This window comes from Stutzerimonas stutzeri, assembly GCF_024448695.1.
Classification (GTDB): Bacteria; Pseudomonadota; Gammaproteobacteria; order Pseudomonadales; family Pseudomonadaceae; genus Stutzerimonas; species Stutzerimonas stutzeri_T.
On record NZ_JAMOHY010000028.1, the window covers coordinates 1 to 42,071 of the forward strand.

Sequence of the window (42,071 nt, forward strand, 5' to 3'; positions counted from 1 at the left end):
GAAAGGCCACTCAGAAATGAGTGGCCTTTTTTATTGGCTGCCAAATACCGCCACTAAACTGAGCCTCAATAATTGATCTACAGACGCAACTGATATATTTTCAGGTCTACAGAACCATATCGAGGTGCCAATTTATGGCAACAGCCCTTCAAGCCCATGACTTTTCAAGAGAGCAATGCGTTGCCGGCCTCCGCGCAGCACTGAACATCTTGGATAAGTGGGCCGCGTCTTCTGATCAGGCCTGTCGCATTCTGCGCATCTCTCGCAGCACCTACACCCGCGCCAGGCAACGTGACGCAGAATGGTCCGTCGGGCTGGACGCCGACCAATTGCAGCGCATCAGCATGGTGCTAAATATTCACGCAGCGCTTCGTCTTGTTTTCGACAATCCTGAAAATGTCTACGGTTTCCCTTCCATGGAAAACCGCAACGAATTCTTCAATGGGCGCACACCACTCGAGATCATGGCCCAGGGCGACATGATCTCGCTATACGAGACGTTCAGACGGATCGATGCATTAAGAGCCGCCCAGTGGTGATGCTTGGCAGTCTCCCCGCTTCCAGCGGAAAAAGCCTGCAGGCTTACCGCTTGGTGAACTCCAAATTCCCGCCCATTGCCTTGTTCGATGATGTGGCTGATGCCAGAGATTTCGACGCTATCTACCAACTTCAGACATTAACGAACCCAAGGCTGCAGAACGAAATGGGTCGGCTAGAGCTGATTGCCCGCGACGAAATCCCGTTCGGTATTGCTGGTTGCTCGTATGCAGCCGCCCCCTTCACCCACCTGAACCCCGAAGGGTCGCGCTTCAGCGACGGCAGCTTCGGCGTACTCTATCTGGCTGACAAGATGGACACTACGATTGCCGAAGTGCGCCACCACCAGGGCCGCTATTGGGCAAACGTACAGGGGCTCAATTACGAGCGATTTACCTTCCGAGGTCTGAGCTGTAGCTTTAACGATGCCGGGATGAGAGACGCCACAGTGATCCCGCTGACTGATCCCGTATACGCCCCTGACGACTACACCCACTCTCGGCGATTAGGGCACGAAACAAAACGGGAAGGATGCCCCGGCCTGCGCTACAACTCAGTCCGCTCACCCGGCAATACCTGCTGGGCGCTGATGACCCCAAGACCTGTGACATCAATTATCCAGACGGCCCATTACGAGATGATCTGGAACGGCCAGATCATCAGCGTCAATCAGATTACGGGAATGGCGTTGTAATTATGTCGGATTACGCCTGCGGCTAATTCAACCTGCGAAGGTTGGCGGGGGCCAGCGCCTTCAGCCAAGACTCTCGTATGCTCGATTGGCTTGTTTCGATTGATTAAGCCGGGTCAGCTCGCTGGCGATTCGCTCGCGCTCTTGCCGAGCTGCAAGCTGCAGCTCGATATAGAGCTTCGACAAGGCCTCGACCTGCTCGCGCAGAGCCGGGTCGCTATTCTCACCCACTTCAGCCACCAGCTCGCGGCACTGCACATCCAGCGCACCTATCGCTTCCCAATCCTGCTGAGCCAGAGCTTCACGCAAATCTGCCTGGAGCGCTTCAAGTGACTGAATAATGGGTTGCATGAGTGTCTTCCGAGGGTTCGACAGGTGGACGAGGCGCTCGTCATTAGTAGGCCGTCAGTAAATACTACTGGGCGATACCGTCCCAACCAGCTTTGACTTCACGCAACAACCCGGCTACCTCATCGAGAATCGCCGAATCGTTTTTCAGGTTCGCTTCGAGCAGACGCGTGGTCATGTAAGCGTAGAGGTTATCCAGATTAGCTGCGACTTCGCCGCCTGCTTCCTGGTTCAAAGCTTCACGCAGCCCGCCGACAATATCGACGGCCTTGCCGATCAGCATGCCCTTCAGCGCCACATCGCCCCGCTCCATTGCGCCACGAGCCTGCGCAAGACGCGCAAGCCCCCCTTCCATCAACATCTGAATAAGACGATGCGGGCTTGCATCCACAAGCTGCGCATTGGTATTGACCGATTGGTACTGCTTCATGGCTGCCATTGCATACATGGGAATTGTGCTCCATTTGTTGCGGACTAACCCCTATATCGGCACTCACTGGCGCAGCTTTAACAGGGTATGCAATAAAGGTTCGGAACATATCTCATGCAAGATAACGCGGCTGCGCTCAATGCTGAAAAGGCAAAGCTTGCCTGTAGGAGTGGGCCACGCCCGCGAAAACCCGCAGCCATGGCAAGGTGCTGTTCGCAGGCATGGCCTGAACTTACACAACAGCGCATGTGAGCACCGAGCCATGACCCCGAGCAAGATCGCCCCTACAGGGACAGCGCTACACCGTACGGTCGCAAGCGATCACTTAGTCTTTTTGACCACACCCGGCAGGCTGGAAAGCGTCGATTCCAACCAACTGCTGGTGCTGGAAAGCTGCGCGACCATCGTGTCCATGGCGTTGAATTGAGAATAGAGGCGGGCTGATATCGACTCGATCCGCAACGTCAGCTTTTCGCGCTGGGCCTTGATATCGGCATTGGTCGACTCAAGTCCCGAAACCCGCTGTGCCAGGATGCCCCCGGTCTGGCTGAAGCCATCGACCCGACTGTCAAGGCGCTTCATCAAACCGGTTTCGCCAGTAAAAAACTGTCCAACGGCATCGAAGTTAGTGTCGAGTGTCGTCTTGAGCTTCTTATCATCAATCGCCAGTGTGCCGTCCTTCTGCGTGGAGATGCCCAGATCAGACAGTATCCGGACGCCATTGCCGCTACCTGCTGAAATCAGCTCATTCTGAATGCCGGACAGAATGCTGCGGACGCTGGAGTCGCCAACCAACCCTCCCGTCAACGGTTTTCCATCCTCGCCAACCTTGGTCACGCGGGTCAGAGAATTGGTGGTGTTGATCAGGTTGTTATAGGCGGCAACGAACTTCTTGACATTGGCAGTAACACCATCCTGGTCCTGGGCAACCTTGACTGTAATGGATTTTTTATCATCTGCCGCAACCAGGTCCAGAGTGACTTCGGGAATGGCGCCCTCAACCTTGTTGGTCTTACTTTCCATAGCCAAGCCATCGATGCTGAACTTGGCATTCTGTGCTCGCTCAAGCACCCCACCGGCATCTGGAGTGGCCTTGTTTTCAGTATCAATGGCGAGCGAGTTCAATCCCGCGCTGGCACTGATCGAAACATCTTCGCCCGCACCGGTCGTGCTGGAAGACATTACCAGTCGAGTTTTGCCCGTACTGGGGTCTGTCAGCAGGTTGGCGCTGACGCCGGAATCCTTGAGCGCTGCATTCAACGCATTCTTTACGTCTTCAAGCGAGGCATCTGCGCCAATTGCGACTTCAATGCCTTCACCACTGCCCACCTTGACCGTCAGGGTGCCGGCGGCGGTCGTCTTGAAATCACTGGCCAGCGCTGCGGTAGCCGTCTTGCTACCCGTAGCCAGCTGCTCGACTTTGACGCTGTAGGTACCCGACTGAGCAGTCTTGCTGGCGGTAGCGGTCAGCAGGTCGGTATTGGAAGATTTGGCAGAGCGGTTCTCGAACAACTTGATGTCGTTCAGATCCTTGAGTGCCGTCTGGAAGCTACTCAGAGCTGTACGCAACGTACCCAGAGCCGATATTTTTGTGGTGGTCGCAGACTCCAGGCGGTTCAGCTGCGCTTCTTTGGGAGCCTTTTCTGCAGAAACCAGAGCACCGACCATCGCATCGATGTCCATGCCTGAGCCAATACCTGTGATACCTGCCATTTTCACCACCTCGTCATGGGTTTGACGCTATTCAAACAAAGCCAGATAGCAGCAAGAACCGCGCCGCTACGCTTGAGCCTTGAACAACAGACTGCGTGCCTCTTCCAGGTTTTCGGCCAGACGCAGCGCGTCTTCAGTGGGAATTTGCCGCACCACCTCACCGGTAGAACGATCCGTCACCTTCACCACCATCTTGCCGCTGGAATCATCCAGGTCGAAATTCAGGTCTCGACGGATGGTCTGTACGAAATCCTTGATGCTGGCGACCGCCTCACCCAGCGATTCAGCGCTAACCGCCTGTGGTTGTTCAGCCAAAGCAACGTCTGCAACTGCAGAATCACCCTGCCTGCCTGCAATGCCTCGCGGCCCATCCTGCTGCCCCTGCGCCTGAACCGTCTGACTCGGCAACCGGGTTGAAATAGCAATATCCATTTTTATCACCTCGCAATGGCAAAACGGGAGGAAGCGCTCAAGCACTTCCTCCCGCAGTTATTGCAGACCTACCTGTTCAGCTTACTGCAGGAGGCTGAGGACCGCCTGCGGCAACTGATTGGCCTGGGCCAGAATCGCGGTACCAGCCTGCTGCAGGATCTGGTTCTTGCTCAGTGCAGCGGTTTCGGCGGCGTAGTCGGTATCCTGGATACGGCCACGGGCTGCCGAGACGTTCTCACCAATGTTCTGCAAGTTGGCGATGGTGTTCTCGAAACGGTTTTGTACCGCACCGAGTTCGGCACGCTGCGAATCGATCGACTTGATCGCCTCGTCGATGGCCTGTACAGCAATCTGAGCACCCTTGGCTGTAGTCAGATCAATCTTGCTGATCGTAGTCGCGGTAGAGGTACCGTCAGTAGTCGCAACTGTAGTAGCTCCTGCAGTGAAGGCGCCAGTAGCACCACTTACCTGAGTCATGCTGGTAAGTTCGAATGAAGACTCGCCCGCCTCACCTTCCTTCGCAACAATAGTAATGTCACCGGAATCTTTATCTACGAAAGCACCGACGCCAGAGTTAGTGTCGTTAATTGCAGCAGCAATCTTCTGGTTTACCTGAACGTCGGTATCACCCTTGGCGTATTTCGCATCGACCGAGTAGGTTTTGCCAGCTACGGTAAAGCCGACAGAAACAGCTCCACTGGCAGCTGCAGTACCACCGACATCCGAAGCATCAATGGTAGATTCGTAATGAGTGGCCTCAAGCGACTTGGAGCTCATCTCACCAATGGAAACGCTGATGATCTCGTTGGCGGCTGCACCCACCTGGAAGCTGGCAGTGCCGAAGTCGCCATTGAGCAACTGACGACCACCGAAAGTAGTGGTATTGCTGATACGGTCCAGCTCTTTCTTCAGCTGAGTGACTTCGTCATTCAGTGCGCCACGCTCAGAGTCGCTGTTGGAGCCATTGGCCGCCTGCAGGGACAGGTCACGCATACGCTGCAGAATGTTGGTGGACTGCTGCAGCGCGCCCTCAGCAGTCTGCGCCATGGAGATGCCGTCGTTGGAGTTCTTGACCGCAACGTTCAGACCACTGATCTGGCTGCCCAGACGGTTGGAAATCTGCAGGCCGGCTGCATCGTCCTTGGCGCTGTTGATACGGCTACCGGTGGACAGGCGCTGCATGGTGGTCTGCAGGGAGTTGGCGGAGTTGCTGAGGTTGCGCTGAGTGTTCAGGGAAGCAACGTTAGTGTTGACGGTCAAAGCCATGATATGTGTCCTCCATCGGACCTAGCTTGTTTGCCTGAGTGTGCGACCTTGGGGAGGGAACGTACCCAGGCACCCATAAAGTTCGCATTCAATCTCTATTTCGGCGCTGACCTCGAAAGCTTTAGGGGGTAACTGGAAAAATTATCCAGCTCGCTTGACTTCCCTTGACTGCTCAGCCGCCAAACACTGATTCGGCAGGCTGGCAGAAAAGCTGAGGCTCAGGACGATCAATAGCGACAGGCAGGATTGACGGCCTGCAGGCGCTTCCGTCATGAACTTTACGAAAGGGTGTGACATGGCGCGCTACGCCCCTACCAACCGACGTAGCGCCCTCTCCATTTCCGCCTCAGCTCAATCCGGCAACCACGCCTTGCGCCAGGATTCAAGGGTTTCCCCTTCGAGCATCCATTGACTCAGAACAGTGGCGCGCAAAGCGTCTCCCGCCTTGGCTGCAGCATCAAGGTCGCTGATATGGCTTCGGATCGCATCCACCCAATCACGGAAGCGATTCTTAACCCGGGTAACGGGCAAGCCATCTTGATAGCTACGCACATCGCTACAGATGACGGGGTAACCACAGGCACCATATTCGAGCAAGCGCAGATTGCTCTTGCATTCGTTAAACAGGTTCTGCTCCAGCGGTGCCAAAGCCAAATCCAGATTCAGACTGGCCAGTACCGACGGATACTGATGGATAAACACGCCCGCATGGAATTCATGGATGTAAGGTCGAAGCTTGTCCGGGCACATACCAAAGAACACCCACTCAACCTCTTCAGCCAGCTCTTTGACCACGTCAGCGATCAGCTCCAGATCACCCGTGTGACCCGCCCCTCCAGCCCAGCCAACACGGGGTTTCCCACCCACGCCGCGTGCACTCTGCAAGCCCATCCACCACCCCACAGGCAGGCGGTTCTCGATCACCCGGATATCGCCATGCAGTCCGGAAAAGGCTTCGGCCAGCGGTCGGGTGGACACGACGAAACGATCGACATACCCCAGCCCTCGTCGCAGGCTGCGAAGAATGTCTTTGGGCATATGCAGACGGTGGATGCTTTTGATCGGCAGGTTCGGCAGGTAATCGTCCAGCTCGAAAACCTTGAAAGCCTCAGAGAACGCCTGCATCCGGCGCATCTTTTCCAATTGCTCATCGAGCACCGCGCGCTGCAACACAACGACATCTGGCGCATAACGGGCCAGCTCCGCAGGCGACAGCAGGCCCATGGAGAGATGCCCCTCGATCAATCCAGCATCACGCATGGCGTTGAACGGCTGGATCATCCGGTAATGGCCACAGCCTTGTCGATCCGCATGATGGCCCAGTACGACCGGCAGAGGCCGCCAGGATTGCAAGGGCTGCCAGGACAATTGCGGATCGGCCAGCTTGAAACCCTGCTCGGCCTGCAAACTGAAACCAGGGTTGTAGGCCGGATCGCGGGCAATAACCGGCAACCAGCGCTCATAGATCGCATCGTCTTGCGCGGCTGTCGGCGCAACTTCCGGGGGTGCATCCATCAGCAACTGGACCCGTGGCGTCCAAACATTCAGATAGCCTGCCTGTTGCAGCCGCAGACAAAGGTCCACATCCGCCCAGCGCGCCAGCAGAGGCGCTTCGTCGAAACCACCGACCTGTTGGAAAACCTCGCGATGAATCATCAGGCACTCACCGCTGAGGGCCGAATAATTCTGTTCGACCTGCAAACGCTGCATATAGCCGGGATCGTCGAACGAGGCACCCTCGAAGGCATGCCCCGCAGGCCCACAAAGACCGAGCAAAAATCCGGCGTGGCGCACCTTGCCATCTGCCGATAGCAGCTTGCCGCCCACTGCACCAACTTCCGAACGCTGGCCGTGATTGAGCAATTGCTGCAACCAATCCTTGTCCATGACCCCTGCGCCATCGCCCAACCACAGAAGAAAATCCCCTCTCGCCTGTTGGGCTGCCTGATTGCACAGAGTAGAACGCGACAAGGCAGAATCGAAGCGCAACACCCGCAGCTGATCCGTATCCATTGCCTCCACGCCCGCCAGCCACTCGCACATTTCCGGAGCTTGATTGCCATGATCAAGCAACAATACTTCGTAATTGGTGTACCCGGTATGCTCCAGCAGGGTTTCCATGCAGCGCTGTATCTGCGGCAAGCGATCATGGACCACGATCAGGATGCTTACCGAGCCCAACTGCGCGTGCCCGTAGTCAAGCTCGTAGCGCCCCGCCAGACGACTGCCCACTCGGGCCTGCTGATAACCGCGAGCCTGCAGATGGTGCTCGATCACCGCTCGTTCCTGCAGACTATCCCGCAGCGCAAAAGCGTCGCTGGCCAGCAGAGGTTCACTGATATGGCCGATGCAAGCCAGGCCATGACGTTCGATCAGGCGTAACTGGTACTCCAACTCGAAGGCCTCTTTACACTCCGCTGCAAAACCGCCCTGCTCCAACAGAACGTCACGCCGTAGCAGCCAGTGCCGGGAAAGTCCCGCAGGGAAGCTGAGCAACAGGTCCAGATTCAGATCCGGGCGTAGGGCAATCCCGTGCTCGCCATTCTCCAGACGCATCAGCTCATCGGCATACACCGCCAGACAAGAGTCTGGCGCTCCCAGCAGATCCAGCGCCGCAATTAGCAGGCCACTGGTGGTAAATTCAACCCCCGCCTCCACAGTCAGCAGCCAATCGGCCTTACTGGAGGCAGCCGCCGCATTGAGTGCCGCCACTTCTTGACCATCAGCCAGCGGTAACACTTCGGCCCGTCCCTGGACGCCAGGCAAAGCCAATGGCGAGAGCACCCGAACGTCCAGATTGCGGTATCGGTTCTTGTTTTCCAGGCTGAGCAGCGTTCGCTCAACCGCCTCCGCCTCACCTTTGCCATCAAGCAGCATTATCGCGATGCGCGGTCCGCCAGCATTGGCTTGCAGATGTTGATCAATCAGTCCCTGCTGCACATCCTTGGGCCAGCGCTCACCCAGCCAGGCAGACAACGGCACACTGCCCAACCCTCCAGCCCGCTGAATGGCTGCGAGCACATTGACTGGCTTGTACACCCGCGCCTTCAGCTGGGTGATCGGCGCCACTCGCACAAAGCGATTGTCTTCGTTGGTGCGATACCAGCCCAGATCGCGAATAGCCTGACGGAAATCGGCGTGGCCTTTTTCGCCAATGCCGGGTTTGTCACGGCCTTGTTGGCTGAATTGCTCACGGGATACACGGAAACTCGTCAGTGGCTTGGCCAGCATGGCGAGGTTGCCGCGCCTGAGCAGCTTTGCATATAGCGCCAAGTCGGCCACCCAAGTGATACGAACTCCATTGAGTACCGACAAGCCTTCTGTGAAATCCAGCAGGTCATCACGACGACATAAAACAGTACTAGGCTCACCGATGAAATTAATTGTGTGTTCGGCAAAGAACGAGATCAGATCGCGACCCTTGATCAAAGCATCTTCCGAGAAGGGATATACCGTTGCGAGAATATCTGGCAGCGGCCTGCCCTCCTCGTCGATGCGCTGGCGACGCGAGCTGGCCAACGTCACGCTTGGCTCTGCTTCCATGACCGTCACCAGAGAGGCAATACAATCTGGATGCAGCACATCATCGTCGTGCAAAAACTTTACATAGCGCCCTTTCGCCAATGTCACACCACGAGCTGTACTGCGCATCTCCCAGAGACGTTGCTCGTTGTGCTGATAGTAGATGGGAAAATCAGCCCGCGAACGGAACGCCTCGATCACCCGTAAAACATCGTCATTACGTGCATCGTCACACACGATCAGCTCAATGGGCCGGTAGGTCTGGTGCAGGATGCTTTCCAAAGCCTCGGTCAGATACATGCTCTTATATGCCGGCATGACGATGCTGGCCAATGGCGCACCGTCAAAATCATTAACCATTTTGCGCCTCTGCCATCAAGGATTTCAGGCGACTTACCACACGCGCAGCATTGCAGTCGTCCTGATGATTAAAAAAGAATTTCCGGGCTATCCTGTAACGCATACTGGCGACCTGCTCGGGCTGAAGTAATTCCTGCTCCAGTGCAACGAGCAACTCGGTGAAGGTGGTTACCACCGGCCCGGGAAAGGCCAGTTCCATATCGTAAAGCAGACCGTTCTGCTGAGATTGATAATGTTCCAGATCATAGGCAAAGCTGAACACAGGCTTATCGATGTACAACGCATCAATATAAACTGATGAATAATCAGTCACTAGCAGATCAGCTTCTCGCAGCACAGGGGCAATCTCATTGATCCGGGTATGGCCAAGATCGACGATGGTATCGCCATCTATATAACGCTCCAGATTGAATAATTGCTCGCCCTTGCGAAAGTAATGCATACGGAAGCCCAGCACTGCACTATGCTTACGCAATAGCGCACGCAAGCGCTCTATTTCATCATCACTGAACTGATAATATTGGGCAGCTGCAACACTACTTTCGCGATAGGTTGGAGCATAAACAATCAACTTTCGCCCCTGCTTCAACGCACGAACTGCCTGTATTTCATCCCGCAAAAACGCCGGCAAATCAGACTCGCCTCTACGCAAAAAATCATTGCGGGGCAAGCCGGTAACCCATACGCAGGACGGATCAATCGGATGGAACATCGCCGCCATGGCATGACTATCGACATCCGACGAGCTGATCAACCCGTGGTAATGAGCACGCTCTTTGCGTCGCAGCTCTATCCTGTCGACATGCTGGCGCAGCTCCGGCCTGGTCAAGGCAAATAGCCGCTTGAGTGGGATACCATGCCACAAGTTGACCACTATCCGGCGTGTGTAGTCCGGTCGAAGCACCACAAAAGACCCATCGCTCCAACGCCACGAAATGTCTAAAGCAATCGAATTGGTCAACAGCAGCACACCGCAACGCGCCAACGCACAAAGCCCTGTCACGCTCTGCACGTCGACAATCTTGAGATTACATGAATCTTCTAAACGCAGCCCGCTGACACGTCCACGGGTGAAAACAACCTTGCACAGAGCTGGATCATTCTTGACTTGCTCAAATACCGCACGGGAATTCTCTATGAATTGATCAGGTTTCAGCGGATGGACAAAAAAAGCCCAGTGATCCCTGCGCTTCGGCAACAGCCGGTCATAAACCCACCACAAAGGCAGAAGCCAACGTGCGAAACGTCCTAGCCTTCCGCTATATCCGTTCATGCTTCTCGCTTAATTCACGGATCAAAGCACAAATCGCCTCAATCTCATCGTCTGCCAAGTCAGGGTAAATCGGCAGACACAATACGCTGTGAGAGATCGCCTTGGCCACAGGCAATAATGCAGGTGCTGCGGATGGCAATCCGCGGTACATAGGAAAGTCACTGATAAGCGGGTAGAAATAACGGCGCACCATAATGCTGTGTGCTCGCAGGCACTCATATAACTGATCCCGGCTCAACCCAAAAGCTTCACTCAAAAGAATGGGAAAATATGCATGATTGGAGAAGCTCTGCCCATGAAGCTCAACACAATGTAAACCCGAAACACCAAAAAGGCGCCGCCGGTACAGCGTATCGATTTCTTTACGCCGTGCCAGCGCATCGTCAATATACTGAAGTTGCAACAAGCCGAATGCTGCATTGATTTCACTCATCTTGCCGTTAATGCCTGGCGCAACCACCGTCGTCTCATTAACAAAACCAAAATTCTTCAGATGCCCAATACGCTGATAGGTCTTGGCATCTGGACAGATAATTGCCCCGCCCTCAAAGGTATTGAACACCTTGGTAGCATGGAAACTGAGCACACTAAGATCCCCATGCCGCAGAATACTTCCACCCTCGTCGCGCACCGCAAAGGCATGGGCAGCATCATAGATCACCCGCAGGTTATAGTTGTCAGCAATGGCCTCGATGGTCCGAACGTCGCATGGGTTGCCATAGCAATGCACGGGCATGATTGCCGTGGTCTGCGGAGTAATGGCAGCCTCGATCTTCGCTGGGTCCAGGTTCAGCGTATGTGGGTCGATATCCACAAATACTGGTTTGATGCCGTTCCATAGCAGCGAATGCCCGGTAGCCACGAACGAATAGGGTGTAGTTATTACCTCACCAGTGATTCGCAGCGCCTGCAATGCCGTAACCAGAGCTAGCGTGCCATTGGCAAATAGCGCGATGTGCTCGACCCCTAAGTATTCGCACAACGCCTGCTCTAGGGCCTTGTGCATGTCACCACCATTAGTGAGGATACCGCTGGCCCAGACTCGCTCCAGATAGGGCAGGAACTCTTCCAGAGGAGGCAACAATGGCCGTGTCACAGGAATACGCGCTTTCATCAGACCCCCTCGAAAACCAATGGATACACGCAATGACCAGGCACCAAACTCGCTAACCTCTCGCTATCTGGGAGGGTTCGCATGCCAACACCGCCCACCTCGGCAGACCAGAAGACCTCATATCCAGAAGCATGCTGTAACGGCAAGGTCTGTAACACATCGCGTGTCAACAGGGCTCGCCCTATACGGAAATAACCCCAGATATCGCCCATCCGGTAATTCATCACCAAGCCATAGACAATAGACTTGTCACGAGGCGGCCTAACCTGGAGTAGTGATAATTCGTAGGCATATATCCCTTCTGCTCTCCGCCCCAGCTCCCGAAAAGGAAAACTCCCCTCTCCACACAAGCCCTGCATTTCAAACTCCAGATTGCAACCGGCCTTGATGCTTTCTGCAATCTGCAATTCGAGGTATACAGAGTGCTCGCCAAGACTCAGGGTAGACACATGGAAGAAGCCGACCACGGGAAAACGCACCTCAGCCAGGGAAGAATCAATACCGAATTCGGGATTATTAAAGAACGGCTGACTCCAGTACACCCTGCCATCACGCTCAACTACTCCCGCATCAAGCGGAAGCCCCAAAAGATAACAGAGGCCAGCGATTTCGTTCCTTTTAATCAACGCAAGATACATGAGGCGCCTAGGCCCCAGTGCTTGAATATCCAGATCGCCATAAAGCTCAAGTAGAGCTTGCATACTCTCCATATAAACACTACGGAAGGCTATCGAGCCAACAATTCCACCAGCAACATGTAAAGCCCGATGTAGATTATTTACGGCTACCAGTTGCCTATACCACTCAGCATTGGGAACACCTTCGAAATTCCGCCAGTCTATATACATAGAGCGGACACGATCACGGAAATTCTCTGGGTCGTTTTTCCGCTGCGTAATGGACCGTTCGCCTTCGGCATTACGCAAACGCCAGATATAGACCAGCTGTGGAATGATTACCGTCCGCTGACTATAGAAATAAGCTTGGCGAACGAAAACGCCATCCGCATATAAAAGACCAGGCTCCATGCCCAACCCATGCTTTCGCAGAAACTCAAGACGAAAAATCTTGTTCCAGTAGAACGGATCATGGAGAAGATCGGGGAAATCAGCAACGCTATCAACCACCCGGTGAGTCTTCCAGACAAAAGGCTCATATAGAAAAGTTACGGTGGAGATACCATTGGCGTTTAAACGCGCAGCACGGCCTATCACCACATCAGCCGAGTTCTCTATGGCCTCATGCATCATTAGAGCATAGCCATCAGCGGTCACTAGATCATCCGAGTCAACCAGTGCCACATAAAGACCACGGGCCATCGTCAATCCCAAATTACCAGCAATAGCCCCCCCTTCATTGGCCTTCCGAATACATCTAAAGTTAGTATACCGAGACTGATAGGACTGACAGATTTCATAACTTTCATCCTGACTACCATCATCAATCGCGATGATCTCAATATTCCTGTAGTTTTGAGTCAACAAGGAATCAAAACAGGCCTGCAAATAATTAGCCGTATTGTAAACCAGAACAACAATCGACAATAGCGGCGCTGCGCCTTCAACAGACATAATCACACTCACCTTACTCGCGCCAGTCAATTAACTGGTCAATACTATCCAAATCAAATACTGGAATACCGAGAGCCTCACTGACATCTAACCGCTCACGAAAAGAGTCATCAATAAACAGGGCATGATCGCCCTTCTGGATATAGCTGCTTTTCAAGCGCTCATCAACGATATGAATGATCGAGACGAACAGCTCCTTGGCAATGCAATACCTGGCTAAGGTTTCATAAGGACAACTCTTGTGCCGAGTGATCAGGTGCACCGGAACACCACCAGCCGCCCATTGATACAGCAGCACAATCAGTACCGTATTAACACGCCCTCGATGCAACAGGGTATCGTCCAGATCAATATAGACCTGGTCATACTCCAGCTTAACTTGGTAGCGACTGCGCAATGCGCGATCCATAACGATGGGATAACTCTGCACAAGCAGACGAAAGGGCAATCCGAGGTGAGCATACAGCGAAAGCAAGGGATAATTGATCCCTAGATGCCGCGACAAGCCCATTGAGCCTGCTATGCGTGGAGCAATCTCCAACAACTTCCACCGCCCTTGGGTATCCTGCCTAAGCTGGAAGAACCAAGCCCCCTTGAGTTTCAATCGCTGAGCAATCTGCTCAGAAATGTCCATGATGGATGCGTCAGCATCAAAGGGGCGGGTGCGCACGCTAATACCTGACTTGACCCGACAGCGCTCACGAGGTGCAATATTTCTCAAACATCCATCGGTATCCGACAGACAGTCGACCGTCAACTCCAACCCAGGCAGATATTCGGAGAATACATATTCAACCGTCGCATTGAGTAACTCCTGATGCCGTCCGGCATCATGCACGATTTCAGCTCCCTGTGAGCCCTGGCTGACAGCCGGTTTGGCAAAGATCGGATAGTTTGCATCAGCTAGGCTTACCGGTCGTGGAATAAAATCGCAATCGGCGAAGAACTCATAGGTACTGTTCTTGTTGCGACAGATTCTAGCCTGCTCCAAGTCAGGAACAGCGGCAGTCGCCAATAGTGACTGCGCAGCTTCGGAAAGGCGCAGGAAAACGCTGTCATGAGCAGGCATAATTATATCGATGCACCACTCATCGACCAACTCATTCAGCTGACCAATGAAATCCTCCGAACTAACACTTGCACTAATTTGTCGATAATTACCATAGGTGAATTCACCATGATCGGAAACCGATGAAACCCCATACAGGGTAATATTCTTCTGCCAAGCCAAGGCCGCATGGATCTCTAGGCCGATCTCTGAACCGCAGGGAAATACCAGAACATTCACCGTCTCGTTGCTCCCATATATTTACGCCTCATTAGCACTTCCTGAAATCAACGAGCAAAGCGGGCATACTGCCGGCCCAAATGATCCATATAATCATCCACCTCCAAACTAAGCACCTCACCAACCACAGAATCCGCCTCCACATTCCAGTTGCGTAGACATTGCCGAGTAAACAGGAAATTACTAACTGGATCATGAATTGCCAGCGCAGGAAACATATTCATTTGGCAATCGCGATAACCACCTGCGAAATTGGCTGTGACGTAGAAGTTAGAATTGAAGACCTTCAGCCGCGCCGGCTGGAAGCGCAATACATCCATTAACACACGTTGTACCGCATTAGGGGCACCGAATAGAAACGGGCTCTCGTATCCCCAACCACGCAAGTGCTCTCGCACAGGGGTGCAAACGTTGTCCAACCATCGCACATCGGGTCTATTACGCTCCTCAACCACCACCCAGAGCAATGCATTCATCGCGTCTAGATATTCGGCGCAACCGTTCATCAGATTAATAGTCGAATAATAGCCAATATCAGTGCGTTGACCGAATCGCTCCGATGCTAATACAACCGAAGGTCGAGGGTTAAAACGAATGACCAAATCGAAGCCATCTATCTCACGTCCATTATCCAAGCCAACATCTACGGGCCCGACAACAGCAATACTCTTGCCATGAATCAGCTCGGCGAACTCTGTATCCTCATGCATTCGTGGATATTCCCCCTGGGGCCGCCTCGGGAAGTACAACTCGGACAACGTCACGATTCTCTCAGCAGCAGCCCGCTCCCCTACTTTTCGTTCTGAAACCTGTGCAGTCAGAGCCTGCATGCCAGCCTCATCTCCATTCTCGCTCTGAAAAGCCACCGCAAAGAAGAACTCCGGCAAACAGGAATCGTGCGAGGGGGGAATAGTTGCTCTTGCCGTTTTCTCTACGAAGTCGGCACGAAAACGACGATACAGGTCATAAAAACCATGCAGTAGAAATAACCGAGCCAGAAAATGCACATAAGGTCTGGGCAGACTGACTAGTAATTGAGGTTCGGCTCTAAAAAAATTAGCCACCCCCTGGACAGAAGGGAGTGACCAAGGCCCAATTACGGTCGAGAGATTCCGGTCAGTCTGTGCCAGCACCGAAACCAGTAAGGCCAGATGCTGACGGAACTCGAAGACCAGCTCATCTGACCAACCCATACAATCGATGACCAAGTCCAACCCGGCCAGCTGCCGGGAAAACAAGCAGGGATGCTTAAAGAAAGCCTGCTGTACCACTTGCTGCAAGCGCCTCTCGGGAGCCCCATCAAGCTCCAAAAGTGACTGGATGAATGCCTGCCAGCGGTAATAACCAACAGGGAACGCCCAACTGGACGGCTTTCTCCTCTCCAGATGATGCAGCAGCTCGAAGGCCTCTCTCCAGCGGGCGTCAGCATAGATCTGCATAGCCTGACGATAGGAGACTCGCGAGACCAACTCGGAATTCTCGGGAAATAAGAGCACGGCCTCTGCTAGAACCTGCTCATGCAAAGCCCAATCCTGCACAGCCTCAAGTGCTCGAGCGCAAGCGTGAAAATCTTCCGTACAGGTCAGTGCGCCCAACCGATACAACTCTCGCCACAGGGTGGCAGCTCTCTTCCAATCCTGCGCCTGCAGGCCAGCCAGCGCCTCTTCTATCAGTTGAGCATGCAACACTGGTGTTTCTACAATCCGGCTCATTCAGAAAAAACCATGGTTCTTGGTCAACTCGTTGACGCTCATACCCATAGAAATATCCAACAGAATTTTTTTCTCGCTACCGCCGCGCTGAATCACCGAATCAATCACCTGATCTTCCACTTGGCGCGGAATGACTACAACACCTTCCTTATCAGCAAATACAAGATCCCCCACGGTTACTGAAACCCCAAAGATGCTGATCGGCTTGTTGATCGAGTCGACAGTCGCCCGCTGCCTGACATCCTGGCAAGTGTAACCGCTAGAAAATACTGGGAAGCCCAGCCCATAAACCTCTGAGCTGTCACGCGTCTTGCCGCCAATTACGGCCCCAACCGCACCGGCACGAATTGCCAGATTGGCATTCAATTCACCAAAATAGGCATAATCGCACAGGTCGTTCTCAACCATGATGATGTCGTTGGGAATAATAGTATTGTACGACTGTAACGCCTGGTAGATACCCTCAAACCGTTCCCCGTCATGTAAAGCGCGTAGTCGCAGTGTTTTTGCCCGAGCCAGAAGCTTGCACCCTTGGATGTTGGGCTGCAGCCCCTTGATTATCTGAGAGCGATACCCAAGATCATCGAGAATATCTGAAAGTAGCGACGAGGACATAAACCCCTTGACGTTATTAAGCAACTTACGGTCTCTCTCCCTATGCCCCGCCGCCAACAAGTTGGCCATTTCAAACTCGTCCGGGAAATTTACGTCGAAGGCATCCTCAACCGTTGCTTCTATCTGATAGGGACGCTCACCTATACGGCGCTGCAGTTTCAATGCAGCATTGCGCCTGACAATATACAATCCCATCGTTTCAATTACAGTATCCGGCAAGTCTACGCTATTAGGAATATGATTGATGTCGTAGATCGGCCCATTGCCATTCCATGTATATTGCTTTTCACGCTTTATCAGCACAGCAGAATCGAACTCTGGCTGATTCTTAAGTACATTAACGCCTTCCAAGATACGCAGAGGACTTATGAAGGGGCTAGTGCAAAGAACCTGGATATAAATATCAGCCTCAACATGCGCCACTTCATTCATAAACAGAGCATTGCCATCAACCTTGTTTGTAGCAAGACTGGGATTTCGGCGCAGTATTTTCGCACCACTGGCTGACGCCAGCTCCATAATATCTTCACTTTCCGTATCGAGGTAAACCTCATCAATGAAAGAGCATGCCATCAGCTTTTCCAAGGTATGCAAAAACAAGGGCTTACCATCCAACAAACGTGTATTCTTATTTTCAACACGATCACTGGTTCCTTTAGCAGGAAGAAATGCAACCACCTTCATTTTACACCTCATCAACACAGTAATTAAAGACAGAACAGGAGCCAATGCCCAACATCTATGCTACCGAAACCGAGCACACCACAGCGGGTCGACACAGAGCCACTTTCCAACCATTAGCTAATTCAAACCACTTGAGAAAACGCATAATTAATACTATCTGCGCAATACTGCGAATTCAATTCACGCTAAAACTCAAAAAACCACCAATTCAATCACTGCGAAGCGCCTTCAGCAATAGATGTACTTCCTCACCCTCATACTCGCTGGACAGCAATCTACCTAAAGACTCCCGCAACTCAGTCGATGAGACGCCATGGGTTCTCTCCAAGTAAATCACCTCACAAATATCTCTGAGATAATCGAATCGACCGGACCAGTCACTTCCCATCACAAAAATATCGACACTATGCTCTGTAATGTCCGCCACTTTCTGCTCCCAACTTACTTCAGGAATCACCAAGTCGACACAGCGTAGCGCTTCAAGAATCTCCCTGCGCTCCTCATATGGCAGTAATGCTTTCTTCCCCTTGATAGCATTGAACTCGTCAGTAGAAACAGCCACGATCACCCGCTCACCTAGATCGTGCATGCGCTGGAGCAATCGCAGATGACCAATATGGAACATATCGAAAGTTCCATAGGTAATAACCGTCTTCGCCATCATCTAAAAACCACCCCCTGAGCCCACTGCGCAAACTCCCCCCAAAGCCTGCAAAGCGCCTTCTCTCGTGTATGAACCGGCCCATACCTTGAATCCAAGGTAAGACGTCTTGCCTCCTTCGACCCAGGGCTTTTCAGCGCAGAACCAAGCATATCGGTTCGAGGCTCCAGCCTCATGGAAAGCATTCTCTATTGCCTCCTGCCTTTCCTGTATAAACGCTCGATTCAGATACAGAAAAATCTCGAACCCTACCGCGCTATCCGCTACATCCATATTCTGAAAATAGGCAAGCGTAATATTGGCTTCTGGTATCGTTTGCGCCCAGTTGGCCGGAAAAAAACGCAGTGCACGATAACCATTGCTCCAAGTCTGGCTACGCGTGGATACAGCTGTGTCGATCCCGTCACCGGTCAGTGCGCTGGTCACCCGGCTCACGCCTTCCTGCGGCAGCTCTTCCTCGAAATGCTGCTCACGCTCGGCAGCGATGCTTTGCCAGTTGATCGGTGCAAGATTAGAGGTTTCCATCAGGCATGCTCCACCAGGCAGCACAGCAAGGCCTTGCTCAACCAGGAGGGCACCTGCGGGTTAGCTCCCACGAACAAGGCCATCAAGCTGGAGGTGGTTTTTTTCAGATAGCCACGGCCACCGCTGGAAAAGAAATTGATCTCGCCTTGGGGCTTTTCCGGCAGGCGGGCAATGGCATTCAACACTTGTGAGAGGCTGTCGCAGGTCATCACTGCCATTAAAGAGTCCTGCCGGCCAGGCTAATCACTGTATTTATATCGCATCACGCCTTACCCATGGAGCCATGAGGCACGATGTTGCAGATCGGCGGGACGAGATGAGTGGCTGCGCCTGCTCCCATTTGTGTCAGTTAGCCGTCGCCTTAAAGCCATGAGCAAGGATCAGACCAAAAGCATCCTAGGCCTTCGCCGCCCGCAAGAATGCCATCAATTTAATGGCACCTCCATGACTGGCATGCGAGCTTTCATGGTGAGCAGGCTTTCAAGAAGGGTGTGCCGCAGTGAACCGTTACGAGCACTTGCAAAAGCTTCGTGGCTGAAGCTGCGTTCGCCCAAAGTGCTTACTGGAGTTGCTTGAAGGGGTACATAAAATCCCCTTGTATGGCGGCCCGGTCCTGCAGGCAGGATCGATCTTCCCGATGTTCCGCGTCGGAACGCAACCAGAGCCGCTTCGTGTTGCAGCGGCACAGAGCGTCCCAAGCCGGTTCCCACGAAGGAGCGTGGGAACCACCGGGTTCTATGTAGCACCCAGGTGGTGTGCTCCGGAGCTTTTTCTCTGGTCAGGAAGCCGCACGCTTTCCAACAAGCTCCTAACCCTGCGCCTTACCCTTCCAACCCCGCCAACCGCTCCAGAAACACCTCTTCATCCAGCACCTCCAGCCCCAGCTCATTAGCCTTGGCCAGCTTCGACCCCGCACCCGGCCCCGCAACCACACAGCTGGTTTTGGCTGATACAGAGCCGGCGACTTTGGCGCCGAGGGCTTCTAGGCGGGCTTTGCCTTCGTCGCGGCTCATGGTTTCGAGGGTGCCGGTCAGGACCCAGGTTTGGCCGGCGAGTGGCAGGCCTGCGGCTTCCTTACGCTCGCTCTCCCAGTGCATGCCGAATTCGCGCAATTGCGCTTCGATCGTGCGGGCGCGGGTAGCGTTTTCGGGGTTGTCGAAGTAATCGCACAGGGAGCGAGCAGCCTTTTCAGTTAGGCGTTCGACCTGACGCAGGTCGAGCCAGCCGGCGGCGATGATTGCCTCCAGGCTGCCGAAGCGATCCGCCAGGCGTTTTGCGCCGGTGCTGGCGATAAAGGGGATGTTCAGCTTGTCGATCAAGCCAGCCAGGGTGGCGCAGGCGGCGAATTCGGGATGCAGCTCGCCCTCCTCCTGCAGCTCGACGCCACGTTCGCGCAGTTGGGCGATGACCGTGCGGTTGTGCTCGTCTTCGAAGAAGCTGTGGATTTCATGGGCGACTTCAAGGCCCACTTCTGGCAGGTAGACGAGCACATCCGGTAGTGCGCGACCAATGCGCTCCAGAGAGCCCAGTGCGCGTGCCAGCAACTTGGCAGTTTCCTCGCCGACATCGGGAATGCCCAGCGCATAGACGAAACGCGCCAGCGTTGGCTTACGGCTGGCGTCGATGGCGTTGAGCAGGTTGCGCGTGGACACCTCGGCAAAGCCTTCCAGCTCGATGACCTGCTTATGGGTCAGGCAGTAGAGATCCGCCGGGGAATTGACCAGCCCCTTGTCCACCAGCTGTTCGACGATCTTGTCGCCCAGGCCGTCAATTTCCAAGGCGCGGCGCGATACGAAGTGGATGATTGCCTGCTTGAGTTGCGCCTGGCAGGCCAGACGGCCGACGCAGCGATAGATCGACCCTTCGCTGAGCGACTCGCGGCCCTTGCTGCGCTTGATCAGTTGGGTGCGCTCGACTGCAGAACCGCACACCGGGCACTGCTCGGGCACCTGTACGGCACGGGCATCGGCGGGGCGGCGTTCGGGGATGAGGCCGAGAATCTGCGGGATCACGTCGCCGGCGCGGCGCACGATTACGGTGTCGCCGATCATCACGCCCAGGCGCGCGACTTCATCCATGTTGTGCAGGGTTGCGTTGGAGACAGTAACGCCTGCCACCTGCACCGGTTTGAGCCGCGCCACGGGGGTGATAGCGCCGGTGCGGCCCACCTGAAATTCCACATCCAGCAGTTCGGTGATTTCTTCACGCGCCGGAAACTTGTGAGCGATGGCCCAGCGCGGTTCGCGGGCGCGAAAACCCAGTTCGCGCTGCTGTTCCACGGAATTGACCTTGAACACCACGCCGTCGATTTCATAGGGCAGCGCATCGCGTTTTGCACCGATGGCATCGTAGTAGGCGCGGCATTCAGCAACACCCTTGGCCAGCTTCAGCTCGCGGCTGATGGGCAAGCCCCAGCCTTTCAGCGCGTTGAGAATGCCGATATGGGTACCCGGCAATTCGCCGTCGCTACGGCCCACGCCATAGGCGCACAGCTCCAGCGGACGGCTGGCGGTGATCTTCGAATCCAACTGGCGCAGGCTGCCTGCTGCGGCGTTGCGTGGGTTGGCGAAGGGCTTGGCGCCGCTTTCCAGCTGCCGTGCATTAAGCGCCTCAAAGCCGGCCTTCGGCATGTAGATTTCGCCACGCACTTCGAGCACTGCCGGCCAGCCGGCCCCGTGCAGCTTGAGCGGGATATTGCGCACGGTGCGCACGTTGGCGCTGATGTCCTCACCAGTACTGCCATCGCCACGGGTGGCGCCACGCACCAGATGGCCGTTTTCGTAGAGCAGGCTCACCGCCAGGCCATCGAGTTTGGGCTCGCAGCTGTAGTCAACTTCCGCGCCATCACCGAACAGATCACCCGCTGGCAGATCCAGCCCTTCACGCACTCGGCGGTCAAAGTCGAGCAGGTGCTGTTCCTCGAAGGCATTGCCGAGGCTGAGCATCGGTATTTCATGGCGCACCTGATCGAACGCCGCCAGCGCCTCGCCGCCAACACGCTGGGTGGGCGATTCGGGTGTCACCAACTCGGGATGCTCGGCTTCCAGCGCTCTCAGTTCATTGAACAGGCGGTCGTATTCGGCATCGGGAACGCTGGGTTCGTCGAGGACGTAGTAGCGGTAGTTGTGGGCGTCGATTTCGCTGCGCAGTTCGGCGATGCGCTCGGCAGCAGTTTGGGCGGAAGGCATATGACGGAGCCGTAGCGAGGTGATGAAGGGTGTGGATTCTAGTCGATTGGAAGGCTGGCTACAGCGTGTGGGCACCTGCACCTGGATTAGCAGCTTCACGGGCATGGCCCGTTCCCACATAGGGGATTAGCCGGTCGCGTCACGTCCCCTCGGCATACCGCCGCGCAACACCGTAGGAGCGAGCCATGCTCGCGAATGATTCCGCGTCAGAGTATGGCTTGTTCGCGGGCGTGGCCCGCCCCTACAGCTCGTTTGTTCGTAGGGTGGATCACGCTTCACCGATCCACCGGGTGGCGATCCACCGAGCGGAGTCACGGTGGATGTAAAAAACGACATCCACCCTACAAGGGCCGTGAAGCCTCCAGCGCTCTTATCGGCTTTTAACGCTTGACCGTCATCTTGCGGCGCTCGTATTCGACGATGCGCTGGCGGTAATGCTCGATGGTTTGTGCGGTGAGGACGCTGCGTTGGTCGTCCTTCAGCTCGCCGTTCAACTCGGCAGACAGTTTGCGAGCAGCGGCGACCATCACGTCGAAGGCCTGCTTGGGATGACGCGGGCCTGGCAACCCGAGGAAGAAGCTCACCGCAGGTGTAGTGAAATGGTCGATGTCGTCCAGATCGAAAGTGCCGGGCTTGACCGCATTGGCCATGGAGAACAGTACTTCGCCGTTGCCGGCCATGCTTTCGTGGCGATGGAAGATGTCCATTTCACCGAAACGCAGACCGCTTTCCAGAATGTTCTGCAGCAACGCCGGGCCTCGGAAGCCGGACGGATCACGGGCGATGACGTTGATGACCAGCACTTCCTCGACAGGTGGCAGCTCCTGCTCGGGCTCTTTGCCTTCCGGCTCGTCATATTCATCGGCAACCGGATTGAGCAGCGTCGGCACCGGCTCGTCACTTGAAAAATGCAAGTCGCCCTGGTGAGGTTCGCTGGTGCGGCGATTACCGTTATCCCGCGCGCTGATCGACGGCAGATCGTCCTCGTCCAGCGCCGGCTCGCTGTTACGGTTTATGACGCGCGGCGGGCCGAGCACTTCATGGGTCTCATCGTCGTCGGGGAAACTATTGGCAATATTGCGATCCAGCTTGAATTTCAACTTGCCCTTGCTACCGCGCATCCGCCGCCAGCCATCGAACAGAATGCCGGCGATGACAATGATGCCGATGACGATCAGCCACTCGCGCAGACCGATATCCATTAATGCGTAAACCCCTGAATTCGATGATAAAGACGCAAATTAACAGCCGCTGAACAGGCCAATCTGCGCATCGTAAAAATTGCGCTCTAAACTAGCACGACGAACGGTAGATGTGCACCGCTGCCGCCTCTCTTTTATAAGCCACCGCTACAAACCCTCCCCGGCTGACGCGGCCACACCTCAGGCCTCTACAAGTGCCACGGCCTGTTCGACATCGACAGCAACCAAACGCGAGCAACCCGGCTCGTGCATGGTCACGCCCATCAACTGGTCAGCCATTTCCATCGCGATCTTGTTGTGCGTGATGTAGATGAACTGCACGGTCTCCGACATTTCCTTGACCAGCCGCGCATAGCGACCGACGTTGGCGTCATCCAGCGGCGCATCCACTTCATCGAGCATGCAGAACGGCGCCGGGTTGAGCTGGAAGATTGCAAATACCAGCGCCAATGCCGTCAGTGCCTTCTCGCCGCCCGACAACAGGTGGATGGTGCTGTTCTTCTTGCCCGGTGGACGCGCCATGATCGCCACCCCGGTATCGAGTAAATCTTCCCCGGTAAGTTCCAGATAAGCGTTGCCACCGCCGAAAACCTTGGGAAACAGCGCCTGCAGGCCGGCATTGATCTGGTCGAAGGTTTCCTTGAAGCGGTTGCGGGTTTCCTTGTCGATCTTGCGAATGACGTTTTCCAGCGTTTCCAGCGCCTCGCTGAGGTCATCGTTCTGTGCGTCCAGGTAGCGTTTTCGCTCGGACTGCTGCTGATATTCGTCGATAGCCGCCAGGTTGATCGGGCCCAGACGCTGGATGCGCGCGTCCAGACGCTCCAGTTCGGCGGCCCACTCCGCCTCGCTCGCGCCATCCGGCAGAGTCGCGAGCACGCCGTGCAGGTCGTAACCCTCCTCATGCAACTGATCCTGCAGTGCCTTTCGCCGCACGTTCAGCGCTTGCCATTCCATGCGTTGCTGTTCGAGCTGGCCGCGTACCAGTTGCGCCTGTTGTTCGGCCTGGGTCCGGCGTTTCTCGGCGTCACGCAATTGACGGTCGGCATCTTCGAGCGCCAGTCGGGCCAGTTTGAGCTCATCTTCCACGCCCATGCGCCGTTCAAGCAGCTCCTCAAGTTTCATGCGCAGCTCTTCCAGAGGCGCCTCACCTTCTTCCAGGTTCAGGCTGAGCTGCTCGCGACGCTCAATTGCTCGCTCGAACTGCTGTTCGAGACGCTCAAGGGCCTGGCGGGTCGAGTCGTGCTGGGCCTTGAGCGAGCCCACACGCACCGCCAGCTGATGCGCCTGATCCTTGTGCTGTCGGGCCTCCTGGCGTACCCGATCGAGCTTTTCGCGCAGACCATCGCGGCTTGCCAGCAGCACCTCGCGCTGCTCGGTGTCCAGCGCCATGGCATCAAGCGCGTCCTGCAACTGCAGGCGCGCTTCGGCCAGCTGCTCGGTTTCCAGGCCACGCTGTGCGGCCAGTTCGGCAAGCTCTTCGTCCAGACGACGACGACGCACACTCAGCTGTTCCAGCCGGGCCTGACTGGCCGATAGCTTCGCCTTGAGTTCAGCTTGCTGACGGGCTTCATCCTGCTGACGGCGACGCTGCTGTTCGCGTTCTTCCTCCAGCTGACGTTGCGCCTCGCGCTGCTGATCGAGGCGCTCGTCCTGCAACTCCAGATCGGCTTCGCGCTCATCACGCTCGTCCTGCAGCCGCTCCAGTTCCTGCCCTCGCGCCAGCAATCCGGACTCAGCCTCGGCGGCACGCCGCACTCGCAGAAAATACCGCCCAACCCAATAACCATCACGACTGATCAGGCTTTCGCCATCAACCAGCGCAGCACGACCAGCCAGCGCCTGATCAAGCGTCTCCACCGGCCGCACCCGGCCCAACCAGGACGAAAGGTCCGTGGCGGACTCGACCTTGTCCAGCAGGCTGCCGGCAATGGATATGCTGGTCGACGGACTGACAAGACGCAGATCACCCTGCTCGAAACCACCCATATCGAGGCCGTCGAAGCCGTCCAGCAACACCGCCTGCAGATCCGCGCTCAACACGGTTTCGACCGCCAGTTCCCAGCCCGGCTCGACGCGAAGCCCTTCGGCCAGGCGTGGACGCTGGTCAAGCTGATGTTCGCGCAGCCATTCGGACACGCCCTTGCCGGGGTCCATCGCCGCCTGCTGCAAAGCCTCCAGCGACGTGATGCGGCCATTCAGGCGCTGCAGCTCGCCCTGCGCCTGCTGCTGCGCCCGAGCAGCACCCTGCAGCTGCTCGCGCAGTTGTTCCAGCTGTTGTTCGGTGTGTTCCTGAGCAGCGGCCAGCTCCTCCAGATTCAGTTCGCTGACGGCCAGCTGCTCGCCCATTTCCAACATCGCGGCATCTTCCGGGTCGCTGGCCAGCGAGGCGCGCTCATCTTCAAGACGTCGCTGACGCTCGGCCAGACGTTCGAGACTCTGTTCGAGCTGCTGGATACGTGACTGCTGCACCTCGGAGGCACGACGCGGCTCGGCGCTCTGCTGGTTGAACCGCTCCCATTGCTCCTGCCAAAGCTGCATGGCGGTTTCGGCTGCTTCCAGTTGCGCGGCGGTTTCTTCCGCTGCTGCGCCGGCCAGTTCCTGTTCGGGTTCGAGCATCGCCAGCTCTTCGCCGAGAGTGGCCAGCAGGGTGCGGTCGTGGCCCAGATGGGATTCGGTTTCCAGGCGCGCCTGCTCGGCTTCGCGCAAGTCGTCCTGCAACTGCCGCAAACGCTGCTGGCCGTGCTGGATGCTCTGTTCGACCCGCGCGATATCGCCGCCCACCGAATAGAAACGCCCCTGAACCTGATTGAAGCGTTCGGACAACTCGTGGTGACCGTCGCGCAGGCGCTCGATGCTGGCATCGGCATTGCGCTGTTCGGCCACCAGCGCCTCGAACGCCACGTCCTGATCGCCGATCACCTGCTCGCGCTGGCCAACCTGCTCGTTCAGCGCCTGCCAGCGCAGCGCCGACAGCTGCGCCTTGAGCTGACGCTCCTCGGCCTTGTATTGCTGATACTTCTCCGCGGACTGCGCCTGGCGGTGCAGGCGTTCGAGCTGGCGTTCCAGCTCTTCGCGCAGGTCGGTCAGGCGCTCCAGGTTTTCGTGTGTGCGGCGGATGCGGTTCTCGGTTTCGCGGCGGCGCTCCTTGTATTTGGAGATGCCGGCGGCTTCCTCGATGAAGTTTCGCAAGTCCTCGGGCCTGGCCTCGATCAGCTTGGAGATCATGCCCTGTTCGATGATCGAGTAGCTGCGCGGCCCGAGACCGGTGCCGAGGAAGATGTCGGTGATGTCGCGACGGCGGCATTTCACGCCGTTGAGGAAATAGGTGTTCTGCGAATCGCGGGTGACGCGGCGACGAATGGAGATTTCCGCAAAGGCCGCGTATTCCCCGGTCAGGCTGCCGTCGGAATTGTCGAAGATCAGCTCGATGCTGGCCTGGGTCACCGGCTTGCGCGTGTTGGAGCCATTGAAGATGACATCGGTCATCGACTCCCCACGCAGGTTCTTCGCCGAACTTTCGCCCATCACCCAGCGCACCGCATCGATGATGTTGGATTTACCGCAGCCGTTCGGGCCGACCACGGCAGACATGTTGCTCGGAAAGCTGACCGTGGTGGGATCGACGAAGGATTTGAAGCCGGCAAGTTTGATGCTTTTCAGACGCATGCGGGGCCTTATCCGTGGCGGTCAACGGGAAGATGAGCAAGCAGGATCGCCGTGAACATCGCAATTCCTGGCAGCGTGAAAGCGGCGGAGTTTATCACGCTGGCCGGGGCACCTTGCAGGAGGGGTTTCTCAAGGTTTGGCGGTAGGCTGCCACACCGGCAGGAGCAGGCCATGCCTGCGGAAAAGACCAACACCACAGCGCAGAGCCGATCACGCGCATGGCCCGTTCCCAGAGAAAACAGCCGGCACCCGCCCTATTGGATGGCTCTGTCCCAGTTGCGTGTTGGTGGAGCAACCCTGCTGTAGTAGGAGCGGATTTATCCGCGAGATTCGTGGCTGAAGCGGAACGCCGCCCGACCGCTCCCACAGAAGGCTGCTTACATCTCAAGGGCTTGCAACAGCTAACCGGGGCATAGCCTATGAAATCAGCCGCCGGTCATGCTCATGAAGCGCACCACCTGGACCTGCTCGTCGGTGCGGAATTCATGTTTTTCCGGCTTGAGCTGCAGCGCATCAACCAGCGCCTGGCGCAGGCGCTCGCGGTCGCCGGGGTAACGGCGCATCAGGCTCTTGAGGTCCAGTGCGCCCTCATGCCCCAGGCAGAGCACCAGCTTGCCTTCGGCGGTAACGCGCACACGGTTGCAGCTGCCGCAGAAGTTGTTGCTGTGTGGCGAGATAAAGCCCACCTGGGTTTCGCTGTCCGCCACCTGCCAGTAACGCGACGGGCCGCCGGTGGTGTGGCTGCTGCGTACCAGCCTGTGGCCCACCTCGATACGCTCGCGCACTTCTTCACTGGAGCAGAATGTGATCTCACGCTGATGGCTGGAAATGCTCCCCAGCGGCATTTCTTCGATAAAGCTGATATCCAGGCCGCGCTCGACAGCAAAATTCACCAGATCCAGCACTTCGTCATCGTTGCGGCCCTTCTGTATCACGCTGTTGAGCTTGATCCGGCGAAAGCCTGCCTGACGGGCGACATCGATGCCTTCGAGCACCTGGTCAAGCTTGTCACGACGGGTCAGTTCGGCGAAGCGCTCACGCTTGAGCGAGTCGAGACTGATATTCAACCGTTTGACACCGGCAGCCCGTAAGACCGGTGCCAGCGTCGGCAGTTGCGAGCCATTGGTGGTGATCGCCAGGTCTTCCAGCTCCTCACGCGCACCGAGGCGCGCCAGCAGATCGGGCAGCCCTTTGCGCACCAGCGGCTCGCCGCCGGTCACGCGAATCCGTTTGACGCCCAGCGCAATGAACGCGTCGGCAACTGCATACAGCTCTTCCAGCGTCAGGATTTGCGCGCGCGGCGCGAACACCATGTCCTCGCTCATGCAGTAGGTGCAGCGAAAGTCGCAGCGATCCGTGACCGAGAGTCTCAGATAGGTGATGCGCCGGCCGAAAGGGTCGACCAACTGTGAATCCGGCATTTAGCTCTCCAGCGGCATGATGCGCATGGGTAAGACTATTCCCGATGCACATGAGAAGCAAAGTTCAGGGCCAATGGTTGACCAGGCGCAAGCGCCATAAATTCACCCAGGCGGGCGCAGAGGCCATCAGGACACCTTTCGATTGCGGCGCACATTCCGGGCAACTGCAACGATCGTTTCGCGAACCGATCGAACTCGGAGATACTTTGTCATCAGTTTCCGGGAGCAGCACATGGACAACGACGCCCTCCAGGCGATGAGCTGGCGCGAACGCCTGTACATCATCATCTTCTTCACCAGCACACCGGCCGGGAAGCGCTTCGACACCTGGTTGCTGGTCGTTATCTTCGCCAGCCTCGTTGTGGTGATGTTCGATAGCATAGCTGTTTACCGCGACCGCCATGGCGTGTTGCTGGACAGTCTCGAATGGATGTTCACCCTCATTTTCCTGATCGAGTATCTGCTGCGCATCTATTGCCACCCCGAACCGCGCAAGTATGTCTTCAGTTTCTATGGCGCAATCGATCTGCTCTCGGTGGTTCCGGCGTTCATCGCCCTGCTGGTTCCTGACGCCGAATACCTGCTGGTGGTACGGGCTATTCGCATGCTTCGTGTATTCCGCGTGCTCAAGCTGACCCAGTACCTGAGCCAGGCAAACTTCCTGCTGGTCGCACTGCGTGGGAGCAAGCAGAAGATCATCGTGTTCTTGCTCAGTGTGACCACAATGGTGCTGATCTACGGCACCCTGATGTATGTGATTGAAGGGCCGGCAAACGGCTTTACCAGCATCCCGATGAGCATCTATTGGGCGGTAGTCACCATCACCACAGTCGGGTTTGGCGATATTGTCCCGCATACACCGATGGGCAAGGCGGTCGCGACCATGGTGATGATCACGGGCTACTCGATCATCGCGGTACCCACCGGCATCTTTACCGCCGAACTGGCAACAGCCATGCGTGCGGACACCATGCAGCATCGTTGCCCGAGCTGCGAAAAGATCAGTCACGAACCCAACGCATCGTTCTGCAGTCGCTGTGGCAGCCAGCTCTTCAAGCGGGTTGAAGCCGACACCGAAGCCTGACGCCAGTCTTGCACGGCCTTGAAGGCTGGCCGCTCTGGCGCGACACCCTGCATTTGGCTCCGAACCGCCCCGGTACAAGGTTGTCACAACCTCTGACCTGCCGTGGGCTGGATGGAGACGCGAATGCCCCTGCTCAAACTGCTGCACTTCGCGAGCCTGCTGTGCTGGTGCGGCGCCCTGCTGTATCTGCCGGCACTTATCGCCGCCGGCACCCGACGCAGTGATCCTCTTTTCTATCGGGACCATGCCCACCTGACGCGCATGGTGTTCAACCTGATCGCCACGCCGGCAGCGCTGGTCGCCATTGGCTCGGGCAGTGCGATTTTCCTGCGTGACGGGCTTGTCGCCGGCTGGCTGATCGTCAAGCTCACCACAGTGGCCGGCATGGTGTTGTGTCACGCACTTTGCGGCGTACTGGTACTGCGCATCGAACGCTCTCCAGAGCGGAGCGCCAGCATCCAGTGTCGCGTGCTTGGCGTGTTTATCGCGGCATTTATCACAGCGACGCTCTGGCTGGTCCTGGCCAAGCCTTTCTAACCCCACGACGAATAACCCGGCAAGCGCCCATGACCGAACCCAAGGCACATCACCCCTCAGACCTTGTCCAGATCGACGCCTACCGCGTGCTCGTAGACCAGGCGCCCGCCAAGATAGGCCGCCAGGGCGATCAGCACGGCGGTGATGGCCGACAGGTACAGGCCCCAGAAGTAAATGTTCTGCCCGTCGTTCTGGTAGCGCAGCAGCCAGTTGAGCGAGGCGAGCGAGAGCATCATCACGGCGAGGATGGCGTGGCACCAGGCGGTGATCTTCTGGCGAATCTCGTTCACCGTGAGCAGATCGATCAGGCCGAAAAGGCTGGCGACCCAGCCCCCCAGCGCGCCGACACCAGCCAGCCACAGGCCGGCACGCCACCAGAAATCATCCAGCGTCCACAGGTGCGCCAGATCGACCGGCAGCAGCGCAGTCAATGCGGCGACAGGGAAATGAATCAGCATCGGGTGCAGCGGATGTCCGGCAATCGCGGCGCGGCTATGGATGGAATCTCGAAACTTGGCCATTCGGCCCTCCAGTGGCAAACGGAAAAACGGGCCATGCGAACCGGTGGCCTCTTGAAATGGACCACGCTGGCGCTGGCAGTTCCTTGGCTAAGCGCCTGTGGCGGCCCGCTGTCGGCGCTCGACCCGGCCAGCCCGATGGCGCGCCAGGTGGCGAATGTCTGGTGGGGCATGTTTGCCTTCGCCACGCTGGTGCTGCTGGTGGTCAGTGCGCTGTGGATCTACGCCATGTTGCGCAAGCCGCGCACGGTCAGCGCGGAACAGGCCAGCCGGATCAACCGCCAGTGGATCATCGGCGGTGGCCTGATACTGCCGAGCGCCAGTATCGTCGTGCTGCTGATCTTCGGCATTCCCACCGGACGCGGCATGATCCCGCTGCCGGTCGACGGCGAGCAGCCGTTGAAAGTCGAAGTCACCGGCCATCAGTGGTGGTGGGAGGTTCACTACCCCGACAGCGGTGTCACCACCGCCAATCAACTGATCATTCCCGCCGAACGCCTGATCGATGTGCATGTGACCAGCGCCGACGTGGTGCATTCGTTCTGGGTTCCGCGACTGGGCGGCAAGATGGACATGATGCCGGGGCGGACCAACGTCATCCGTATCGAGGCGGACCGCACGGGGATATTCCATGGCCAGTGCTCGGAATTCTGCGGCCTGCAGCACACCCACATGAAGCTTCACGTCGAAGCGATGACAACCGCGGGCTTCGAGGACTGGATCGCTGCGCGGGAGGATTTCAGCGTTGAGCAACCCGCACCCGGCGCTGCCGGCGAGGTCTTCGCGGAGCGTTGCGGGCAGTGCCACCGCGTGGCAGGCATAAGTGACGGCAATCGGGCGCCGGACCTGAGCGATCTGGCGACCCGCCCGAGCCTCGGGGCCGGGGTGATCGACAATGATGAGCAAGGTCTGCGGCGCTGGCTGCACGAGCACAAGACGCTGAAATTCGGCAACGCCATGCCGGCCCATGACGATGTGCCGGCAGACACCCTCGAACAGATTGCTGCCTGGCTGGAGACGCTTGCGCCATGAGCTATTTCGACCAAAGCAAGGCGCCAGCCACGGACCCGGATCAGTTGCACGACCAGTTCAACGACGTCTGGGGCAACCCGCGCGGCTGGAAGGCGCTGACCATCGTCAACCACACCACCATCGGCCTGCGGTTTCTGATTACCGGGGGCGTGTTCTTTCTGATCGGCGGGTTGATGGCCATGCTGATCCGCACTCAGCTGGCCCTGCCCGGCTATGTGCTGATGGAGCCGGATGTCTACAACCAGATCTTCACCATGCATGGCTCGGTGATGATGTTCCTGTTCGCCGTGCCGATGATGGAAGGGCTGGCGGTCTACCTGATTCCGAAGATGCTCGGCGCGCGGGACCTGGTCTTCCCACGCCTGTCGGCGCTGGGCTACTACTGTTACCTGTTCGGCGGCATCATCCTGCTGTCCAGCGTATTCCTTGGCGTGGCGCCAAAGGCCGGCTGGTTCATGTACACGCCGCTGTCGAGCTCGGCGCACATGCCGGGGGTCAATTCGGATTTCTGGCTGCTGGGCATCACCTTCGTGGAGATCTCTGCGGTGAGCGCCGGCGTCGAGCTGGTGGTATCGATCCTGCGCACCCGTGCCAGCGGCATGGCGCTGCACAAGATGCCGATCTACGCCTGGTACATCCTGGTGATGGCGATGATGATCGTCATCGGCTTCCCGCCGCTGATCCTGGGCAGCATTCTGCTGGAGCTGGAGCGCGCCGCCGGCTTGCCGTTCTTCGATGTGGCGCGCGGTGGCGATCCGTTGCTCTGGCAGCATCTGTTCTGGCTGTTCGGCCATCCGGAGGTGTACATCATCTTTTTGCCGGGCGCAGGCATCGTCTCGACGCTGCTGCCGGTGTTCTGCCAGCGACCGCTGGTGGGCTATCGCTGGGTGGTGATGGGCGTCCTGACCACGGGTTTCCTGAGCTTCGGGCTGTGGGTCCACCATATGTTCACGGTCGGCATTCCTGCTCTGGCGCTGGGCTTTTTCTCGGCGGCCAGCATGCTGGTGGCGATCCCCACCGGGGTGCAGATCTTTGCCTGGATCGCCACGCTGTGGCTGGGCAGGCCGGTCTATCACGTGCCAATGCTCTGGCTGGTGGGCTTTCTGATCGTGTTTGTCGCCGGTGGACTGACCGGCGTGATGGTGGCGCTGGTGCCCTTCGACTGGCAGGTGCACGACACCCATTTCGTGGTCGCGCACATGCACTATGTGCTGGTCGGCGGCATGTTTTTCCCGCTGATGGCCGGACTCTATTACTGGCTGCCGCACTTTTCCGGGCGGATGCCTTCGGTGCGACTGGGCCGCTGGGGCTTCTGGCTGGTCTTCATCGGCTTCAATACGACCTTTCTGATCATGCACTGGACAGGACTGATCGGCATGCCGCGGCGGGTCTACACCTACGACACCGGCCTGGGCTGGGACATACCCAACCTGGTGTCGTCCATCGGCAGCTTCATCATGGCCATCGGCATCGCCACCATCCTGCTGGATATCCTGCTGCATTTTCGTTTCGGCCAGCCGGCGAAAAAGAACCCCTGGAACGCCGATACCCTGGAATGGGCCACCAGCCTGCCACCCAGTCCGTACAACTTCGTCAGCCTGCCGGAAATCGATGATCGCCATCCCTTGTGGAAGGACCCGAATCTTCCCGACAGCATCGCGCGCGGCGAACACGCGCTGAAAACCATCGACCATGGTCGCCGGGAAACCTGGGGCGTCGATCCCCTGACCGGCAAGGTGCGTGAAATCATCCATCTGCCCGGCAACAGCTGGCTGCCTTTCATCGCCTCGCTGTTTCTTGCCGCGCTCTGCCTGAGCCTGTTGAACAAGGCGTACTGGATAGCCCTCGCCGCGACAGTGGCAACTCTGGTGGCGCTGCTCCGCTGGTCCTGGGAAAACGGCACCCATCCGAACGCCGCACCGGATGCCCGCACCCAGCCGGGCGAGCCGCCGCTGCATTCGCGCACCTTCGACGGTCCCGGCCTCTGGGGCATGGGCGTGACACTGCTGGCCAATGGCGCGCTGTACTTGTGCCTGCTGTTCGGCTGGTTCTACCTGTGGACGGTTTCGCCCGAATGGCAGGTGCCGGAGCAGTCCGAGCTCAATGGCTGGCTGATGCTCGCCAGCGCCCTGCTGCTGACAGTTGGCACCCTGTGGATGCGCCGAGTGCCGGCACAGTTGCGCCGGGGCACCTCCGTGCATTTGCTGCGCGACCTGTGCATCAGCGCGGGCCTGGGCCTGGTGCAATGTGCGGCATTGCTCTGGCTGCTGCTGGACGCCAACCTCGACATAACCGAAACCGCACATGATGCGGTGATCTTCGTGATGCTCAGCTACAGCCTGATCCACTGCGCCCTGGCGACCATTCTGACCATCCTGCAGGCATGGCGGGTGATGAAGGGTTATGTCGGGCTGCACGCACCTTACGAAACCGTGGTGGTGGAACAGCTCTGGTACTACAACCTGGGCGTGCTATGGAGCGCTTATGCCGCCATCGTGCTGTTTCCAAGCACCTGGGGAGGCGCCTGATGAAGCAACGCCGAACCTCACGCCTGCATCCCATCCAGATAGTCCTCGGGTTGATCATCTGGAGTGTTTGGTTTGCCGGGATCTACGGTGCTCACGGCGTCGCCTGCGCCATCAGCCCGCCTGATCCAGCGCAGGGCATCTTCAACTGGCTGAACGCAAGCTTCGGCCTTGCCACGCTGGCAGTGGTCGCGCTGCTGTTGTGGCTCGGACATCGCGCCTGGCAGCTGTCACGCCCGCCGTACGAACTGGACGAACGACAACTGTTCGTCACCCGGCTCGCCGCGGGCATTCACCTCATTGCGGCCTTGTCCACCCTGTTTATCGGGCTGCAACTCGCGTTTTTGCCACCATGCATATGACGTCCAGTGGCCGCTGGCGCCTGACGCTGCTCCTGACGGGGCTGCTGCCGCAACCGGCGCTGGCCCACGGCCTGTTCGACGGACACTTCGTCGAGCGCGCGCCACTGTTCATCACCGCATTCATCCTCGCCACGGCCTGGGGCCTGTACATACTCGGCAGCCGGCGCATTCCGACCCGGCGCAGCGAAGCCGCCTGGTTCCACGCGGCCATGCTGCTGGTGGCTTTCGCCGTGTTTGGCCCCATCGACGACTGGGCGGAAACCAGCACCAGCTGGCACATGACCCAGCACATGCTGTTCATTGTGGTAATCGCGCCCATGTGGGCACTGGCGCGACCTCTGCCGCAATGGCGCGCCGTCACCGGTCGCGTGGCACAGCCGGTGTGGAGCACCATTCTGCGCTGGGGGCGCTATCCGGTGGCGCTGGCGATGCTGCACGGCGCGATCATCTGGATCTGGCACACCCCAAGGCTGTACCTGCTCGCGCTGGACAATCTCTGGTGGCACGCCATCGAGCATGCCTGCTTCCTGTTCACTGCCTGGCTGTTCTGGTGGTCGACCCTGCGCGCCAACCCAAAACAGGTGCCACAGGCCCTGATGGCCAACCTGCTCACACTGATGCATACCGGGCTGCTGGGCGCTCTGCTGACGTTCGCCAGCACACCCTTCTATGGCGAATCCCGGGACGTAGCCGACCAGCAACTGGCCGGGCTGATCATGTGGGTGCCGGGCGGCTTGATCTATCTGCTGGGCGCCGGCTGGATCACCTGGCGCTGGCTGAAACGGATGTGGCGACGGCAGGAGGCCGGCGCCTTATCGCGATAAGCGCTGCAGGCTGAGATTCTTGTAGGAGCATAAGCGCCGCGCCTCAATCGCTTTTCTTGCGAATCCAGTACAGGTAGGTGCCTTCCTCTGCCTGCTGCTCGACCAGATCATGGCCAAGGAAAACGCAGAACTTGGGAATATCGCGCTGGGTAGACGGATCGGTGGCGATGACCTTGAGCAGCTCGCCACCGCCCAGGGCACGCACCTTGTTGTGCAGCATCATCACCGGCTCGGGGCAATTGAGGCCGCTGGCATCGAGCACCGCATCGACGGGCAGTTCGGCTGATCGAGACATACAGACTCCAGAAAAGAGGCCGGCATTGTCGCCCAGATGCCGCGCAGCGTCACCGCCCGGATATCCGCAATTGACACAAAAACCAGGCTTCATGATCGCGAGGGGAACCCCCGGGTGGCCGGCCCTGTCCAGTAAACACATGGCCAAACAGCCCCTCAGAGACTAGATTCAACCAAGGCCCCGACCTCAGTCAGCCCGACCGTGCGGGCGCAAGGAGAGACCAATGCGATCCCTGGACAGCCTCAATTGCCGTCGAAGCCTTGATGTCAACGGCAAGACCTACCTCTATTACAGCCTGCCTGAAGCGGCGAAGACCCTGGGCGACATCAGCCGCCTGCCAACCTCGCTCAAGGTACTGCTGGAGAACCTGTTGCGCTGGGAAGACGACATCACAGTACGCGCCGATGACTTCAATTCGCTGGCGAGCTGGCTGAAGGCGCGCACCTCGGAGCGCGAAATCCAGTACCGCCCCGCTCGCGTGCTGATGCAGGATTTCACCGGCGTGCCGGCGGTGGTGGACCTGACCGCCATGCGTGATGCGGTGTCCCGCGCCGGTGCCGATCCGCAGCGAATCAATCCGCTGTCGCCAGTCGATCTGGTGATCGATCACTCGGTGATGGTCGATCGCTTCGGCAGCGACCAGGCCTTCGAGCAGAACGTCGAGATCGAGATGCAGCGCAATGGCGAACGCTACGAGTTTCTGCGTTGGGGTCAGCAGGCTTTCGACAACTTCCGGGTTGTGCCGCCGGGGACCGGCATCTGCCATCAGGTCAATCTCGAATACCTTGGCCAGGTCGTCTGGACCCGCGATGAACACAGTGAGACCTACGCCTACCCCGACACCCTGGTCGGCACCGACTCGCACACCACCATGATCAATGGCCTGGGCGTTCTGGGCTGGGGCGTCGGCGGCATCGAAGCCGAGGCGGCCATGCTCGGCCAACCTGTATCGATGCTGATTCCAGAAGTGGTCGGTTTCCGCCTCACTGGCAAACTCAATGAAGGCATCACCGCCACCGACCTGGTGCTGACCGTCACCCAGATGCTGCGCAAGCAGGGTGTGGTGGGCAAATTCGTCGAGTTCTACGGCCCGGGACTGGATCATCTGCCCCTGGCCGACCGCGCCACCATCGGCAACATGGCGCCGGAGTATGGTGCCACCTGCGGCTTCTTCCCGGTGGATCAGGTAACCCTCGACTACCTGCGCCTGACAGGCCGTGATGAAGCACGCATCGCGCTGGTCGAGGCCTACAGCAAGGCTCAAGGCATGTGGCGCGACAGTGACTCGCCGGACCCTGTCTTCACCGCCACCCTGGAGCTGGATCTGAGCCAGGTGCTGCCATCCGTTGCAGGCCCCAAACGACCCCAGGACCGGGTGACGCTTGGCGACATCGGCGCGAATTTCGATCTGCTGCTGCAAACCAGTGGTCGCCAGCAGCAAACGGAAACGGACTTTGCCGTCGCTGGCGAAAATTTTGCGCTCAAGCATGGTGCCGTGGTGATCGCCGCCATCACCTCCTGTACCAATACCTCCAACCCCAACGTATTGATGGCGGCAGGCCTGGTGGCGAAGAAAGCGATCGAGCGCGGCCTCAAGCGCCAACCCTGGGTCAAGTCTTCGCTGGCGCCTGGCTCGAAGGTGGTCACCGACTATCTGGAACGCGCTGGTCTGACGCAGTATCTGGATCAGCTCGGATTCAATCTGGTGGGTTACGGCTGCACCACGTGTATTGGCAACTCCGGCCCGCTGCCGGATGCCATCGGCCAAACCATCACCGACAATGATCTGATCGTGTCCTCTGTGCTGTCCGGAAACCGCAACTTCGAAGGCCGCGTGCATCCGATGGTAAAGGCCAACTGGCTGGCCTCGCCGCCACTGGTGGTGGCTTTCGCCCTGGCCGGCACAACCCGCATCGACATGAACAAGGAGCCGCTGGGCCACGACCCGCAGGGCCAGCCGGTCTTTCTAAAGGACATCTGGCCAAGCAGCGCAGAGATTGCCGGAGCAGTCGCCAACATCGACGGTGAGATGTTTCGCAGCCGCTATGCCGACGTGTTCAGTGGCGACGAACACTGGCAGAAGATTCCCGTCACTGCCGGCAATACCTATCAGTGGAACGCCGCTTCCAGCTATGTGCAGAATCCGCCGTTCTTCGAGGACATCGGCCAGCCGCCTGCACCGCTCACCGATATCGAGAACGCCCGCATACTGGCGCTGTTCGGCGACTCCATCACCACCGACCATATCTCCCCTGCCGGCAACATCAAGGCCAGCTCGCCGGCCGGGTTGTACCTGCAGTCCTTGGGCGTGCAGCCGGAAGACTTCAACTCCTATGGCTCGCGCCGGGGCAACCATGAAGTGATGATGCGTGGCACCTTCGCCAACATCCGCATACGCAACGAAATGCTCGGCGGTGAGGAAGGCGGCAACACCCTGTATCAGCCAGGCGGGGAGAAGCTGTCGATCTACGATGCCGCCATGCGCTACCAGGCCGAAGGCGTACCGCTGGTAGTCATCGCCGGCCAGGAGTATGGCACCGGATCGAGCCGCGACTGGGCAGCCAAGGGCACCAACCTGCTGGGGATCAAAGCCGTGATTGCCGAGAGTTTCGAGCGCATCCATCGCTCAAACCTGATCGGCATGGGCGTACTGGCCCTGCAGTTCCTTGACGGGCAGACACGCAAATCGCTGGGCCTGAGCGGCAGCGAGAAACTCTCGATCCGCGGCCTGGACGACGCTATCAAGCCGCGCCAGCTGCTGACCATCGAGGTGGAACGCAGCGATGGCTCACGGGATGCGTTCCAGACCCTGTGCCGCATCGATACGCTCAATGAGGTTCAGTACTTCAAGGCAGGCGGCATCCTGCACTATGTGTTGCGGCAGCTGATCAAGGCGTCATAGCCGCTCGCTGGCAACGCCTGCGCCCTGCAGGCGTTGCAACACTGACCCGTTGGTCCGATTTTTACCTAAGTTGTTGGTTTGACTGCCGATAAAGGGCTGGTCGAACAGGCATTATCTTTTGACGTCAATCCGCAAGCACTCTATAACTGCGCTCCAAGAGTGCTCTATCCCCTATATAAATAATAAAAAATAATCAGACTGCCAGGCGTCCCTCCCGCATGCGAAACAACCTGCCCATCACACAGCGCGAATACGCGTTCCCGGACCAGCAACGGCTGATTTCCACCACAGACCTCAAAGGCCAGATCACCTACTGCAACGATATCTTTGCGCAAGTCAGCGGCTTCGAGCGTAGCGAACTGATCGGCGCGCCGCACAATCTGATCCGTCATCCAGATGTGCCCGCTGCCGCATTCGCCCATATGTGGGCGACGCTCAAGGATGGCCGGCCCTGGATGGGCATCGTCAAGAACCGCCGCAAGAATGGCGACCATTATTGGGTCAACGCCTATGTGACACCGATACTGGACATGCAACGCCAGGTCACGGGCTACGAATCGGTGCGCACCAAACCGACTCCCGAACAGATAAAACGCGCCGAAGCACTTTATGCACGGCTCAATGCCGGCAAGCGCGGTGTGCCATTGCGGGACACATGGATGCCTTTCGTCGTCGGCTGGCTACCCTTCATCCTCACCAGTCTGATCGGCTTCGCAGTGGGCGCCTGGCTTGATCATGCCTGGGCGTTAGTACTGGCTGTCGGGCTTTCCATTCCGCTGGGTCTTGCTGGCCGTCACTGGCAGATGCGCGGCACGAACCGCCTGGTACGCCTGGCTGAGCAATCACTGAGCGACCCGCTGATTGCTCAAATGTATACGGACAGCAGCGGCGCCGAAGCCCGGCTGGAGATGGCAATGCTTAGCGAGCATGCACGCCTGAAGACCTGCCTGACACGCCTGCAGGACAGTGCCGTACAGCTTCAACAGCAAGCCATGCGTGCCGATGAGTTGGCACATAGCTGTTCCGGCGGCCTGGCGCGTCAGCAGCATGAAACCGAACAGGTGGCCACGGCAATCAACCAGATGGCCGCAACCACCCAGGAAGTAGCCGGCAATGTGGCGCTGACTGCCAGCGCCACTGAACAGGCCAGCAGATTAACCAGTCAGGGGCGCGAAACCAGCGCGCAAACCCGCAAGGCCATTGAATTGCTGGCCAACACCGTGAGCGCAGCCGGTGATGCCGTTACCGAACTGGCACGCAACAGCGATGAAATCGGCACGGTGGTGGATGTCATCAAGGGCATTGCCGATCAGACCAATCTGCTCGCACTCAACGCCGCCATTGAAGCCGCACGTGCAGGGGAGTCCGGGCGCGGCTTCGCGGTGGTTGCCGATGAAGTCCGCCAGCTGGCCCAACGTACCGCAGCCGCCACCGGGCAGATCCATCAGTTGATCGAAACACTCCAGTCCCAGGCACGCCAGGCTGTGGAAGCCACCGCGCAGGGCAAAGCCCAGGCAAGTGTGGGCGTGGAGCAGGTAAAAGAGGCTGACCAGGCACTCGCCGGCATTGGCGCCGCCGTGGAAAGCGTTATCGACATGGCGACACAGATCGCTTCAGCCACCGAGCAGCAAAGTGCAGTGGCCGATGAGATCAGCCGCAACGTCAGCAATATTGCCCGTTTGGCCGATCAAACCCTGGGAGACGCGCAGAGCACAGCGCTGCTTTCCGAGGACCTGGCCGCAACCGCGCAGGCACAGAACGAACTGGTGGAGCGCTTCAACCGCTGATCAGAGCGACTGCAGGAAATCGGCGATCCGCTGCGCAGCACTGTCGAGGTGCTGATCATGGGTCAGGCCCGAGCGTTTCAGGGGTTTCAGATCATGGTCGGCAGCGCTCAGCCAGTGCATTTCAACTGCTGGTGACAGCGCGTAGCCGGCCACAGTCTGGCGGTCACCGAGGGCGTCGCGCTCACCCTGAATGATCAGGGTGGGCGTGCGCAGTTCGGCAAGATGCGCTACCCGTGGCTTCTCCAGCTTGCCTGCAGCATGAAAGGGATAACCCAGGCAGATCAGCGCATCGGCCTGCAACCCGTCAGCCAGCAGGCTGGCCATTCTTCCCCCCATGGACTTGCCGCCGATGGCCAGCCTGCCTGCGGTCTGCTGTCGCACCAGAGCATGCACATCGCGCCACTGCTCCAGCAACCGGGGCTGTGGATTCGGTAGCCGCCTGCGCCCATCGAGCCGCCGCGCTGCCATGTAGGCAAACTCGAAACGAACCACCTCGATCCCACGCGCCACAAGGCGCTCGGTCATCGCCTGCATGAACGGGCTGTCCATCGGCGCGCCTGCCCCGTGCGCCAGGATTAAGCTCGCAGAGGCCTTATCACGCGGGCTATCCACCCGGACAAATGGAATTTCAACCCCCTGCGTGTATTGATCCCGATCAATACCGGCCACTTGCCCTTTCCCCATGCTTGCCCCCGCTTTCTATTGAAAGAAACAACTGCTTACACGCAACAAAAAACGCTCATTACCGTGGATGGAAGCCCATACATGAACACAGCAACCAGTACCGCCTACCAATACAAGGTGGTCCGCCAATTCGCCATCATGACGGTGGTGTGGGGAATCGTCGGGATGGGGCTCGGCGTTTTCATCGCAGCACAGCTTGCGTGGCCCGGACTTAACTTCGACCTACCCTGGACCAGTTTCGGGCGCTTGCGACCCTTGCACACCAACGCGGTGATTTTCGCCTTCGGTGGCTGCGCATTGTTCGCGACCTCCTACTACTCCGTCCAGCGCACCTGCCAAACCACCCTGTTCGCACCGAAACTGGCCGCGTTCACCTTCTGGGGCTGGCAACTGGTCATCCTGCTGGCCGCGATTTCCCTGCCGCTGGGCTTTACCAGCTCCAAGGAATACGCGGAACTGGAGTGGCCGATCGACATTCTGATCACCATCGTCTGGGTGGCTTATGCGGTCGTCTTCTTCGGCACGCTGGCCACGCGCAAGGTCAAACACATCTATGTCGGTAACTGGTTCTTCGGTGCCTTCATTCTGACCGTCGCCATTCTGCATGTCGTCAACAACCTGGAAATCCCGGTCACGGCGATGAAGTCCTACTCGATCTATGCCGGCGCAACCGATGCGATGGTGCAGTGGTGGTACGGCCATAACGCCGTAGGCTTCTTCCTGACCGCCGGCTTCCTGGGGATCATGTACTACTTCGTGCCCAAGCAGGCCGAACGTCCGGTGTATTCCTATCGCCTGTCGATCGTGCACTTCTGGGCGCTGATCACCGTGTACATCTGGGCCGGCCCGCACCACCTGCACTACACCGCGCTGCCGGATTGGGCGCAGTCGCTGGGCATGGTGATGTCGCTGATCCTGCTGGCGCCAAGCTGGGGCGGCATGATCAACGGCATGATGACCCTGTCGGGCGCCTGGCATAAGCTGCGCAGCGACCCGATCCTGCGCTTCCTGGTGGTTTCGCTGGCGTTCTACGGCATGTCGACCTTCGAAGGTCCGATGATGGCCATCAAGACCGTCAACGCCCTGTCTCACTACACCGACTGGACCATCGGCCACGTACACGCCGGCGCCCTCGGCTGGGTAGCCATGGTATCCATCGGCGCGCTGTATCACCTGATCCCGAAAGTGTTTGGTCGCGAGCAGATGTACAGCATCGGTCTGATCAACGGTCACTTCTGGCTGGCCACCATCGGCACCGTGCTCTACATCGCCTCGATGTGGGTCAACGGCATCGCCCAGGGT

The 42,071-nt window shown here is 57.9% G+C and carries 33 protein-coding genes; 11 read left to right on the forward strand and 22 right to left on the reverse strand.

Features of this window, described 5'->3' with window-relative positions; all coding sequences use genetic code 11:
* The first annotated feature begins 134 nt into the window (after nucleotides 1-134).
* The gene (locus tag NAV32_RS15405; RefSeq protein ID WP_256053676.1) at nucleotides 135-539 is read left to right on the forward strand and encodes an antitoxin Xre-like helix-turn-helix domain-containing protein; all 405 of its coding nucleotides are present in this window, start codon (nucleotides 135-137) and stop codon (nucleotides 537-539) included.
* The gene (locus NAV32_RS15410; protein ID WP_256053706.1) at nucleotides 539-1,231 is read left to right on the forward strand and encodes an RES family NAD+ phosphorylase; all 693 of its coding nucleotides are present in this window, start codon (nucleotides 539-541) and stop codon (nucleotides 1,229-1,231) included. Before NAV32_RS15405 ends, NAV32_RS15410 begins: the two co-directional genes overlap by 1 nt.
* Before the next feature lie 60 nt (nucleotides 1,232-1,291).
* On the opposite strand, the gene fliT is transcribed toward NAV32_RS15410, so the two are convergent.
* The 19 genes from fliT to moaA all read right to left on the reverse strand — a co-directional run bounded on the left by fliT (nucleotide 1,292) and on the right by moaA (nucleotide 28,219).
* A complete protein-coding gene (fliT, locus tag NAV32_RS15415) occupies nucleotides 1,292-1,579 on the reverse strand; it encodes a flagellar protein FliT (RefSeq protein ID WP_256053677.1) in 288 nt (95 codons plus the stop codon).
* A 64-nt stretch (nucleotides 1,580-1,643) separates the two neighbouring features.
* Nucleotides 1,644-2,024: a flagellar export chaperone FliS gene (gene fliS / locus NAV32_RS15420; protein ID WP_256053678.1), complete on the reverse strand. Its 381-nt coding sequence runs from the start codon at nucleotides 2,022-2,024 to the stop codon at nucleotides 1,644-1,646.
* Nucleotides 2,025-2,327: 303 nt separating this feature from the next.
* Complete coding sequence (gene fliD, locus NAV32_RS15425) at nucleotides 2,328-3,719, reverse strand: flagellar filament capping protein FliD (protein WP_256053679.1); 1,392 nt, start codon at nucleotides 3,717-3,719, stop codon at nucleotides 2,328-2,330.
* Nucleotides 3,720-3,785: 66 nt separating this feature from the next.
* The gene (locus NAV32_RS15430) at nucleotides 3,786-4,151 is read right to left on the reverse strand and encodes a flagellar protein FlaG (RefSeq protein ID WP_256053680.1); all 366 of its coding nucleotides are present in this window, start codon (nucleotides 4,149-4,151) and stop codon (nucleotides 3,786-3,788) included.
* A gap of 81 nt (nucleotides 4,152-4,232) precedes the next feature.
* Nucleotides 4,233-5,417 (reverse strand): flagellin, encoded by a 1,185-nt coding sequence (locus NAV32_RS15435; RefSeq protein WP_256053681.1) that lies wholly within the window; start codon nucleotides 5,415-5,417, stop codon nucleotides 4,233-4,235.
* Between the two features lie 351 nt (nucleotides 5,418-5,768).
* Nucleotides 5,769-9,299: a glycosyltransferase gene (locus NAV32_RS15440; RefSeq protein WP_256053682.1), complete on the reverse strand. Its 3,531-nt coding sequence runs from the start codon at nucleotides 9,297-9,299 to the stop codon at nucleotides 5,769-5,771.
* Nucleotides 9,292-10,572, reverse strand: coding sequence for a CDP-glycerol glycerophosphotransferase family protein (locus tag NAV32_RS15445; protein ID WP_256053683.1), 1,281 nt, complete (start codon nucleotides 10,570-10,572; stop codon nucleotides 9,292-9,294). The genes NAV32_RS15440 and NAV32_RS15445 overlap by 8 nt, the downstream gene beginning before the upstream one ends.
* On the reverse strand, nucleotides 10,559-11,689 hold the full coding sequence (locus NAV32_RS15450; RefSeq protein ID WP_423836441.1) for a DegT/DnrJ/EryC1/StrS family aminotransferase: 1,131 nt from the start codon (nucleotides 11,687-11,689) through the stop codon (nucleotides 10,559-10,561). Before NAV32_RS15450 ends, NAV32_RS15445 begins: the two co-directional genes overlap by 14 nt.
* Nucleotides 11,686-13,257, reverse strand: coding sequence for a glycosyltransferase (locus tag NAV32_RS15455; protein ID WP_256053685.1), 1,572 nt, complete (start codon nucleotides 13,255-13,257; stop codon nucleotides 11,686-11,688). The genes NAV32_RS15450 and NAV32_RS15455 overlap by 4 nt, the downstream gene beginning before the upstream one ends.
* 13 nt (nucleotides 13,258-13,270) lie before the next feature.
* Nucleotides 13,271-14,545: an ATP-grasp domain-containing protein gene (locus NAV32_RS15460; RefSeq protein ID WP_256053686.1), complete on the reverse strand. Its 1,275-nt coding sequence runs from the start codon at nucleotides 14,543-14,545 to the stop codon at nucleotides 13,271-13,273.
* Nucleotides 14,546-14,592: 47 nt separating this feature from the next.
* Nucleotides 14,593-16,257: a hypothetical protein gene (locus NAV32_RS15465; protein ID WP_256053687.1), complete on the reverse strand. Its 1,665-nt coding sequence runs from the start codon at nucleotides 16,255-16,257 to the stop codon at nucleotides 14,593-14,595.
* Complete coding sequence (locus tag NAV32_RS15470) at nucleotides 16,258-17,556, reverse strand: cytidylyltransferase domain-containing protein (RefSeq protein WP_256053688.1); 1,299 nt, start codon at nucleotides 17,554-17,556, stop codon at nucleotides 16,258-16,260.
* Between the two features lie 208 nt (nucleotides 17,557-17,764).
* Nucleotides 17,765-18,220 carry an adenylyltransferase/cytidyltransferase family protein gene (locus tag NAV32_RS15475; RefSeq protein WP_336604871.1) on the reverse strand — a complete coding sequence of 152 codons (456 nt, stop codon included), beginning with the start codon at nucleotides 18,218-18,220 and terminating at the stop codon, nucleotides 17,765-17,767.
* Nucleotides 18,221-18,742 (reverse strand): hypothetical protein, encoded by a 522-nt coding sequence (locus NAV32_RS15480; RefSeq protein ID WP_256053689.1) that lies wholly within the window; start codon nucleotides 18,740-18,742, stop codon nucleotides 18,221-18,223.
* Nucleotides 18,742-18,960, reverse strand: coding sequence for a hypothetical protein (locus tag NAV32_RS15485; protein WP_256053690.1), 219 nt, complete (start codon nucleotides 18,958-18,960; stop codon nucleotides 18,742-18,744). Before NAV32_RS15485 ends, NAV32_RS15480 begins: the two co-directional genes overlap by 1 nt.
* A 603-nt stretch (nucleotides 18,961-19,563) precedes the next feature.
* Nucleotides 19,564-21,930: an NAD-dependent DNA ligase LigA gene (gene ligA / locus NAV32_RS15490; protein ID WP_256053692.1), complete on the reverse strand. Its 2,367-nt coding sequence runs from the start codon at nucleotides 21,928-21,930 to the stop codon at nucleotides 19,564-19,566.
* Nucleotides 21,931-22,310: 380 nt separating this feature from the next.
* The gene (gene zipA / locus NAV32_RS15495) at nucleotides 22,311-23,132 is read right to left on the reverse strand and encodes a cell division protein ZipA (protein ID WP_256053693.1); all 822 of its coding nucleotides are present in this window, start codon (nucleotides 23,130-23,132) and stop codon (nucleotides 22,311-22,313) included.
* A gap of 180 nt (nucleotides 23,133-23,312) precedes the next feature.
* Nucleotides 23,313-26,798, reverse strand: coding sequence for a chromosome segregation protein SMC (smc, locus tag NAV32_RS15500; RefSeq protein WP_256053694.1), 3,486 nt, complete (start codon nucleotides 26,796-26,798; stop codon nucleotides 23,313-23,315).
* A 425-nt stretch (nucleotides 26,799-27,223) separates the two neighbouring features.
* Nucleotides 27,224-28,219 carry a GTP 3',8-cyclase MoaA gene (gene moaA, locus NAV32_RS15505; RefSeq protein ID WP_256053695.1) on the reverse strand — a complete coding sequence of 332 codons (996 nt, stop codon included), beginning with the start codon at nucleotides 28,217-28,219 and terminating at the stop codon, nucleotides 27,224-27,226.
* 232 nt (nucleotides 28,220-28,451) lie between these two features.
* On the opposite strand from moaA, the gene NAV32_RS15510 reads away from it, so the two are divergent.
* Both NAV32_RS15510 and NAV32_RS15515 read left to right on the forward strand, forming a co-directional pair.
* The gene (locus NAV32_RS15510) at nucleotides 28,452-29,303 is read left to right on the forward strand and encodes an ion transporter (RefSeq protein ID WP_256053696.1); all 852 of its coding nucleotides are present in this window, start codon (nucleotides 28,452-28,454) and stop codon (nucleotides 29,301-29,303) included.
* A gap of 123 nt (nucleotides 29,304-29,426) precedes the next feature.
* Complete coding sequence (locus NAV32_RS15515) at nucleotides 29,427-29,840, forward strand: CopD family protein (protein ID WP_256053697.1); 414 nt, start codon at nucleotides 29,427-29,429, stop codon at nucleotides 29,838-29,840.
* 56 nt (nucleotides 29,841-29,896) lie between these two features.
* Here NAV32_RS15515 and NAV32_RS15520 read toward each other — a convergent pair whose 3' ends face one another.
* Complete coding sequence (locus NAV32_RS15520; protein WP_256053698.1) at nucleotides 29,897-30,361, reverse strand: DUF2231 domain-containing protein; 465 nt, start codon at nucleotides 30,359-30,361, stop codon at nucleotides 29,897-29,899.
* 135 nt (nucleotides 30,362-30,496) lie between these two features.
* Here NAV32_RS15520 and coxB point away from each other — a divergent pair, with 135 nt between their 5' ends.
* The 4 genes from coxB to NAV32_RS15540 are packed head-to-tail and all read left to right on the forward strand — an operon-like array spanning nucleotide 30,497 to nucleotide 35,101.
* Nucleotides 30,497-31,390 carry a cytochrome c oxidase subunit II gene (coxB, locus tag NAV32_RS15525; RefSeq protein ID WP_256053708.1) on the forward strand — a complete coding sequence of 298 codons (894 nt, stop codon included), beginning with the start codon at nucleotides 30,497-30,499 and terminating at the stop codon, nucleotides 31,388-31,390.
* Nucleotides 31,387-33,918, forward strand: coding sequence for a cytochrome c oxidase subunit I (gene ctaD / locus NAV32_RS15530; protein WP_256053699.1), 2,532 nt, complete (start codon nucleotides 31,387-31,389; stop codon nucleotides 33,916-33,918). Before coxB ends, ctaD begins: the two co-directional genes overlap by 4 nt.
* Nucleotides 33,918-34,277 carry a hypothetical protein gene (locus NAV32_RS15535; protein WP_256053700.1) on the forward strand — a complete coding sequence of 120 codons (360 nt, stop codon included), beginning with the start codon at nucleotides 33,918-33,920 and terminating at the stop codon, nucleotides 34,275-34,277. The genes ctaD and NAV32_RS15535 overlap by 1 nt, the downstream gene beginning before the upstream one ends.
* Complete coding sequence (locus NAV32_RS15540) at nucleotides 34,274-35,101, forward strand: cytochrome c oxidase assembly protein (RefSeq protein ID WP_256053709.1); 828 nt, start codon at nucleotides 34,274-34,276, stop codon at nucleotides 35,099-35,101. Before NAV32_RS15535 ends, NAV32_RS15540 begins: the two co-directional genes overlap by 4 nt.
* 43 nt (nucleotides 35,102-35,144) lie before the next feature.
* On the opposite strand, the gene tusA is transcribed toward NAV32_RS15540, so the two are convergent.
* Nucleotides 35,145-35,396 (reverse strand): sulfurtransferase TusA, encoded by a 252-nt coding sequence (gene tusA / locus NAV32_RS15545; RefSeq protein ID WP_256053701.1) that lies wholly within the window; start codon nucleotides 35,394-35,396, stop codon nucleotides 35,145-35,147.
* A 223-nt stretch (nucleotides 35,397-35,619) separates the two neighbouring features.
* Here tusA and acnA point away from each other — a divergent pair, with 223 nt between their 5' ends.
* Nucleotides 35,620-38,298, forward strand: coding sequence for an aconitate hydratase AcnA (gene acnA, locus NAV32_RS15550; RefSeq protein WP_256053702.1), 2,679 nt, complete (start codon nucleotides 35,620-35,622; stop codon nucleotides 38,296-38,298).
* A gap of 218 nt (nucleotides 38,299-38,516) precedes the next feature.
* Nucleotides 38,517-40,085, forward strand: a complete 1,569-nt coding sequence (locus tag NAV32_RS15555; RefSeq protein ID WP_256053703.1) for a methyl-accepting chemotaxis protein — start codon at nucleotides 38,517-38,519, stop codon at nucleotides 40,083-40,085.
* On the opposite strand, the gene NAV32_RS15560 is transcribed toward NAV32_RS15555, so the two are convergent.
* On the reverse strand, nucleotides 40,086-40,769 hold the full coding sequence (locus tag NAV32_RS15560) for an alpha/beta family hydrolase (RefSeq protein ID WP_256053704.1): 684 nt from the start codon (nucleotides 40,767-40,769) through the stop codon (nucleotides 40,086-40,088). It lies immediately after the preceding gene.
* An 81-nt stretch (nucleotides 40,770-40,850) separates the two neighbouring features.
* Between NAV32_RS15560 and ccoN the strand changes: the two genes are divergently transcribed.
* Nucleotides 40,851-42,071 (forward strand): cytochrome-c oxidase, cbb3-type subunit I (gene ccoN, locus NAV32_RS15565; RefSeq protein ID WP_256053705.1); only part of this gene is annotated, 1,221 nt, incomplete at its 3' end.

What these genes read in the sequence shown, in the direction of transcription:
- fliS (WP_256053678.1), bottom strand. Translation starts at nt 2,024, where the DNA reads ATGTATGCAATGGCAGCCATGAAGCAGTACCAATCGGTCAATACCAAT.
- NAV32_RS15475 (WP_336604871.1), bottom strand. Translation starts at nt 18,220, where the DNA reads ATGATGGCGAAGACGGTTATTACCTATGGAACTTTCGATATGTTCCAT.
- NAV32_RS15515 (WP_256053697.1), top strand. Translation starts at nt 29,427, where the DNA reads ATGCCCCTGCTCAAACTGCTGCACTTCGCGAGCCTGCTGTGCTGGTGC.
- zipA (WP_256053693.1), bottom strand. Translation starts at nt 23,132, where the DNA reads ATGGATATCGGTCTGCGCGAGTGGCTGATCGTCATCGGCATCATTGTC.
- acnA (WP_256053702.1), top strand. Translation starts at nt 35,620, where the DNA reads ATGCGATCCCTGGACAGCCTCAATTGCCGTCGAAGCCTTGATGTCAAC.
- NAV32_RS15485 (WP_256053690.1), bottom strand. Translation starts at nt 18,960, where the DNA reads ATGGCAGTGATGACCTGCGACAGCCTCTCACAAGTGTTGAATGCCATT.
- NAV32_RS15430 (WP_256053680.1), bottom strand. Translation starts at nt 4,151, where the DNA reads ATGGATATTGCTATTTCAACCCGGTTGCCGAGTCAGACGGTTCAGGCG.
- NAV32_RS15480 (WP_256053689.1), bottom strand. Translation starts at nt 18,742, where the DNA reads ATGGAAACCTCTAATCTTGCACCGATCAACTGGCAAAGCATCGCTGCC.
- ligA (WP_256053692.1), bottom strand. Translation starts at nt 21,930, where the DNA reads ATGCCTTCCGCCCAAACTGCTGCCGAGCGCATCGCCGAACTGCGCAGC.
- NAV32_RS15510 (WP_256053696.1), top strand. Translation starts at nt 28,452, where the DNA reads ATGGACAACGACGCCCTCCAGGCGATGAGCTGGCGCGAACGCCTGTAC.
- NAV32_RS15560 (WP_256053704.1), bottom strand. Translation starts at nt 40,769, where the DNA reads ATGGGGAAAGGGCAAGTGGCCGGTATTGATCGGGATCAATACACGCAG.
- moaA (WP_256053695.1), bottom strand. Translation starts at nt 28,219, where the DNA reads ATGCCGGATTCACAGTTGGTCGACCCTTTCGGCCGGCGCATCACCTAT.
- ctaD (WP_256053699.1), top strand. Translation starts at nt 31,387, where the DNA reads ATGAGCTATTTCGACCAAAGCAAGGCGCCAGCCACGGACCCGGATCAG.
- NAV32_RS15445 (WP_256053683.1), bottom strand. Translation starts at nt 10,572, where the DNA reads ATGAACGGATATAGCGGAAGGCTAGGACGTTTCGCACGTTGGCTTCTG.
- NAV32_RS15405 (WP_256053676.1), top strand. Translation starts at nt 135, where the DNA reads ATGGCAACAGCCCTTCAAGCCCATGACTTTTCAAGAGAGCAATGCGTT.
- NAV32_RS15520 (WP_256053698.1), bottom strand. Translation starts at nt 30,361, where the DNA reads ATGGCCAAGTTTCGAGATTCCATCCATAGCCGCGCCGCGATTGCCGGA.
- NAV32_RS15470 (WP_256053688.1), bottom strand. Translation starts at nt 17,556, where the DNA reads ATGAAGGTGGTTGCATTTCTTCCTGCTAAAGGAACCAGTGATCGTGTT.
- NAV32_RS15410 (WP_256053706.1), top strand. Translation starts at nt 539, where the DNA reads ATGCTTGGCAGTCTCCCCGCTTCCAGCGGAAAAAGCCTGCAGGCTTAC.
- NAV32_RS15435 (WP_256053681.1), bottom strand. Translation starts at nt 5,417, where the DNA reads ATGGCTTTGACCGTCAACACTAACGTTGCTTCCCTGAACACTCAGCGC.
- coxB (WP_256053708.1), top strand. Translation starts at nt 30,497, where the DNA reads ATGGCGCGCCAGGTGGCGAATGTCTGGTGGGGCATGTTTGCCTTCGCC.
- fliT (WP_256053677.1), bottom strand. Translation starts at nt 1,579, where the DNA reads ATGCAACCCATTATTCAGTCACTTGAAGCGCTCCAGGCAGATTTGCGT.
- NAV32_RS15455 (WP_256053685.1), bottom strand. Translation starts at nt 13,257, where the DNA reads ATGTCTGTTGAAGGCGCAGCGCCGCTATTGTCGATTGTTGTTCTGGTT.
- NAV32_RS15535 (WP_256053700.1), top strand. Translation starts at nt 33,918, where the DNA reads ATGAAGCAACGCCGAACCTCACGCCTGCATCCCATCCAGATAGTCCTC.
- NAV32_RS15440 (WP_256053682.1), bottom strand. Translation starts at nt 9,299, where the DNA reads ATGGTTAATGATTTTGACGGTGCGCCATTGGCCAGCATCGTCATGCCG.
- fliD (WP_256053679.1), bottom strand. Translation starts at nt 3,719, where the DNA reads ATGGCAGGTATCACAGGTATTGGCTCAGGCATGGACATCGATGCGATG.
- smc (WP_256053694.1), bottom strand. Translation starts at nt 26,798, where the DNA reads ATGCGTCTGAAAAGCATCAAACTTGCCGGCTTCAAATCCTTCGTCGAT.
- NAV32_RS15465 (WP_256053687.1), bottom strand. Translation starts at nt 16,257, where the DNA reads ATGAGCCGGATTGTAGAAACACCAGTGTTGCATGCTCAACTGATAGAA.
- tusA (WP_256053701.1), bottom strand. Translation starts at nt 35,396, where the DNA reads ATGTCTCGATCAGCCGAACTGCCCGTCGATGCGGTGCTCGATGCCAGC.
- NAV32_RS15555 (WP_256053703.1), top strand. Translation starts at nt 38,517, where the DNA reads ATGCGAAACAACCTGCCCATCACACAGCGCGAATACGCGTTCCCGGAC.
- NAV32_RS15540 (WP_256053709.1), top strand. Translation starts at nt 34,274, where the DNA reads ATGACGTCCAGTGGCCGCTGGCGCCTGACGCTGCTCCTGACGGGGCTG.